This is a genomic window from Collinsella sp. BIOML-A6 (assembly GCF_009875845.1).
GTDB lineage: Bacteria > Actinomycetota > Coriobacteriia > Coriobacteriales > Coriobacteriaceae > Collinsella > Collinsella aerofaciens_H.
Genome location: NZ_WWSL01000007.1, coordinates 1 through 57,671 on the forward strand (window position 1 = coordinate 1; position 57,671 = coordinate 57,671).

Here is a 57,671-nt window from a genome sequence, read left to right on the forward strand (position 1 = left end):
AAAGCCGTTTGTCTCCACCCGCGTAGCGGGTGGTTTAAAGCTGGCCGCTGCGCGGCCAGCAGACTAAAGTCTTGAAATAAAAAGCCCGTCGATCAAATGATCGACGGGCTTAAGAAAGGAGGACCTGGTTAATAAATGCCAGACAATGGCATATTTCCGGCTAGAAAACGTCCTTGGCAAATACCTTTGAGTCATTGGGGACCTGACGGATTTCGATAACCACGCCATCGTTCACAAGCTCTTGGATATGCTCGGCATCGGTTTCGGTCGCAAAGATCGCGGGGGTCGGATGAAGCGTGGTCTCGGGAGACTTTCGAGTTCCGCCCAAATTGATCTCCTTGATGTCTTTGCAACCCTTAGCAAGGCGATAGGCATCCTCGATCGTCTCGACAATGATAAACAGCGAATACTTGTCGGTGACGCCGCTGTTGAGCGCCTCGATAGCAGCGTTTACGTCTTTTATGACGAGCTTCACGCCGTTGGGACGAGCTAGCCTCAAAGCGGCTTTTCTCATGTCGTCTTTTGCCACGGCGTCGCTGGCACACAGGATGCAATCGACATCCAGCGCATGTGTCCAAGACATGGCGACCTGGCCGTGAATCAATCGGTAATCGACCCTCGTAAGCTTAATCATCGTAATCATCTCCGCGCGTAATAAAGGTAATGACAGGGTTGAATTATTCGTTGAAGCTTGAGCTAGAACTCTTCTTCTTCGACATCGGCAAGCATATCCGCCGCCTCGCAAAGCTGAATAAACGAACGCGATCCCTCGACCGCGGCTTTGGCCTTGTCCGCATCCAGGGAGTCCAGCTGTGTGACCATTTCCACCAGCAGCGGCAAGTTCATTCCGGCGATCAACGTAAACGATCCGGCGGTCTGCCTCTGAATGAATTCGTTGTTTACAGAGCCGCCAAAGATGTCAGTCACGACAAACCAGGAGTCGGCAGGGTCCCTCGTCTCCATCCATGCATCAATCAACGCCGCGACGTCCCTTGAATCATCATCGATATAGGCGCACAGGCACTCGATTCGGTCGTTAGTGCCCATCAAAATCTCCAGAGAGCTTTTCATGCCTTGGGCGAGATAACCATGACTCGCTAGCAATATCTTATTCATAGTTCTCCAATATCAATAAGACGTACTATATTGTCATAACAAAGTATATTAGCAATCTACCCCTGCGCGGTGTGTCTATTTTCCAAATCCGCGAACGGTAACAATTGGTCGGTAAATAGACCGATCCATCTCTAATTTACAAATAGAACTTCAGTCGCTCGGTGCAGTACACCTGACGGGAGATGAAGAGCGGCTCGCCGCTTGGAGCATAACGTCTATCGACAAACAGAAGCAGCGAAGAGTCAAGCTCCACGTTAAGATATGCCGCCTCGAGCTCGCTCGCATAGCAGACCTCGAGCGTACGCGTGTTGGGACCCATCTTGATCCCCTGGCGATCGAGTACCGCCATCAGCGAATCATCGAGGGATTCATGCTCCAAAAAAGAAAGCGCAGCGGAATAGCTATTGGTTTCCAGCATCGTGGGCTTGCCATCCACAAGGCGCAGACGACGACTACGCAATACCTTTTGGGTATCGTCTACGCCCAGGAACTTCGCGTCTCGCAGGCTTGGGAAGTCCCAGCCCATTTCGAGAACCCTGGTAGACGCCTGTTTGCCCGCAAGCTGGCACGAATGGGTAAAGCTCTCACGGTCGTCCGCGGCATACATCTGCGTGTCCGACGAAACGAACGTGCCCTTGCCGCGGGCCCTCTCAACAAGCCCAGCATCTTCCATTTCTTTAATTGCAGAGCGAACCGTTATTCGGCTCACGCCAAATTGCTCGATAAGCTCCGCCTCGGTCGGAAGCTTATCTCCCGGGCGGTACGTGCCGTTGGCAATCGAATCAGAAAGCGCACGGACAATCTGTTTGTATAGGGGGATAACGCTATTTGCTTCAACCATATCAACCATACCTTTGCAAGGAATCAGCAGTTTATAGATAAATGACTTATATTGTATTAGAACTTTTAGCACTCCACGCCATTTCCTATAATGTTTCAGCGAACGGGGGGTTATTTTGCGTAAGCGGGGTAGAGTCCATCTATTTCCGCATACAACTTCAATCTGATGGCGGTACATGCATCCGATAAGCCGATTGATTTTTATCTTCTGTCTGTCTCTCAGTCATCCCTCGTCGTAGAGATAAATGTGAGGTGAGAGTTACGTGGTTGACGCACGGGGCCTTTGTCCAATCTGCTGGCATCGTCTTCAGTTCGCCGCAGAGCCGCAGCCCCATATGGGTATACTCTCGAGGATTCGACTCGATTCGCCCCCGCTGGGGCGTCAAAGGAGACTGCATATGCCCACCACCTCAACCGACCCGCGCGCCGCTGCCGCCGCACTGCTGGTGCCCGGCACCACCTGCCATGGTTTTGCCGTCGAGCGCTGCGAGACCGTGCCCGAGCTCGACTCAGACGCCTACGTGCTGCGCCACACCGCCTCGGGCGCTCGCCTGCTGTACCTGGCATGCGACGACGAAAACAAGGCCTTTGCCATTGGCTTTAAGACGCCGCCGGCCGATTCCACCGGCGTGTTCCATATTCTTGAGCACTCGGTGCTGTGCGGATCGGCCAAGTTTCCCGTCAAGGAGCCGTTTGTCGACCTGATCAAGAGCTCCATGCAGACGTTCCTCAACGCCATGACCTACCCCGACAAGACCATCTACCCCGTTGCTACCACCAACGAGCAGGATCTGTACAACCTGATGGACGTGTACCTGGACGCGGTGTTCAACCCGGCCATCTACACCAAGCCCACCATTTTTGAGCAGGAGGGCTGGCATTACGAGCTGGACCTGCCGAAGAGCGCCGAGGGCGAGAACGGCGGCAGCTCCGCGAGCCCACGCGAGGGCACGCTGCGCTATAACGGCGTAGTGTTCAACGAGATGAAGGGCGCGCTGTCCGACCCCATGAGCGTGCTGGACGATGCCGTCAACGCCGTGCTCTATCCCGACACCGCTTATGCGCACGAGAGCGGCGGCGACCCGCGCGCGATTCCCGCGCTCACCTACGAGCAGTTCCTGGACACACACGCGCGCCACTACAATCCTTCCAATTCCTACATTACGCTCTACGGCGACCTGGACGTGGACCGCGCACTGGCGTTTTTGGACGAGCGCTATCTGTCGCAGCCGAGTGCCGCGAGCCGCCGCATGGACGCCGCCGGCGAGGACCCGTCCACGCTGGCGCCCAATCCACTGGGTGTGCAGGCGCCCGTGGCCTGCGAGTATAAGCGCGTCGAGATGACAACCACGCCCGAGAACGCCCTGGTGGGCCTGGGCCTGGTGCTGGGCAGCGCGCTCGACCGCAAGCGCACGATCGCGGCGGATATCTTGTTCGAGGCGTTGCTGGGCTCCAACGAGGCCCCGGTTAAAAAGGCCATTCTGGCGGCGGGCCTAGGCGGCAACGTGGTGAGCTACACCGCGGCCGAGTGCCTGCAGCCCTACGAGCTCATCATGCTGCAAAACGCGCAGCCCGGCGTGGCGCGCGAGCTGCGCCGCGTGTTCCAAGACGCCTGCCGCGACCTGTGTGAGCACGGCGTTCCGCGCGAGCGCCTAGAGGCCATCATCAGCAGCAACGAATACGACCTTCGCCAGCGCGACTACGGTATCGCCGACGGCGTGGCCATTGCGTGCGACGCGCTGAGCACGTGGCTCTACGATGACGACGCTGCGACGCTAGCGCTCAAGTATGGCCCGGTGTACGAGGAGCTGCGCGGCGAGCTGGACGGCAGCTACTTTGAGGACCTGCTGCGCGAGCTGGTGCTGGAAAACGACCACATGGCGCTAGTCGAGCTGGTTCCGGTGGACGCCGCCGAGGGCGCAGAGGGTGCCGAGGCCGCCGAGCTGGCAGCCAAGCGCGATGCCATGACCGATGCCGAGCTGGCGGACGTAGTCGAGCGCACGGTCGTGCTGCGTGCCGCGCAGGAGGCCGAGGACACGCCCGAGGACAAGGCCACGCTACCGCGTCTGCGCGTGTCCGACATTGGCGCGGCGCGCCCCGAGCCTCCGCTCGTTGTGGACACGACTGCGCCCATCCCCTGCCTGCGCCACGACATTCCCACCAACCGCCTGGCCTACGCCATGCAGTACTTCGACCTGAGCTGCGTCGCATTTGAGGACCTGCCCTACGTGACGCTGCTCTGCCGCCTGCTCAAGCAGCTGCCCACGCGCGAGCATTCGGCCGAGGAGCTCGACAACCTGCTCGCCGGCAAGCTGGGCTTTTTGAGCTTTACGACCGAGGTCATGACGCAGCCCGACGTGGACGGCGTGCGCCCCTACCTGCTGGTGAGCGCCGGCGCCCTGTCCGAAAAGATCGACGCGCTGGCGAGCTTGCCGCGCGAGGTGTGGTCGAGCACGCTTTTGCTCGATGCTGACGCCGACCGCGTTCGCGACGTGCTCACGCAGATTCGCATTGGGCTTGAGCAGGGCTTTATCAACAACGGACACTCGGCGGCGCTCGGTCGCGCGATGAGCTACAGCTCGCCTTCGGCCGTGGTGCGCGAGCAGCTTTCGGGCGTGGACTTCTACCTGTTCCTGCGCGATCTGCTCGAGCACTTTGACGAGCGCCTGGACGACCTGCGCGCCAAGCTTGCCGCGCTGGCAGACCGCATCTTTGTGGCCGATGGCTGCATGGCGAGCTTTACCGGCAGCGACGGGGACTTTGACGCGTACTGGGATGCCGCGGGCGACCTGGGGCTGGGCGCGGGAGACGGCGCCGATGCCGGCCGCAACGCGCTCGTGGTGCCGGCGCCGTGCGACCGCCATGAGGCTTTCGTCATCCCCAGCGACATCTGCTTTGCGGCAAGCGCGTGCGACCCGCGGCGCTTGGGGCTCGACGTGACGGGCGCTTGGGCCGTGGCTGCCAACGCGCTCTCCTACGACTACCTGTGGAACGAAATCCGCGTGAAGGGCGGTGCGTACGGCTGCGGATTCCGCGCGGCCGGCGAGCGTCAGACGGCGTTCTACACCTACCGTGACCCGGCAATCGATCCTTCGATTGAGCGCGTGGCGCGCGCAGGCGAATGGCTCGGCAGCTTTGAGCCCGACGAGGCCGCCTTTGAGGGCTTTATCGTGAGCTGCGTGAGCGGCATGGACGCGCCGGTGAAGCCGTACGCGCTCACCAAGCGCCGCAACACGACCTACCTGGCCGGGCTCGATCCGCATGCGCGCGAGGAGCGTCGCGCCCAGATGCTCGCCGCCACGCCCGGTGAGCTGCGCTCGCTCGGCGCCGATGTGACGCGCATCGCAGCCGAGTCGCCAACCTGCGTCTTTGGCGGCCGCGACGTCATCGCCAAGAGCAACGCCGACTTTAACGTAGTCGACCTGCTGGGCTAAGGCACCAAGGTAGATTTTTGGGACATGCCCGAAAATCTACCTTTTTTCTGCGGCTTGGGCGGGGCAGCTCAGCCCGTCCCACCAGTTTGTCTAAATCTGTAACATCTAGACGGCAATATCGGCTCCAGATGTTATAAATCGAGACGTTCCCGAACGGCACCGGCGGTTTGTCTCAATCTGTAACAACTAGGTCCATTTTTGCCGAGTTACTGTTACAGATCGAGACAGACCGCCGCAGACGCCCATCACAGCACAGACCGCCGCAAAGGTGCCTGCGTCCACTTCGTGGTGGTTTTTGCTGTTCGCCCAGCTAAAACCTGCCAAAATAAACCTATCCCGTTTTGGAAGATTTGGGAGATGAGGCTGTGATGGATAAGGCTGAGTTGCGGCGGGCGGTGATTGCCCGGCGCAATGCGATTGACTTGGATGTTCGGGCGGCGAAGTCCGCTGTTGTATGCGCGCGGCTTGTTGAGCTGATGGAGGTCAGCGGCACTGCGGGCCAACGCACCGTTGCCGTCTATGCTGCCATGGATTCCGAAGTCGACCCTGCCGCGTTTGCCGCTGCGGCCGCCGCGCGCGGCTGGCGCGTAGCCTATCCGTGCATGCTTTCGGCAAGCGACGCCGCCGCATGCGGCCAGCGCATGTGCATGCGAACGGTCGCCGCCGGCGATGTATCCACGGCTCCGTTTATCGCTCATCCCACGCGGGCGTTCGCAGCTACGGATATCGACAACAATCGCTGCCCCATCGTACCCGCCGCCGAGCTCAACATGGTTGTCGTGCCGCTCGTGGCTTTCGACCGCACCGGTGCGCGCCTGGGCTACGGCGGGGGCTGCTACGACCGCTACCTTCCCATGCTCTCGCCCGCATGCCAAATCGTCGGCATCGCCTTTGACGAACAGCGCGTCGACCACGTTCCCACCGAAGCCCACGACCTGCCGCTGCCCAACATCATCAGCGCCTAAATGCCAGCGTCCCTCCCGACAGCCTAGTGCTCCTCGCCGGCGCGGGCCAGGTCATAGGGCGTGGTCTGGTAGACGTAGTAGTTGAGCCAGTTGGTGTAGAGCAGCTGAGCCTGGCTGCGCCAGACGTTGCGCGGCTCGGCGGCTGGATCGTCGCCCGGGAAGTAATGCGCCGGCACCTGAGGGTTGAGTCCGCGCTTCACATCGCGCTCGTACTCCAGGCGCAGCGTGTCGGTATCGTACTCGGGATGGCCAAAGACAAAAAAGCGGCGGCTGTCGGTCGACTTGACGATGTACAGGCCCACCTCGTCGGACACGGCCACGACCTCAAGCTGCGGCTCGGCCTCCACGTCCTCGCGGCGTACATCGGTGTTGCGCGAATGCACGGCATAGAACCGGTCATCGAAGCCGCGGACCAGCGGGCTTTGCGGCTTCACCAGATAATGCTCGAACACGCCACTTGCCTTGGCCGGCAGATCGTACTTCTGAATGCCGTAATGGTGATACAGGCCAGCCTGCGCGCCCCAGCAAATGTGCAGCGTAGAGTGCACGTGCGTGGTGGACCAGTCCATGATCTGGCAGAGTTCGGGCCAGTAGTCGACCTCCTCGAACGGCATCTGCTCCACCGGCGCGCCCGTGATAATCAGGCCGTCGTAGTGGATGTCGCGGATGTCGTCGAACGTGCGGTAGAACGTCTCCAGGTGACCGGCGCTCACATGCGTGGCCTCGTGCGTTTTGGTGCGCAGCAGGTCTACCTCCACCTGCAGCGGCGTGTTGGAGAGCTTGCGCATGATCTGCGTCTCGGTGGCGATTTTGGTGGGCATGAGGTTGAGGATGAGCACGCGCAGCGGACGGATGTCCTGGTGCAGCGCGCGGTACTCGGTCATGACAAAGATGTTCTCGCTCTCGAGCTGCGCGGCGGCAGGGAGGGCGTCGGGAATGCGAATGGGCATGGATGCTCCTTACGAGTCAGTTGCAGCTATGGTACAACGAGCAGCCCTATCCGCGCGAGCACATCGCCCAGCGATGCCGTCAGCGGCCAAATCACTCCAAAAGTAGAGATTAAGACATATCCCAAAAATCTACTTCGCTTTAGCTTAGCGAAGTGACGGCAGGACGCTACAATGGTTCGACGCAAAAAAACTCGGCCGAAAGGATACTCATATGTACCAGACGCGTAAGATCGGTGTGGTCGGCCAGGGCCACGTAGGAGCACATGTCGCCAACAGCCTGCTTATGCAGGGCATTGCCGACGAGCTGTACCTGTGCGATATCAACGAGGCCAAGGTGACGTCCGAGGTCCAGGACCTGCGCGACTCCCTTTCGTTTGTCCCGTACAACACCAAGATCGTCAACTGCTACGACCACTACGAGGAGCTAGCCTGCTGCGACGTCATCGTCAACGCCGCCGGCAAGGTCGCGCTAGCCGCTGGCAACCGCGACGGCGAACTGTTCTTTACCACCGACGCCGCCCGCACCTTTGCCAAACGTATCGTCGACGCCGGCTTCGACGGCATCTTTGTGAGCATCTCCAACCCCTGCGACGTCGTGTGCACCGAGCTGTGGCATCTGACCGGCTACGATCCCAAGAAGATCATCGGCTCGGGCTGCGGCCTGGACTCCGCCCGCCTGCGCACCGAGATCTCCAAGAAGGTCGGCGTGAGCCCCAAGTCCATCGACGCCTACATGATCGGCGAGCACGGCTTTAGCCAGCTGGCCGCCTTTAAGGCCGCGACCATCGCCGGCAAGAGCCTCAACGAGCTCCAGGCCGAGAACCCCGACAAGTACGCCTTTGACCACATGGAGGTCGAGGAGCTTGCACGCAAGGGCGGCTACGTAACCTACCAGGGCAAGCAGTGCACCGAATACGCCGTCGCCAACTCCGCCGCGCGCGTCTGCGCCGCCGTGCTGCACAACGAGCACGCCGTGCTTTCGGCATCCACGCTCATGACCGGCCAGTATGGCGAGGAGGGCATCTTCACCTCCCTGCCGTGCGTGATCGGTGCCGAGGGCGTCGAGGAGGTCTATACGCTGGACCTTTCCGAGCACGAGCTCGAGGGCTTCCACAAGAGCTGCCAGCACATCCGCGACAACATCGCCCAGCTCGACTGGTGGGACGCCGAGGCCTACGACGCAAAGTAGGCCGCTGGCTGCCGCAACCTTGCGAATCTAAGCGCGATACCAAGCGGGCCGCGCCGGAAATCCCCGGCGCGGCCCGCCTTTTGACTCAGGCAGCGCCCTTGCAAATCGAAGGTGAATACTTTTCCGCGAAGTGAACGAGCAAAAATGAGTCCCCGAAGCATTGACACTTTTCAGACGCCGTTTCCTGCGGTTTCGCCGAGTTTTCCCTGCAGTTTTGGCGTCAAAAAATGCGGATGCTTCGGGGGTCCAAAATAGGTCGTTCACTTCGCGGAAAAGTATTCACCTTCGTTTTTGCGCAGACACGAATCCGGCCGCCACAACGCAAAAAGGGGCCCGCGCGCAGCGCAGACCCCGTTAAAAAAGATAACTCCCGGTACCTAGTACTACTCGACGACCATATAGCGGCGGAACTCGGGGCTGCAGCCAAAGACCTTGCCGCGGGCGGCGTCCAGCTCGGTGTTAACCTTCTCGCGTGCGGCGGACACGCCAGTGCGGCCGGTTTTATCGTCGGATGCCATCGTTACGCTCCATCCCACGCATGCTCGGACTCAAACTCTTCAATCACCGCCATAAACTGCTCGCCAAAGGCGTCGGCCTTTTTCTCACCGATGCCGTTGACCTGAATAAGCTCGTCGCGCGTCTGTGGGCGAAGGCGGCACAGGCCGCGCAGGGCCTTGTCGGAAAAGACCATGTACGGCGCCATCTCCAGCTTAGTCGAAATCTCCTTGCGCAGGGCGAGCAAGCGCTCGAACAACTCGGCATCGTCGCCCACGCGCGGGCGCTGATTCAGCTCGACCTCCTCGTGCAGCAGGTCCACCGCTCGACGGGCGCGGGCCGAGGCCTTGCGCTTGGACGCACGACGCTTAACGGTAAAGGCAAACGCCTCGTCCTCGACCTCGCCGGCACGCGAACCCAGCCCCACGACCGGGTACTGCCCCTGCGAGGTGGCCAAATAGCCACGGCCACACAGCTGGCCGATGATGTCCTTGATACGCCCGACCGATTCGCTCGATAGCTCACCGTAGCCGCGGTCTTCGTCCAGATGCATCTGGCGAATGCGCTCGGTGTTGCCGCCGTGGAGCACATCGGCGATCAGCGACTTGCCAAAACGCATGGGTCGCGTGGCCACATAGTGCACAGCGGCGCGGGCCATATCGGTGACGTCCTCGACCTCGAACTGCGTGAGACAGTTGCTGCAGTTGCCACAGCCCTCGACATCGTCCGTGGCGGTGCTGCCCGTACCGGCCGCAGCATGCTCGGCCGCGACCTCGTCGCCAAAGTAGCGCAGCATGTATTCGCGCAGGCAGCCGGTGGTATTACAGTAGCCCTCCATCTGGCTGAGCAGGCGATAACGGTTCTGGAGCGCCCATGCGCGCTGCTCGTCGTCGAGCGCCTCGTCGGCCACATCGCCGCGGTCGATCAAAAAGCGGCGCATGCGAAAATCGTTACCGTTCCACAGCAAGTGACAGCTGGCCGGATCGCCATCGCGGCCGGCGCGGCCCGCCTCTTGGTAGTATGCCTCGATGCTCTCGGGCACGTTGTTGTGAATCACATAGCGCACGTTGGGCTTGTCGATGCCCATGCCAAAGGCGTTGGTAGCAACCATCACCTGAATGTCGTCGTCGATAAAGGCACGCTGGCTCTGGCGGCGGGCGTCGTTGCCCATGCCGGCATGGTAGCGGCCAACGCGAATGCCGCTGGGGCCCAGTGCCTCGGCAAGCTTGCCTGCCAGCGCATCGACTGTCTTGCGGGTCGAGCAATACACGATGCCGCTCTCGCTCGAATGCGCGATCACATAGTCGCGCACCCACGCGGCCTTGGCCTTGTCGCCCATCTCCTCGCAGCCAAAGTAGAGGTTCTTGCGATCGAAGCCCGTCACCACCGTCGCGGGATTTTGCAGGCCGAGCATTTGCTGGATATCGGCGCGCACGCGCTCGGTCGCCGTGGCGGTAAACGCCGCCACGATCGGGCGCCGCGGCAGCGAATCGATAAACTCACGAATCTGCAGGTAAGCAGGACGGAAATCCTGGCCCCACTGGCTCACGCAGTGGGCTTCGTCAATGGCCACGAGCGGAACGCCGATGCCGCCTTCGGCTGCAGCTTCCTGCGCAAAGGCCAGAAAGCGCGGCTCGAGCAGACGCTCGGGCGCCACATACATAAGCTGGTAGCGCCCCTCACGAGCACGCTTGAGCACGGTATTTTGCTGAGCCGGCGTAAGGCTGGAGTTGAGATAACTGGGGCGCACACCCGCCGCGAGCAGCGCGCGGGTCTGGTCCTCCATAAGCGACAGCAGCGGACTCACCACAAAGGTGATGCCGGGCAGCATGAGCGCGGGCACCTGGTAGCAGATAGACTTGCCGGCGCCTGTGGGCATAACGCCGAGTGCATCGCGGCCGGCAAGGATCGCATCCACCATGCGGTCCTGTCCCGGGCGAAACGAGGTGTAGCCAAAATAGGCGCCGAGCGTGTTGAGCGCCATCTGCTGCATGCTATCGGTCATGGTTTCCTAACGTCCAAGTCATCTGCCGCCGATTATACGCCGCCGCGCGGACCGCTGCCGCACGGCTGTCAGCCACGCTCATTCTGCGGGCAGTCATTGGGGCAGTCATTGGGGCAGTCATTGGGGCAGTCATTGGGGCAGTCATTGGGGACGTTCTTGAATGACCAGTCGTTTAAGAACGTCCCCAATGACTATCTTGACAAGCGCGGAAACGTTGCTGGTTGAACATAAGTCAGCAAAAACGCCCCTAAGCGAGCAAGGTGACGTGAAAGAGGAGGGAAGCGTACTTCGGTGCGCGACAGACGATTGAACGTCAGATTGCCGCTTAGGGGCGTTTGCAGCGTCGACCGGTCCGCCGTTCGTTAGAACGGTGGAACCAAAGGCGCAGCGTCGAGCCGTTACGCGGTTTGGTAAAACCGCGTAACTTATATGACCATGACGTAGCGGCTACCAACGTAGTACTGCTTGCCGAGCAATACCGGCTCGCCATTGGGGCCGGTAAAGCCGGCACGCAGATTGAGCAGTGGGTCATGCGGGGCAATGCCCAACTCGGCTGCCTGCTCGACATTGGCACGAACGGCCTCGACCGTGCGGTAACCAACCGATGCAATCGGGGTTCCGCCAACACGCTCGACCTCGGCAAAAATCGACTTGTCCTCAAGATCGGCCGTTAACAACTCACGATAGGCGTCAAACGGCACAAAGATGTTCTCCTCAAAGATGGGCTCGCCGTCGGCCGTACGCACGCGCTTAATATGCAGCAGCAGCGCATCCTTCTGCAGGCCAAAGAACTCCATCTCATTTTGACGCGCTGGAACAATCTGGCGATCGACCACATGCGCACCAGCCTTCATGCCATTGTCGGCACACAACGCGGTAAACGTCTGCAGCGTCGAGGCGTAGAACTGGCGGTTGATGTGCGGCGTGGAAACAAAGGTGCCGCGGCCTTGCTGCTTAACCAGGTAGCCATCGGAGCACAGCTCCTCGACGGCACGACGCACCGTTATGCGGCTCACCTCGTACTGCTCGGCTAGCTCAAGCTCGGACGGAATACGCTCCTTGGGTGCATAAACACCCTTCTCGATCTCGTCCTTAATCTCGTCGTAAATCTGCTGGTAAAGCGGTGCATTTTTGGGCGCAGGCATATCTGATCACTCTTATCGAAATATCGAAATTACTAATACGTATATAACGTCTAGTTTTATGTTACCTCATAACGATAAAACGATACACCCACCCTACCAAAAAGGGACAGGTTTATTTTGGTAGGTTTTATCTGGGCAAACGAGAGCCCCTCGAAAGCAACGGGGCATTCGAGGGGCTCATGCGAATGGGTTACGCAGGGCCGGCAAAATGCCAACACTCTACCTGCCGTCGTCCTGCTGCAGGCTGTCCTGCTCGCAGAGGCGCGCCTGCCTGCTGGCCATGCGTGCGGGCTTGTCGGGATCGGGTACGGCCGTGGGCATGGGCTCGTCGACATGACCGCCCCACCAGCCGCCCACAAAGTTGAGCGTGTGGAACGCGTTGATCACGGCGCCGGGATCAATGTCGCACACCAGCTTGATAATGTCCTGGCTCTCGTAGGTCGAGACAACGGCGTGCAACAGGTACATCTTATCGCGGCTGTATCCGCCAATGACCTCGGCGCAGCTAATACCATGCTGAAAATGGTCAACATAGGCGGTCATGACCTCGTCTGCCTTGTGCGTCGTGATCTGCAGCGTCACGCGGTCGTAGCGACGATAGAAGCTGTCGATGGTCTTGGTCGAAATAAACTGGAACACGATGGAGTACGCTGCGTTGTCCCAGCCAAACATAAAACCAAAGATTGCCAGGATAAGGCAGTTGAAACCAAAGATAATACCCCAGATGGTCTTACCCGTGTGGTTGGAAACCCACAGCGCGATAAAGTCGGTGCCGCCGGTGGATGCGCCGGACTTAAGCGCGATGGCAGCGCCCAGACCCGAGACCACGCCGCCGAAAAAAATGAGCATGATCTTGTCGCCCAAAAACGGCGCGAAGTGAAAGACGTTGAGGAACAGCGACGAGAGCATGACCTGCATCATTGAGAAGATGACGAAGCGCTTGCTAATGCCGCTCCAGCACAGGAGCGCCACGGGGATGTTGAGCGCGAGCATGCCGAGCGAAATGTCGATGTGAACGCCGCCCAGCGAGGTAACACGATCGAGCAGGACCGCGACGCCGGTGAGGCCGCTCGGAAGCAGGTCGGCGGGCTGAATGAACGCCTGGATCAGGAATGTCTGGAGAACGGCGGAAATTGTGACCGCCACGGCGGTGATGGCGCGGCGGACGATGGTGAGGCGGCCGAGCACGAGCACGCGGTCCGTGAGCTGATCGATGGCATTCGCCACGTAGGCTCCCTTCGAAGGCAGATGTAGTTGTGGGGCATGCCGGCGATTGTAGCATGGAGCGACAGAGGGCGCCTCAATTCACCCTCTCTCGACAACCATCAAAAGGACCAGCAGCCCCACAACCAAAGGCCCAAATTCCAAGTGAGTAGGCTTTTCGCGACCTGCCAAGCACACCCAAAACTGCCACCTCTGTGACCTGCTGTTTTACTAAGGCAGATACGCCTTGTGCTCGGCCTGCGCCAAAAAGTCTACTCACTTAGCTTGAGACGAAGCCAAACGGATCCAAATAGATGACAAATTAAGCCAATCCACAGCAAAAGACGAGTGAACCAGTGCTCCTGTGACGGATTGACACTACAAAGCGGCCAAAATGTCGGTCAGATTATCGATAATGGCATCGGCTCGCGATTGATCGAGGTTGACGCCCTCGTGCGGACGCAGCGCCAGAACTCGGGCACCAGAGCGCTTGCCGGCCTCGATGCCCAAAGGCGAATCCTCGATAACCAGGCACTCGGCAGGCTCAACCCCCAGCGCCTCCATGGCACGCAGGTAGATCTCGGGGTCGGGCTTAAACGCACTGCACTCGTGACCGCTGATGGTGTAGTCCAGCACGTCGGCGACGCCGGCAATCTCCACCAGCTCGTCAATCAGCTCGCGATAGGACGAGCTCGCGATGGCACACTTCACGCCGCGCCCGTGCAGCTCATGCATCACCGGCTCCGTCTGCTCATTGAGCAGCTCGGCATACGGAACGGGGTGGTCCGGGCTGTAGACTTGCTTGTACTCCACGCGCAGGTGCTCGCGCAGCTCAACATCGTCGGGCACCAGCGCCTCCCAAATGGCAGGCTCGTTAGACCCCGAAAGATCGGGGATCTCGTCAAAGTGGAAGCCCTTCTCCTCCATAAACGCCACGCGGCGGCGGTTGTAGAACCACTCGGTATCGACCAGCACGCCATCCATATCAAACAGCACTGCCTTGATCATACGCATCTCCTCCCACCTGCCAAAAAGGGACAGGTTTATTTTGGTAGGTTTTATCTGGGGTTTTATAGCGCGACGAACACGCCCTCCCCAGAGCAAAAAAGGGGATGGGGTGCAAACCCCATCCCCTCTCAATCAACCCGTAAGGTCTACTTACTTGTGATTAGTAGGAAAGCTTCCACATGTAACGACGCATGGTCAGCGGGTGCTGACGAGCCTCGGCGATCTGGTTGCCGTACTCGCGCATAACGGCGAGGTGCAGCAGCGGGTTGAAGTAGGTGAGGACGCTTGCCGGCACGGCGTCAGCCAGGCCGTAGTCCTTGGAGTCGATCAGAGCGACCTTGGCGCCCATGCGCTCAAGGAAGGTGAGGGCGCGGGCGTCCATCGGACGGGTAGCGCCATCGGACATGAAGAAGACGTAGGGCTTACCCTCGGTGGAAACCTCGAACGGGCCGTGGAAGTACTCGCCGGTGTTGTAGGCGGCGGCGTCAATCCACTGCATCTCAGTGAACAGGAAGGCGGCGTGAGAATAGGCCATCTTCTCGGAGGCACCGGAAGCCATGAAGTAGATCATCTTGTCGTCCTTGAAGTCCTCGGCGAACTTCTTGGCGAGCTTCTTGCAGTGCTGAGCGGCGTTCTCGCAGAGATCGAAAACGTTGGTGAGGCCGGTGATCATGTCCTCGTAGTGGTCATAGCCCTCGGTCTGCTGAAGGATCTCGAGAGCAAGAGCGATGGCGTAGCCAGGCTTCTCGCACTTGGCAGCGAAGTTGGCGTGGAAGCCGTGAACGATGACGTGGTCGGCGTCGACGGTCAGAGCGGAGCCAGCCTTGTTGGTGAGGGAGACGACCGGGCAGTTGTGCTTCTTGGCGGTCTTGTTGGCCTCGACGGTCTCGGGCGTGGAGCCACCGAGGGAGCAGGTGATCACGAAGGTGTGCTCGTTGACCCAGGAAGGTGTGTCGTAGTTGAACTCGTTAGCGGTGAAGATCTGAACGTTCAGCTTGTCTGTGTTGTTGGCCAGGAAGTACTTGGCGGGGTAGAGGTCGGACATGGAAGCACCGCAGCCGACGAAGGCGACGCTGTGGATCTCGTGGTTGGACAGGACGTCAGCGACGATCTGCTTAGGGAGGTTAAGGTCGATCTCGTACATCTGACACATTCCTTTCGATTTTTTGCGGCGCCACATTGCCGGACACTCGCAGGGTTACCGTGGTTTGGACCGAATCGCCGGCCCGTTGAGGATGCGACAAAGGGACTGTCCCATTGTCACCTATAGGGATGGAAGCCTGCCTGGGGTATGGGATGCCAGGCAGGCTCCCCGGGGAAAGCGGTTAGACGCTTGGTCGCGACTAGGCCAGGATGCCGGCCGCGGAGAGGGCGATGCCGCCCACGATGGCGATCACGAGAAGCCAACCGGTGTTGACGTTCTTCTTGATGAGCCAGTACATAAGGCCGGTGAGGCCGAGGGAGATCATCTGGGGCATCATGCTGTCCAGGATGTTCTGGATAACGACAGTGCCGTCAGCGAACTGCAGCGGGGTGGTGGCGCCGATCAGCGTGGCGATCATGCCGCCCACGGACATAAGACCCACGATGCCGCAGACATACATGAGCTTCTCCATGAGGTCGCCGCCCTGAAGCTTGCTCAGGTACTCGTGGCCACCCTGATAGCCCATCTTGGCTGCGAACCAAGTGATCAGCACAGAGGGGACGATGGAGATGAGAATGGCCAGGATCGGGCCCATGATGGAGCCCTGCTGAGCCAGCTGAACGCCCAGGCCAAAGGCGATAACGCGGATGGTGCCCTGGAAGAAGGAGTCACCGATGCCGGAAAGCGGGCCCATGAGGGAGGTCTTGACCGCATTAATCGAATCGGGGTCAAAGTTCTCGGGATCCTTGGCGTACTCCTCCTCCATGGAGGCGGCGAGGCCCAGGATGAAAGCGCTCGTCTGCGGAGTGCAGTTGTAGAACGCCATGTGACGGTGGTAAGCCTCTTTCTTGGCAGCGAGCTGCTTGGGGTCGGACTCGTCCGGATAGAGGCGATCGAGCGTGGGAACCATGCCGTAGAGGAAGCCCATGTTCATCTGACGTTCGTAGTTCCAAGAGGCCTGGATGGCCCAGGAGCGCCAGAAGAACTGGCTGACCTTCTTGTTCAGGGACACGTCCTTGGTTGCGGTTGCCATAGTGTGTTCCTCCTTAGTCTTCGTCGTCTTCGAGCGGATCGTAGTCGGAATCGACACCGGCGGCTGCATGGGAACCATTGAACTTGAAGCCCATGAAGACGATAGCCAGGCACACACCGATCAGAGCGACCGCGATGACGGACAGCTTGAGGTAAGCGGCGAACAGGAAGCCGATGAACAGGAACGGAGTCATACCCTTCTTGATCATCATGGTAAGCAGCAGGGCCAAGCCGTAGGCGGTCATGATCTTGGTCGAAACGTTAAGACCAGTGGACAGCCACTTGGGAACCATGTTGACGATGGCCTGAACCAGGTCGGTGCCAACAAAGACGGCGAGGAAGATCGGCAGGAAGTACATGATGGCGTACAGACCGGAGCCGACGCAGATGTGCATACGGTAAGCGGTCTTGAACTTTCCGTTATCGATCGCGCTATCTGCCACATGTGTGAGGGCGGCGATGACGGAACGGAACACGATGCCGAGGAGCTGACCCAGGACGGCGACCGGGATGGCGATCGTCATGGCGGTCTCGGCGGAAGCATCGGTCAGGCACGCAAAGGCAGCGGCCACGATGCCGCCCAGGACCATATCGGGCGGAACGGCAGCGCCGACCTGCACCAAACCCATGGACACGAGCTCGACGGCGGCACCGACGGCAAGGCCGGTGGGCACATCGCCCAGCAGCAGACCGACGAGCGTAGCGCCAACGAGGGGCTGCTCGAAGTTAAGACGACCGAGCAGGCGGGAGTCCCACATGCAGAACACGCCGACGAGGCCGACGAGCACCGCGCTGATGAACGTATTCATACCCTTCTCCTTTCAGTCAGGCAAAGGCCTGGTTGATTACAGCTTGGCGTCAATGTCGACGCTCTGATACGTAGGGGTCTGCTGGACGTAGAGCTTGATGCCCATGTCGAGCAGCTGGTTGACGTCGGCCTTCTGGGTGGCGTCGAAGAAGACGGAGCTGTCCTTGCCGCCAATCTAATCGGCACCGTCGTGGTTGGCGGTGGCGCCCAGGTTGATGGCGTCGAGCTTGTAGCCCTGGCAGAACTGCAGCATCTCGGCTGTGTTGCCAAAGATGAACATGACGCGCTCGCCGAGGGTGTTGAGCTTGTCCATCTTGGCGAGGGCACGCTCGACGGTGAAGACGTTCAGGCGAACGCCCTGGGGCTTGGCCAGCTTAAGAGCGTCCTTCTTGATGTCATCGTTGGCGGCAGCGTTGTCGACGACGATGATGCGCTCGGCCTGGACCTTGGTGGTCCAGGTAAAAACGACCTGGCCGTGCAGCAGGCGGTAGTCAAGACGCGCGAGGACAATCTTGGCGGGACCAGCGTTGTGGCGGGGCGCCTTGGCCTTCTTGGCGGGAGCCGCGGCAACCTCGACCGGGGCATTGGGGTTGGTCAGACCGGTACGGGCCTCGTTGATGAGGGCCGCGAGCTCGGCGCCCTTGACGGGGGCGGGGCTCATAGCGAGCGTCAGCGCCAGCGGAATGTTGAAACCGCTGATCACCGTGAATGCCGCACCGTTGCGGGAAAGCTCGACCATGCTGTTGTTGACCGAGCTGCCGAGCATATCGGTTAGCACGTACACGGTGTCGTCCGCATTGAACGTGGCGATCATAGTCTCAACCTTATTGGTGATGGGCTCCTTGTCGTCACGAGCAAGCGACACGACGTGGACGTTCGACACGTCGCCGAGAACCATCTCGAGCGTGTCTTTGGCGCCTGCGGCCAGGCCACCATGAGATGCGAGAATGATCTGATTCATCTTGCCTCCTCCTTTTCGTTATGGTCATTATAACGTCTTATACGTTGCTTATATTGCTAATTAGTATAAAGACCGTTCGCGGGTGAAAATCGACCGTTGACGGGTTTAACGTACTTGAAACGTTGGGGCTGGGTATGCCGGCGCTGGCTGCATAACCCCAGGTCAGACCCTGTGCGCAATCCTCTATCGCACGAAGTACCAGGGGCTTTCCTGCACGGTGGGCTGCAGCGCGATGCCGGTGCGTTCCTTAAACAGATCCATGTCCTGAGATTTTTCGGTCCACCACGCGTTGGGCTTAAAGGTCATGCTCTCGACAATACGTTTGACAATGACGCTGTTGCGCAGCTTGGAGAGGTCGGTATTCATAATCAGGATGGACATGAGCACCAGCACAATGCCCAGGACCTTGATCGCGCCGGAGGACTCGGCATAGACGCCAATACCGACCAGAACGGTCGCCACGGTTTCGAAAGAAGCCACGACCGGCACCTTCGACGTCTCAAGACCCATCGAAAGGCCCTGCATATAGAAGATGTACGCAAGAGCTGTCGGAATAAAGCCAAAGCCCGCGAACAGCAGGATGAGCTGCGGGGACATTGCCGCGGCCATATCGGACCACGGAGCCGAAAGCAGCGCCATAAAGCATCCGCCAAAGACAAAGCCCCAAAACGTCACCGCCAGCGGATGAAGTGTCTTGGTAGCCATGCGGCTAAACACAGCCAGCAGTGCACCGCACAGTCCGGCGATCACACCCGACGCGACGCCCCAAGCCGAGAAGTGGAAACCGGAAAGATCGCCGCTCGTCACCGCGAGCACGCAACCCACAATGTTAAAGACGATGGCGACGAGCTTGTTGGGGGTCACGTCCTCGCGATAAAGCACGCGGCCGAGCACGACGCCAAACACCGGCGAGGTATAGAGCAGCACCGAGGCCGTGGACATGCCCACCTCGCCCATGCATTCGTAATAGCAGGTGTTGGCGACGGCCAGTCCAACAATACCCACCAGAGCGCAGGGAACGAGCTCCTTGGGGCTCGCCTTAAACAGCGCCCAGGGCGTAGCAGCCCTCCCCTCGCAGGCGTTTGAACGGCAGCCCATGAAGGCAAGAACCGGTGCCATCATGATGGCACCGGTCAGCAGACGGAAAGCCGCCATGCTCTGAGACGAAACGCCCAGGGCCGATATTCCGTTAACAAAGATTCCGATGGTGCCCCACATAAGCGCGGCGATCAGCACCAGCACATAGCCCACATTACTTTTCTTCAACGCAGCCTCCTCTGTATTGTTTCCAATATGTTTCATGCTACGTTATAGTCGTTATATACATTTTTCAAGACTGAAATCGGCGACCGGGAAAATATGCTTCTCCACATACTCATTGGGTACTCATTGGGGACGTTCTTGGATGACTAATCATTTAAGAACGTCCCCAATGAGTACACCAACGTCTAAGGCACCGCTGGTTGAGCATAAGTCAGCGAGCGGGTCGCATTTGAGGCAAGGTGACGTGAAACGAAAGGGCGCTGACCTTCTGGTCGCGCCCTTGAAGTTGAACGTCAGATTGTCCAAATGCGGCCCGCGCAGCGTCGGCTGGTCCGCCGTTCGGTAGAACGGCGGAACTAATACTCGAGCTTCCACATGTAGCGGCGCGTCATGTAGTCCTTGTGGGTGACGGCAGAGAGCGCGCGCATGTACACGTTGTTGAGGATCGGCGCAAAGATCAGGTGGTTGAAGTACTCACTTACGCTGTCCTTGATGTCGTTGAGGCCAAGCTCCTTGGCGTCGAGCTGATAGACGCGCTCGCCACCGTACTGGTTGACGAAACGGATGCCGCGCTCGTCGTTGCAGCGGCTGCGGCCGACGCTGATGAGCTGGAACAGCGAGGTGCGCTTGTCCAGGATCTCGAAAGGACCATGGAAGAAGTCGCAAGTGTTGATGGTGCAGGAGTCGATCTGCAGCATCTCCTGCACGTTGCAGATGCTAAAGACGTAGGCGGCACCAAAGAGCGGACCCTGAGCCATGACGTTGATGCAGGACTTGTCGGCGTTCTGCTCGGCCCACTTGGCAGCGAGCGGACGGGTGTACTCGAAGGCCTTGCGATAGATGGGATCAATCAGGTCGAAGGCGGCCATGGCGGTCTCGTACTCAGCATAGCCCTCGGTCTGCTGCGTAAGCTCCATAGCAATCATGGTCACGACGGCGGAGTTGGTGCGGCCCATGCAGGACTCGTCGACGGCCAAGCTGTCGTACTGGATCTTGTAGTCGCAGACCTCGGTGAGGGCGGACTCGTCAACATAGATGGCGATGGTGCTGGCGCCGTGGTCCTTGGCGACCTGGGCGGCGACGATGGTCTCCTTGGTGCCGCGCATGGACACGACGACGGCCAGGGTGTTCTCGTTAACGTAGGCAGGGGTTGCGTGCACGAACTCGTTGCTGGTGTAGCTGGAGCTCACGACCTGCGTGGCCTCGTGCTCCATAAAGTACTGGGCAGGATAGTTGCCGCCGTTGGATCCGCCGGCGCCAATCCACACGACGCGTTTGATGCCGCCCTTGTCTGCCTTGTCAGCCAAAACCTGGGAGACGACGTCCTTAACCTGTTCCTGAGTAGTCATCGTGCATCAGCCTTTCTTCTCGTTTGATGCTCTCGATGGCATACAAGTTACATACACGTTTTGGTTATGTCGACTAGTTGTATGCTATATTTGTCTTAGAAATTTTGCTGGTAAAGTTTTCATCAAGTCATTACTAGCGGTTTTGTTGTCATGTTGGATACATGCTTGGTTTAGTAAGCATACAAGTTGGATACAGGTTGTTCGCATGAGCACTTCGTCGAAAAAGAACTTGGCCCAATACGAGCGTCTGGCGAGTACGCTGCGTGACCGCATCGCCGCCGGCATCTACGCGCGCGGAGACAAGCTGCCGTCCGAGATGGAGCTCATGGGCGAATCGGGGCTTTCGCGCAGCACCGTGCGCCATGCCCTTAAGGTGCTCGTCGATGAGGGCCTGGTTCGCACCGAGCGCGGGCGTGGCGCCTTTGTGGCCGACACGCCGGCGCTCCACGAGAACAACCTGGTGTTTTCGAGCTACACGGCACAGGTGCAGGGTCAGGGTATGAAGCCCACCACGCGCACGGTGGACTCGGGCTATGCCAAGGCGGCCGGCAGCATAGCTAAGTTCTTTGACGCCGCCATGGGCAGCAAGCTCGTCAAACTTGTCCGTCTGCGTTATCTGGACGATGCGCCACTGTGCCTGGAGACTACCTATTTGCCGCCAAGCTTTGGGTCGCTCATCGATCGCGATATCAACGGTTCGCTCTACGCCATGCTGCGCCAGGAGTTCCATCGTGCGCCGGCACAGGGGCACAAGACCTTTGAGGTGTGCTATGCCTCGCAAAACGAGGCGTTTTTGCTCAACGTTGAGCGCGGGCAGGCGCTGATCCTGATCACCGACTACGTCTACGACACCGACGGCCGCCCGCTCCATGTCTCCAAGCGCATCCAACGCACTGACCGCGCCAAATACACCGAGCCCATCGGCTAGCGCACCAAACGAGGCAAAATGTACATAATAAACGTTTTACCTGCGGTTTTTATTAAATCTCAAGCCGGCATGGCGCAAATGCCAACATCGCCTGGCAACACGCGCCGCCTAAGCTCAACTGTTCCCGCCCAGAATATCCAGCACCGTAAACCTAAGTGAGTAGGCTTTTCGCGACCTGCCGAGCACATCCAAAACAGCCACCTCCGTGACCTGCGGTTTTACTAAAACAGATAAGCTTTGTGCTCGCCCCGCGCCAAAAAGTCTACTCACTTAGCTCGCAAGGCGTTCCGAAGGGACGATTCAGGTCAAAATAGCGTACGAAGGCTGCACTTCTTGCGGTGATTTGATACCGCAAGACAGCCAAAAACCTGCCAAAAAGGGACAGGTTTATTTTGGTCGGTTTTATCTGGAGTTTTGCTACATCCGCAGGTTGAACCTATCAATCGAACGGCCCAACGCAAAGGCCGCCGCGAAGGAACTCACATCCTTCGCGGCGGCCTTTAACGTTTGCCCAGATAAAACCTGCCAAAATAAACCTGTCCCTAAATGGTAGGTTTGGGGAGGTCGGGGAACCAGGTTGGTTTGGGCTGGTTGGGGGTGCGTTCGGTTAAAACCAGCTCCATCCAGCACATGTCGTACCAGCGGCCGAACTTTTGGGCGCAGCGGTCGAAGGCGCCGACCAGGCGATATCCCATATGGGCATGGAAATCCTGACTGTTGTGCGTCAGATACTCATCGTCCTTGTCGTGCGGCACGGCGATGAGGGCGCACATGTTGGTGATGCCCATCTCGATCAGACATTGCTTGAGCGCATCGTGCAGCTTGCGGCCCAGCCCGCCATGACGCGCGTCGCGCGCCAGGTAGATCGACGTCTCGACCGACCAGTCGTATGCCTCGCGGCTGTTGAGCGGGCTCACATAGGCATAGCCTACCGGACGCCCGTCCAGCTCCATCACCAGATACGGATAGCGCTTGAGCGTACGCTCGATGCGCCCGGCGAACTCCTCAACGCTCGGCACCTCATATTCGCAGGTAATCGCCGTCTGGCGCACATACGGCTCATAGATGGCAAGCAACGCCGGCGCGTCTTCGGGAGTCGCTAGGCGAATCGTCGGCTCGGACATCTCGGATTTCTCGGGCATACAGCCCCTCCCCCTCAAAAGCAAGAGCCGCCCTGCGCCAAACCCAGCGCAAGGCGGCCCCTCGTCATTACATCAGACTACAGGACAGCCGCCAGCGCGTCGATGTCCTCCTGCGTCGTGGCCCAACTGGTGCAAAAGCGCACCACCGTATGGGCCTCGTCGTACTTTTCCCAGTACTCGATCGCCGCATGCTCGCGAATGCGGCCCAGATCCTCGTTGGACAGAATCACAAACTGCTGGTTTGTGGGCGTCTCCAAGAAGAACTGGTAACCGCGCTCGTGCAGCACGCGGCGCAACGCCTGAGCCGCCTCAATCGCCTGACGGCCGATCACAAAATACAGGCCATCGGTAAAGAGCGCCTCAAACTGCACACCCGTCAGGCGGCCCTTGGCAAGCAGCGCGCCGTGCTGCTTAATACGCGGAATGGGGTGCGCCGGGGCGTGGATGCCGCAAAACACCACGGCCTCTCCGCACAGAGCGCCACACTTGGTGCCGCCGATGTAGAACACGTCACACAGCTGCGCCAGCTCGGGCAGGGTAATGTCGCACTCATCGGCCGCCAGCGCATAGGCAAGGCGGGCGCCATCCACAAACAGCGGAATCTCGCGCTTCTGGCACACCGCGTGAATCGCCGCGAGCTCGGCCTTGGAGTACAGCGTGCCGTACTCGGTCGATAGGCTCACGTACACGGCACCCGGGAACACCATGTGCTCGTAGCTCTCGTTTTCGTAGAACACCTGGATATAGTTCTCGAGGTCCTCGGCGTGCATCTTGCCCTCGTAGCCGGGGATAGTGAGCACCTTGTGGCCGCCAAACTCGATGGCGCCCGCCTCGTGGCAGGCGACGTGGCCAGTCTCAGCAGCAACGACGCCCTCGTACGGCGCGAGCAGCATGTCGATCACCGTCGCGTTGGCCTGCGTGCCGCCCACCAGAAAAAACACGTCGGCATCGGGGGCCTGACAGGCCTCGCGGATAAGCTGCTTGGCACGCTCGGTGTGCGCATCGGTACCATAGCCGGGCTGCGGCTCCATATTGGTGTCGATAAGCGCCTGCAGCACTGCCGGATGTGCGCCGTGGGAATAGTCGTTGTTAAACGCGAGCATGGCAATCCTCTCTTACCGGGTATCGGCCAGATGATTCAGGTGGAGCTATTGTACGCCGTTGGGATAGGCAATGCGCGCGGCAAGGCACTCAAGTGCCAGTACCAAAGCAAAACCGCAGCTCACGTCAGTCAAAAAGTGTGCACCGATCACGATACGGCCAAAGGCGACGAGCGCCGCGACCACAGCCGCCGTCCAAAAGACCACGCGGCGACGCGAAGGCTTTTCCGTAAAGGCCGCCGCGGGAAGCCCCGCAAGCATAAGGCCGATTGCCGCATGCGCGGTGTGCCCACTCGCGAACGACTTAAAGCCGTCCTTGATTACGCCGGCCGCGATATAGCTCCACTTGTCGGGGTTGCCGATCACCCACCACGGCTGAAAATTGAGCCCCGGCGTGACCTCGATCACGCGCATGCGCGGGCGCGACCACAACGGCTTAACAACCACGTTGAGGATGATGGCTTGAGCGACCCACACGGCAAGCACCATTAACGCCCAGCGCGTAAGCTCGTCGGGCGCGGTGTCGCGCGTAAGGCGATAGGCAATAATGTTAACCACAATGACCAGCGTAAACGTCAGCATCAGCTGAAACGCAATAAGCTTGCCGCCGACGCGCAGCGATCCGATAATCTCGTAGCCGACCAGGCTCACGTTGATCAAAACGCCCAGTGCGGCGAGCCACCTGCTTGCCTTGGAATCGGGGCGTGCCGAGCGCACGAGCATAACGCCCGCGACGCTTGCCGTCAGCTCGAACGGCAGCTCGCCGGCCGCCTCGATAAAGCGACCGAACAAGCTGGACGAGTTGAACAGCGCACTCGAGATCTGGTAATCGAAAAACGACCCAACGAGCAGGCAAAAGGCCAGGATAACCGCGACAATGGCGACATCTTTCTTATAGATGTATCCAAACATACTTTCCTTTCGGTCGGGTGAAGGGCGGTCAACCTGCAATGTGAGTGAGACGAAGATGGCTTTGTCCCGTAAATACCCTTACAGGCTGAGCATAAGTAAGCGAAAACGTTCCATTTGTGGCAAGGTGGCCCGAAAGAGAAGGGAAGCGTACTTGAGTACGCGACCGACGAGTGAGGGTCAGATTGCCCAAATGGGGCGTTTGCAGCGTCGACCCAATTAGTCATCGTCAGTCGCGCCCAGCTGCTGCAGCAGCATGAGTGCCGCGGCCACGGGGCCAGTGCCGTCGCTGGCGTCGAGGCCGCGACCCAGGCCGCTGCCCGCGCCGGCGCCGGCCTTGTAGGGCACCGACAGCTTGCGGCTTTTGGGGAAGTTCACCGCGCCATAGCGGGTCTTAAGCTCAAAGGCTACCTTCTTGGAAACGTCAACCCCCAGGAAGGTAATGCGTCCACCGCTGAGCGTGACGCTCTCGAGCCCCAGGCGCTCGCCGCGGATACGGATACGCGCGCGGTTGAACAGGTTGAGTCCCGCCAACGGCAGCTCACCATGCGCGGCCTCGGTCTCTTCCTGCACCTCGTCGATACTCTCCAGGTCCTCAGCCGCCGCGAGCTTGCGGTACACGAGCACGCGCTGGTCCACCGCCGGTAGGTACTCCTCGGACAAGAAGTAGTCGGCCGGCAGGTTGATGCCCACGCTCGCCGCCTCCACGCCGGCATCGTCGTCGCCGCGCGCCTCGGCCACGGCCTGTCCCAGCATCTGCGTAAACAGGTCAAAGCCCACACTCGACAGGTTGCCGTGTTGCTCGGCACCCATGAGCGAACCGGCGCCGCGGATCTCCAGATCGCGCATGGCGATGCGCATGCCGCTGCCCAAGTCCTGGAACTCGGAAAGTGCGGTCAGGCGCGCCGTCGCCTCCTCGGTGAGCGGCAGCTCGCCCGGGAACATAAAGTACGCATATGCCTGCGTGGCAGAGCGACCCACACGGCCCTTGAGCTGGTAGAGCTGTGCCAGGCCCAGGCGCTGCGAGTCCTCGATGATGAGCGTGTTGGCCGTTGCGTTGTCGATGCCGCTCTCCACGATGGTCGTGGCGATGAGCACGTCGATCTTCTTGGTCGCGAACTCGATCATCACGTCCTCGACCTCGCGCGGGCTCATCTTGCCGTGTGCCACACCCACGCGTGCCTCGGGCGCGGCCTCGTGCACGCGCGCCACGGCATCGTCAATGGTCTTAACGCGGTTGGACACGTAATACACCTGGCCGCCGCGGCCCACTTCCAGACGAATCGCCGCACTCACCACGTCGGGGTCGTACTCCCCCACGTGCACAATGACGGGACGGCGCCCGGTCGGCGGCGTGGTGATCAGGCTCATGTCGCGCACGCCGCTCGTGGCCATCTGCATGGTTCGCGGAATCGGCGTTGCCGAAAGCGTGAGCACGTCGATTTGCTCGCGCAGGTTCTTGAGCTGCTCCTTGTGCTGCACACCAAAGCGCTGTTCCTCGTCGATGATCACCAGGCCCAGGTTCTTGGGGTTCACGTCGGCCGAAAGCAAGCGGTGCGTGCCGATCAGCACATCGATCGCGCCCTCGGCAAACGCCTTGAGTGCGCGCTTTTGCTGCGCCGGCGTACGGAAGCGACTGAGCACCTCGACCTCCAGGCCAAACGGGGCAAAGCGCTCAAAGAATGTCTCGTAGTGCTGTTGGGCCAGAATGGTCGTGGGGCAGAGCACCATGACCTGGCGGCCGGAGTCCACGCACTTAAACGCTGCGCGCAGGGCGACCTCGGTCTTGCCAAAGCCCACGTCGCCGCACAGCAGGCGGTCCATGGGCTTGGGCGCCTCCATGTCGGCCTTGATGTCGGCGATAGCCTCCAGCTGGTCGCGTGTCTCGTCGTAGGGGAAGCTCTCCTCCATCTCGATCTGCTCGGGCGTATCGGGCGGACAGGCAATACCGGCAATCGACGAGCGGCGCGTATACAGATCGACCAGGTCAAACGCCAGCTTTTTGGCATTCTTGCGCGCTTTGTTGGTAGCCCGCGTCCAGTCGGCGGTGTTGAGCCTGGTCAAGCGCGGCTTATCGCCGTCGGGGCCAACGTAGCGCGTGATGCGGTCAACCTGCTCCAGCGGCACGTAGAGCTTGTCGCCATCGGCATATTCCAGCAAAAAGTAGTCGCGTTCCTTGCCGCCCACTTCCTGGCGCGCGATCTCGCTAAAGAGCGCAATGCCGTGGGTGGCATGAACGACGTAGTCACCCGGTTTAAACGGGAAGGTGATCTGCGTAATGTCCACCTTGCGCCGACTGCGCGCGCGGTTGGCATCCATGCGGGCGTTGAGGTCGGCGATCGAGAACACGGCCAAATTGGCGTCGGGCACCACCACGCCCTGCGGCAGGGCGGCATCGACAAAGGTCACGCGTCCGCGCGAGATGGTGGGCACGGCGGCGCCTGCGGCTGCCTGGGTCGCGCCCGCCTCGAGCGAGCGGGCGTTGAGCGCGTCGGCCTTACGCTCACGAATGGAAGCATGGGCCTCCTGGCGTACGGCACGGTCGGCGGAATCCGCCGCCGCCACGCGCACGCGGTCGCCGATAGCGCCGGCATTTTCGGGCGCCGCGGTCAGCGACTCCTCAAAGGTAATGCCCTCGTCGCCAAAGGTGAGCTCCATCGACTCGCGCGCGCCGCGGTCGGGGATGGCAAACACGCAGGCATAGCGCTTGCCCACGACCTCCTGGATGCGCGTCATAAAACGGTTGTCCGAGCCTGCGATGGCAGGCTGCTCAATCTTGAGCTCTGCCGTAACCGCACCGCCGGCACGGATGAGGCTCACATAGTTCAGGCGCTGCTGAGCACCAAAGTCGAGCTGCTGGGCACGCACGTACAGGCCGCCCAGACGGTCGACCCCCGCCTCGCCGGCACGTGCCTCGATATCCTCGTAGGCGCGCAGGCAATCGTCGAACAGCGAGCGCGGCTCGGACAGCACCACGAGCGCCTTGCCGCTCACATGCGACAGCGGGCTCACGGTCTGGCCGTACATCACCGGCAAAAAGCGGTCGAGCTCGGGCGTGACGATGCGCGCATCCACCATCTCGAGCAGTGCCGCCAGCTTACTGTCGTCCTGACTGGCGCGGTAGAGCGCCACGTGCATGTTGTGGACGGCGTCGTCAGTGAGTGCGAGCTCGCGACAGGGGAAGATCTCGATGCTGTCCTCGTTGCCGATGGTCTGCCCCGTAGAGCTCACCATGCGGCGGATGCGGTCGATCTCGTCGCCGAAAAACTCAATGCGCACAGGCGCCTTTTCCTGCGCGGGAAACACCTCGACGGTGTCGCCGTGCACGCGGAACAGGCCGGGCGCGTCGGCGGTACCGGCATTGGTGTAGCCCATGCCCACCAGACGCTGCGGCACCTCATCAAAGGGAATCTCCTCGCCCACCGCAAAAGTAGTGGACTCCCAGTAGTGGCTCTCGACCGGCGGCACGCAGCGCAGCAGCGCGCGGGCCGAGGCGACCATGATGCAGTTGTCCCCGCGCACGATGCGCCCGAGCGCCTCGCAGCGCTGGGCCACCACGGCGTCGTCGGGCGCCTGTTCGCGCCAAGGGTAGTCCTTGCGCTCGGGAAAGCGGCACACGTGCGCCAGGCCCACGTAGGCGGCAAGGCTACGAGCGGCGCGATCGGCCGCATCCTCGCCACTCACAACGTAGACCGTCGGGCGCGGACGACGCGCAAACTGGGCGGCGGCCATAAGCGTTCGGCCCGACTGAGACACGGCCAGCGTCACGTCCTCGCCGGCATCGAGTCCGGCCTCGACGGTCTGCAGTGCCTCGGCAGTATAGAGCTGCGCGGCTATACGGTGAATGAGCATGCTGTTCCTCCGGCATTGCAACGCCAAAAGCCCGCCGAGGCAAGCTCGACGGGTCGTTCGTCAAATTCGTTGTCTGTCATGGTAGCGCATGGGGGGGACTCCAGCTCAGGCGTACGCCCAGCCCCGCAACAAAAACGCCAGACAGAACTGAACTCACCGACTTCGCCAAAATCTCCCCGTCACGTCGAACGCCGCAGCCACGGAAGGTGCCCCAAGAAACGGCTATTCCTCAAAAAAGCTCGCAACGTTCAGGCGGCTCGTCCACTCACCTATGGTGTTGGCAAAACCGACGCGTGTGTACACGCCCGCAAAACGGCCGCGATACAGGTACAGGCCTTCCATATTAGAAGCGGGCGCAAAACCAAGATCATCCACAAGTCCTTTGGGCGCCTCTCCTCGATGCGGCCCATCGACAAGCGTTCCGCGCAAGCAGGGAGTCTGATACTGCTGAGCATACTCCTGCACAATCGCCCCAGCTGCCGCAGCGCGAGCAAGCACCTGGGACCATTCCCGTTCCGTGACATCCAAACCGGCTACAACGCCAACCGCGTTGTAGCCGCCGCACGGCTTGACAATCCATCGATCCTTTTCGGCAAATCTCGACAACTGGGTGCTTTCGTCCAAAATCTCGGTATAGGGCACATGCTCCCGGACAAACGATTGCTCCTCCGGGCCCAACAAAGACTGCCCGGCTCGAGACCACAAAAACGCAAATACGGTCTTAGTCGCACACGGCCACGTTCTAAAACCACCGACGATGCATGCAAGCCCTTCTTGGGCAGCCTCGATTAAGGCTGAGCGTCCGTCGCACGGCTTATCCCACAGCTCGCCGGTCACCGCGCGCCGCCAAACGCAATCAATAGGACCAACGGCATCGCATAGGCGCCTAGCACCGCTCTCGCCTTTGCCAATCCGCAGGTCGCGCACATCCGCAAAGCGTGCGACTACACCCCGCTGCCTCATAAGGTCGACAAAATGAGCTGCATCTTCCAAGTCGATGCTTTCCGAATAGTCGACGATTGCCACCGAAGCAGGATATATCTTTGATTGCGATGCATAGAGCCCCTCGTCAACGCGGGCCCCGTCGTCCGATCGTGCACTATCCTCGGTGCGGTGAGGATGGGCCAGCTCCCACTCTGCAAAGGTCTCAAACAATGCATCTATCCAGCTACCGCACAAATCGTACTGCCGAAAGCCGGGGTGGTCGGATGCAAACTCCTCAAAGGAAGGCGTCATCCGCACTGCTTGACAGACCGCATCGGTCACTACCATTCCAGCACTGCCGTCGGTATTGAGCTCGCAAAACGTATACGAACCGGCGTCCTCGTCAAGAAAGATATCAACGCGCGCAAGGGGAATCTGGCAATCATAGCCGGCATCCATAGCGCACAGGTCAGCAAAAGCCGGATCCATGCGAAACCACGCGCGCACGGAGGCATCGGAACAAAACGCCCGCGTCACCTTGTCCATAATGTCGTACATGCGCTCGGCCGCCTCCTTAAGAAGCGCCGTCATATCCTTATCGAATATCTTTGGCGTTAAAGCCCAGGGCGCAGGGTCGCCATGGTAGAGCGCATGGGTTTGAGACAAGTATTCGTCGCCTTTGCGACGACCAGGTAGGTCACCTTCGCGCGTGCGCACAATGCGCTCAAAATAATCTTCAAGCTCTCGCGTCTTCAATGTTGCCACGTTGCCCTCCATTGCTTGATTTTTTGTTCATGCTACGCCAGCACGCCACGACTTCGGCGCGCTTGAATAGGCTTCTAAATTAGCAACACATTTTTGCATGAGCCGGCAGGGGGCAACATATACTCCTGCTCAAGCGCATGCCCAGCCCCGCAGTTCGTATAAAAATCGGTTCCGTCGGGCATCTCGGAGCCACACTTGGTGCAAGACATATTCGGGCATCCCCTCACAACAAACGGCATCTGTCGCCATCATATTGAGCCCTCGCGACCCACATGTGCTGCGCAACATTAGTCGCCGTCCTCGGGTGCCGACAAAATGCGGCGGGCCCCTACCCCATCACACGCACGCTGGGGCAAAGGTCTGCCAGCGGGCACTCATCGCACTTGGGTTTGCGGGCGTCGCAGATCTCGCGGCCAAAGGTGATCCACTGGTGGTTGACCGATCCCCAATACTCGTGCGGCAGAATCTTGAGCAGATCTTGCTCGGTCTTGAGCGGCTCTTTGGCATGCGTCTTGGGGCTCAGCATCAGGCGGTGCGCGATGCGGTTGACGTGCGTATCGACCGCGATGCCCTCGACAATGCCAAACCCCACGTTGAGCACGATGTTCGCCGTCTTGCGCCCCACGCCCGGCAACTTGACGAGCTCCTTCATGTCGGCCGGTACCTCGCCGCCGTAATCGGCAACGATCATCTGCGCGGCCTCCACGGCGTGCTTGGCCTTGCTCTTATAAAAGCCGAGTGACTTGATGGTCTCGGCCACATCGGCCACGCTTGCCCCGGCCATGGCCTCGGACGTGGGCCACTGGGCAAACAGTTGGGGCGTCACCTTATTGACCTGCGCGTCGGTCGTCTGCGCCGAGAGCAGTACCGAGATAAGTAGCCTAAAGGGATCCTCGTGGTCCAAAAAGCACTCGACCGGGCCATAGCGACGGTTAAGGCGCTCGCACACCTCAACGGCGCGCTCGCGTTTGGCGGCATTGGTCTCGCGTGGCATAACGACTCCTCGGATCGGCAGAAACATAACTTCACAAAAACGATTGTCCCACGTACGGGGACCTTAAGCCTCCAAAAATGCGCCGGTCTGGCGGCTCCACAGGCTTGAGTACTCACCGCCCGCCTCGACGAGCTGCGCATGCGTGCCGTCCTCGACAATCTCGCCGTCCGCCAGCACCACGATGCGATCGAGCGCCGCCACGGTGGACAGGCGATGCGCCACCACAATGGAGGTGCGGCCGCGCATCAGGTTCTCGAGCGCTTCCTGCACCAGCGCCTCGGACTCACTGTCCAAGGCAGACGTCGCCTCGTCGAGCACCAGAATCGGCGCATCGGTGAGGATGGCGCGGGCGATGGCCACGCGCTGGCGTTGGCCGCCCGAAAGCTTAACGCCGCGCTCGCCCACCATGGTGTCAAAGCCGCGGGGCAGGCGGTCGATAAACTCAGTCGCATTAGCCAAGCGAGCCGCCTCGCGAATCTGCTCGTCGGTGGCGTCGGGGCGTCCGTAGGCGATATTCTCGCGAATGGAGCGGTGGAACAGCAGCGCCTCCTGCGGCACGTAGGCAACCTGGCGGCGCAGGCTCTGCTGCGTGCAGCGCGAGACATCCTGGCCGTCCACGAGCACGCGGCCGCCCTGCACGTCGTCCAGGCGAAGCAGCAACTTGGTGAGCGTCGTCTTGCCCGAGCCTGATTTGCCCACCAGGCCCACGCGCTGGCCCGCCGCCACATGGAGCGTCAGGTCGTCAAACACGCTCTCGCCCGCCGCGGCGTCACGGTATGCAAAGCTCAAGTGCTCAAAATCAATTGCGCCCTCGCGCACCTTGAGCTCGGGGGCATTCGCGTCGTCTGCCACCAGACGCGGCTCGTCCAGCACGCGCGTCATCTCGGCGGCGTCGCCCAGCGCGCGGTTGATGCGTTGCATCATGGAGCTCACGTAGTTCAGACGCATAGTGAGGTTGTACGTGTAGGTAAAGATCATGACGAGCGCGCCGGCCGAAATGCCAAACCACGCGTTGCCACCCGCGGCGAACACACTCACCACGGCCATGGTAATGACGATAAGGCCCGAGGTCGTAAAGTTGCGTTGCATCATGGCGTGCATCGATACCGTTTCGGCATCGCGCGCGGCACGGTCGGCGGTATCGAATAGGTCGCGCTCAAAGTCCTCGCGCCCGCAGGTCTTGACGGCCAGGATGTTCGTGACCGCGTCGGACAGCACGCCCGACAGCTTGTTCTGCGCGGCGGACGTCGCGGCCGAAAGCGGCATGATGCGTTTGTACATAAGCCAGACAAACGCGATGTAGACGACCATGATGCCCACCAGGATCACGGTAAATGCGGGCACCACCGGGGCGAGCGCCGCCACCGTGCAGACAACCGAGGTGATAGTGGGGATGAGCGAATACACCGTCACATCCACCAGGCCCGTGTAGCCGCTCATAAAACGGCTCGTCTGGCTCACAAGCGATCCGCCAAATCGACTGGTGTGGAATGTCATGGATTGATTGGAGAGCGTGTCGAAGCACAAGCGCGCCAGGTGATAGTTGCCCGCAATCTCGAGCTTGTAGACGGTATAGTCCTGCAGCTTGGAGAGGATCTGGCCTACCAGGTTAACGAGCACGAGCGCCAGAATATAGGGGCTAAAGACCTTAAACACCTGGTCGCCTGCCACGGGGCCGGCCTGGACGCGGTCGACGATAAGCGCCATCACGTAGGTGTTGGCAAACGTAAGCAAAAAGATATAGCCCGCCGACGAGAATACCGAGAGAAAGACGATCAGCGGCTGCGTGCGCGTGACATCCCAAAAACGCTGCAACGTGCGGCGCACGGTGGAGCGCTTGAGCGGACTGGTGCTTTTCTGAGACATAGGCTTCCTTTCGCGTCTGATAGGGCGAAACGCCATTGTTGCACACTAAAGCGCGCTTCAGGCACGTACGACACGAAAAGCGCCCGCGCTCCGCGCTTGCGCAGACGCCCCGCCGTCAGGCACGGCTAGTCCTTGTCTTCTTGATCTGCGGGCAGGCCCGCGGATGTGAGCCCCAAGATCGCGTCGGCCTCGTCGGCATCCTCCAGGGCGTCGATGTCCTTGAGCTTGCGCTCCATAACGTTGGTGCGCGTGGTGATGATGCCCTCGACCGTCTTTCCCGCGGTCTCGATCTGCTGTTGGGCGCGACGCAGCGCCGCCTGATAGCGCGGCAGCTCGGCCTTGACGGCGGAAAGCACGCGCAGCACGTCATCGGTGCGCTTTTGCAGCCTAAACGTCTGGTAGCTCATCTGCAGGCTGTTGAGGATGGCCGCCATGGTGCTGGGGCCGGCAACGTTGACGTGATAGTCGCGGCCCAGGGCCTCGATAAGCCCGGGGCGGCTGACGACCTCGGCGTACAGGCCCTCAAACGGTACGAACAGAATGCCAAAGTTAGTCGTCGCGGGCACGCTCAGGTACTTCTCGCAGATGTCCTTTGCCTCGCGTTTGACCATCATATCGAGCGTCTTGCGCGCAGCGGCGACGGCCTCCGCGTCGCCCGACTCCTGGGCGTCGAGCAGATGCTCGTACGCGTCGCCCGGGAATTTGGAGTCAATCGGCAGCAGCACGGGATCGCCCTCGTCTACCGGCAGCTTGACGGCAAACTCAACACGCTCCGAGGCGCCAGGCTTGGTGGCAACGTTTTCCAGATACTGGTCGGGCGTAAGGATGTCCGCCAGGATCGCGCCCAGCTGCACCTCGCCCAAAATGCCGCGCGCCTTCACATTGCCCAGCACGCGCTTAAGGTCGCCCACGCCGGTGGCGATAGATTGCATGTCGCCCAGCCCCTTGTACACGGCCTCGAGCTGGTCGCTCACCTGCTTAAACGATGCAGACAGACGATCGTTGAGCGTACGGGAGAGCTTCTCGTCCACCGTCGCGCGCATCTGGTCGAGCTGCACGTTGTTATCCTTGCGGATGGCGCCCAGCTGGGCATCGACCGTCTCGCGCACCTTGTCCAGGCGGTGCTCGATGCCCTCGCGGTTGGCGCCGAGCTGCTGGGCCGTCTCGCGACGCAGGTCATCCATACGGTCGCCGGCCTGTGAGAACTCGCGTGCAATGGTCAGGTAGCGCTGCTGCTCCACGGCGGCGTCGGTCGTCTGCTGCTGCGCGATGGCGTTTGCCGTGCGGCGGGTTTCTGCCAACGCGACGTTGAGGGCATCGAGCGTGCTGTTGGCCTGCTCGAGTGCCGCGAGCGTCTCCGCGTCGTTGCCGCCACGCTCTCGCAACTCGGCACGAAGGCCTTTAAGCTGCAGGGCGCAAACCACAGCAACTCCCACCGCCACCAGGGCAATCACAACAAGCGCAATATCAATAGCAGACATAGACTCCGCCCAACAAACCCAATCGAGTATCAATCAAAACCGCGATCAATCTTACCCCGTCACACGCACCGGGCGCCCGGCCCCTTCTTGAGTGCTTCTCTCTTCCGCATATTCCATAATGCGACGCGCCGTTTCCCTGCTCACTTTTGAGTCATCGCCGGCCAAGTATGCGTATACGTTTCCTTTATTCAAGTGCAGAGCACGGCAGAGGCCATAGCGCGTTACACCCGATTCCTCCAATGCTTTCAGTGTTCTCTTTCTCATCAGGGCGTTCACCCTTCTGTCGGCCGCTGGCTTTTCCTTCACCGCTCTATACGCACGCCAAACGTTGGCGTAACGATTGGGAAGCTTATCCTCGGAGCATAGAAATGCCAGGCTACCCGCTTGGTCATACAGAGACAAAACACCTCGATACCCCTCTTCCATCCACGAGCCCTCGGATAAACCCAGAACGTATTCGGCTTTTCCTTGCGCCAAAGCGAGCAAAAACAGAGGCTCCGCCACGCGCGGCGCAACCGTCGTCGCCCGCTCAACCAGTTTTCTATAACTTAGTGACTGCTGTCCGGACAGCTCTCGGCAATAGCCTTTTAAGAATCCCTCAAAGGTCAAATTCAACCGAACACCTCCTTTTTGTATTGTCTGTATGCGCAGACCATCTCTTGATAACTCCGCTCCGAAGGCGACGAGGCCAACGCCTCTCCTTCATCGAATATAAGCCGCTCGAGCAGATCCCAATCAAGTCGATCGATAAATGTTCGACTATGGAGGTCAACGATGTCGTTCGGACGATAGGCATATAGCTTCATCACCGCCAGATCCTCCAAAGATGGCGTAAAGTACCTGATAAAATGCGCCCCAATCTCCAATGGAATCAGGCGATCTTCGTAATTGAATGGCATCTGGTTGCAATATGCCACTGCCATACCATTCACCTCGGGGTATCGAGCTATGATCTCGCGGAGACACCTGTCTGCCTCAAACACATCAATGTCATGTGTAACCGACCGATTCGTCACATCGTTTAGCATGAAGGCGCATCCTCCCACCAATACAACGCTCGGTCTATCGTCTCTTGGACCTATTTCCAGCTCCGCCTCTTCGTCAATGCCCAAAAGAGTCTGCTCTAAATCCTGCTTATACATAGCAAATCCTATTATTATTTATCTTCAATAATACTATTCAGTCGCACGACAGGACCTACAGGATGCAAGAATTCTACTCGTGGCGATAATTCCTACATCCTAGAAGTCCTAATGTGGCAAACGCTAACTCTCCCAGCCGGCGCGGATGGTTGTTATGACATCGCCTAGGCGCTGGCCGAGGGCTGACAGATGTTGGAGCACTTCATTGGGCGAGGCGCCGTTGAGGATGCAGGTGAACGCATACGAGACCAGGAAAATCACCGCAAGTCCTAACGGAATGAGCACGATCATCGCTAATGTGCGCAGGCGCTGGCCCACGCGACGGTGACGCGTGCGGCGCTTGTCGAACGCAAGCTCCTGCGCATATAAATCTTGTTGTACGGAATAGTTCTCTGGCGCCGATCCGCCCGCAGGCGAAACCGCAGGCGTGGCATTTTGCGCAGGGGGCTGGGCGGCTGCCCTTTGCATTTGCATCTCCATGAGCCGTTGCTGCTGGCGCAACATGCGCTCGGCTTGTTGCTGCGGAGTCTCAAGAAACAGATCCATGCTGGCCTCCTCAATCGGAGCATACGACGCTTGCACCCAGCATCCCGCACCGCCAAGGCCACGGCAACGCAATCCGTAGCAATAGCCGCAAAGTTTCTTGTTGGCAAAAGCTGTCGAAAACCTCAACAACTCTTCTACCAGCACTTTCTCTGAGCTTTTTTCGCCAGCAATCTTTTGGCCTTCCGCCCTTACGCCAACCGACCAAAATCTAACCAAAAGCTTGACGAAAAATGTGGAGACCGGAACCTCAAACAAGGCGCGGCGCCCCGAATGAGGTGCGAAAAAACAAGGCGGCACGGCCTTGGGCGAAGCACCCTGGACAGTTAGTTCAAATACGTATAATTCAGACCCCCTCCATATGCTCTAAGATGCTACGTTTGGTGCGATTGAGTCCACACAACGGGCAAGTAAGACCTAAAACCAGGTCCTTCAGGCAGCCCAAGGGGGCTCGACAGGCCCCTAACTGCCAAAAAGCCGACCGCGGAGCGATCGAAAAATACGTATCTGAACCAACTGTCCACCTCATACAAAACGTGCCGCCCCAAAAGGGACGGCACGCAAACTTAATCATCAGCTTTTCTGTCGCGAGCACGCGACGACCCAACGCCGGAGCGCAGGGCGGGGAAATACCTTTGCCTCGCGCGACCCTGCGGAGCCGTGAGCGAGAGGGGAAGGTATTTCCCCACCCTGCGCTCCGCAGTCCACGTTCGTATCGGCGCTAGTAGTTCACCACCTGCTCCTCAAAGTACGCCTTCGGGTGGTTGCACACCGGGCACACCTCGGGCGCTTCGGCACCCACATGCAGGTGCCCGCAGTTCAGGCACTTCCATACCTTCACGCCCTCGCGCTCAAACACCTCGCCCGACTCAATGCGCTCGACAAGCTTGTTGTAGCGCTCCTCGTGAGCCTTCTCGACAGCACCGACGCCGCGGAACTTTGCGGCAATCTCGGCAAAGCCCTCCTCCTCGGCGGTCTTGGCAAACTCGTCGTACATCGTGGTCCACTCGTAGTTCTCGCCCGCAGCGGCATCACGCAAGTTGTCCAGGGTGTCGGGAACGGCGCCGTCGTGCAGATACTTAAACCACAGCTTGGCGTGCTCGGACTCGTTACCTGCGGTCTCGGCAAAGATATTCGAGATCTGAACGTAGCCGTCCTTTTTGGCCTTAGATGCGTAGTAGCGATACTTGGTGTGCGCCTGAGACTCACCGGCAAAAGCGGTCTCGAGGTTCTTCTTGGTTTGGGAGTTCTCAAAATCCATAGGTGTACTTCCCTTCAACACATGCCGCCCGTAGGCTTCGGGCGGCCTTGTCTTTAGGATGCCCTCATGTCGAAAATCTAAACCTTACAATCCTGTTCTTCAGATTTGAGCGGGCTACACGCTCAGCCAACGATCGCCCTCGGAGCGGCAAAAGCCCTCGCGCTCCAGATCGGCAAGAATACTTGCGACCAGCTCGCGCTCGACCGACTCTCTGCCGGCTGCCGTCTCCATCTCGTTAACGCCTGCAACAGCTTCATCAACCGTAATGCCCGCCGGCCGCCCATCGCGCGCCGCCAGCAGCATGCGCACAATGTGGGCGCGCTTTTGGCGGCGCGAACCCTCAAACTTGGACTGACGACTATAGCCCGCCGACCGCCTGGAAGGATTTGGCAGCGTCTTTTTAAGATACGCGCCATAATCCAGCAGCGCGTAATACCACGCGCGCGGCGTGTCGGCATCGTCTTGAGGCGCGGCAAAGGGTGCAATCTCGTCCGCCGTCGCACCGGGGGCCGCCGGACAGGCGGCTTGGATCAGCGGCACCAGCTCGCGATCGGGAACGGCCGGCACATCGGGAAAGAAATGATGCAAAAAGACCGTGCGCACGTTGGTCTCCAGATACACGCCCGGAAGATCGAACGCAAACGACCGGATGCCCTGCGCTGTCGCTGGGCCAATACCGGGCAGGGCGACCAGGTCGCGCGTCTCACGTGGAAACTCCCCATCCCAATCTTCCATAATGCACTGAGCGGCTCTGTGAAGCGCCAGAGCACGCCGGTTGTAGCCCATCCCCTGCCAGGCATCCAAAACGTCGGAAGGAGCGGCCTGAGCGAGCGCCTGTACGGTCGGAAAGCGGTCGAGCCACGCGGGCATACGCGTCTCCACACGCGGCACCTGCGTTTGCTGCAGCATAACCTCGGAAAGCCAAATAATGTACGGGTCGCGCGTGCGGCGCCACGGAAGGTCGCGATAACGCAGGACCCCTTCCGAACGAATCATCGAACGAAAGGGGTCCTGAATCATGGCTATGCTCCTTATGCGGCGCTATTCCCCCGGCAAGCGCACGCACAGGTGGCGTACTCGGGAAACGCATCGCGGTCGGCGAACTTGGAATCGACGGCCGGGAACTGGCGGTGAGCGACGATATCGCCCAGCGAAACGGAATCGAGGTAGTCGCGCATCAGCGCTTGAGCTCCGGCCCACAGGGAATGATAGCAGCACGTACCCATGCGCGCACAGTCGCCATCGGGCGCGGTGCAATCGTTCATGACGATGGGACCCTGAACGGCCTCAACGACCTGGCGGATGGTGACATCGTCGGGGCTGACCTTAAGACGCATGCCGCCATGGACGCCACGCAGGCTCTCCACAATACCGGCCTGAACCAAACCATGCTGGATCGAACGGGCAAACGAATACGGGACATTGACCTCTTCGGCGGCGGTGCGAACAGAAAGCAGGCGCTCCGGATCCTCGGCAAGCATCGCGAGCATGCGAAGGGCGTAATCAGTCTTCCTCGATATGTCCATTTTTCCCCTTTCAAAGAATAGGAATAGGAACAGCTCGAACGAGCTCCGGGGTCGAGCTTACGTCGAGACACCAATGACCGTATGGACGCCCAAATTGCAAAATGGGTGCCCACTGAATGCCGTGTTTGAAGCCTCTTGCATCAAAAACGGCCCACAGTGCAATTCAGTATAACCTGCCCCTACTTCATTGAGCAGGCGTTGCGCAACAAATTCCTTGTTTGAACCATGTCTCAAGCGGAGCTTGTCCGGGAATTGGAAGGCTTTGGTTTTGGGCGAAAGGAGCCGATGGGATCGAGGTCCTATCAAACGCAAAAAACCACGTCCGAAGACGTGGTTTTAATTGCGTTGGCGGGAAGTACGGGGCTCGAACCCGCGACCTCCGACGTGACAGGCCGGCGCTCTAACCAAACTGAGCTAACTCCCCAGGCAGTCGTTCGCGTTTGTTTCCGCTCGCGTGCGCTGCGGGGATTAGTATACACAGAAGCCTGTCCGGTGCGCAACAACTTTTTTGAAAATATTTTTTGGGCCCTCCGGGAGGGTCTCCGGGGCCGGCTGGCGCGGGTTAAGTTTGCTGCTCTACAGTCCTGCGCAAGACGGAAAGCACATTAAGTGCTTTCCTTTGCGTGCGGAACTCGCGACAAACTTAACCCGCGCCAGCCGGCCCCGGAGACCCTCCCTACCGTCACTATGTTCAACCAGTTTTGCGGGCGTGCGCCGCTGCGCGGCTAGTCCGCGTGCTCCTCGGCGGGGTTGTCTAAGGTTGTCGCTGAAGCTCTGCCTTTTGCTGAAAGAAAAACGGGGGATGCGATCTGCATCCCCCGTTTTTGTTGCGGTTACTCCAAGTCAATAAATTTGGTGCTCAGGATCTTGCCATCTTTTACGAGCATTCTGGCCATGGTGGGGCCTCTGGTGCCTCTGGGGTAGCTGGCGCTGCCGGGATTGAGGACCAGGCAGCGGCCTACTTGGGCTTCTTTGGTTACGTGGGTGTGACCGTTGATGGCTACGTCTACGGATCCCACGGGCAGGTCTTCGCGGTAGTGGGCTACGGCGAATTTGAGGCCTTCGTAGGTAAAGAGCGCAAGACGGTCTACATCCGGGCCGTAGTCGCGGCAGTAGTCGTTGTTTCCTAGGACCGCTCGCACGGGGGCGATGGTGCATAGATGCTCGTAATCCATCTCTGAGGTGAGGTCTCCGGCGTGGATAATCAGATCTGCGCCCTTGAGCTCGTCCAGAAGCGCGGGCGAAAGATAGCCGTGGGTGTCCGAGATGATGTCGATGCGCTTGGCGCGTGCACTGTTCATGGGATTCCTTCTGCAAAACCGATTCGGCGTATATAAAACCCCACGGCTCCGCAGACAATTGGTCTACAGGGCTGCGGGGCCAGTGCGCTAGAGGCTCAGGGCCTTCTTGAGCGGCACAACGCGGCGGCGCGAGACCGGCACGCGTTCGTCGACGCCCGTAATGCCCAGCTGGATAGCGCCCGAGGGCACCGTCTCGACATCCGTGACGCACGCCAAGTTGACGATATAGCGGCGATGAACGCGAAAGAAGCCAAAGTCGCAAAGCTTGGCCTCGAACTGCGCCAGGGAAGTCGTCGATAGAAAATAATCATCGATGGTATAGATACAGGAGTAATCGTCCTTGGCCATGATGAAGCGAATGTCATCCACGGGAATGAGGACCTTACGGCCGCCCTTTTCCACCGGAATGCGCTCGATGGTGGCTTTGCTGTCCGTGACGGGCTTGGCGTGCTGCATGACCTTCTCGATCGCGCGATCCAGGCGCGCCTCCTCAACCGGCTTCATGAGGTAATCGACGGCATCTACGTCGAACGCCTCGACGGCATGATCGCTATACGCGGTCACAAACACAATCGCCGGCGGATTCTTAAGCTTATGCAGTGCCTCGGCAAGCTGCAAACCAGAAGCGCCGGGCATCGAGATATCGAGAAATACGACATCGACGCGGCTTTCCATCAACATCTCAATGGCGGAGCGGACGCTCGACGCCTCAGTGATCGTGCCGATCTTGCCCGTCTGCTCGAGCAAGAAGCGAAGTTCCGAACGGGCCGGGGCCTCATCATCCACAATCATCGCACGCAGCATAGGGATTAAACCTTTCGTCAACAAACTACGCTGGGCATCTGCCGCTTGGCGTTGAGCCCATAGCCTTTCATTTTACTCTTGAATGTCAAAGATGCTCTCTGACAAATCAAGATGCAGGAGCACTTTGGTGCCCTTGCCCGGCGCCGATTCGACGCGCGTATAAGAGTGCGGTCCATAAAAGCGATGGATACGCTCAGAAATATTGTGCATAGCCACGCCGGCGCCGCCGCCTTGCGGGGAACTGGCATCGGGACGGGCGGAGCGATCATCAAACAGCCTGGCGGCGGTGCCCTCGTCCATGCCCACACCGTTGTCGGCCACGGCAATCAGGATTGCGTCGTCGCCGTCTTGATGGACGGTCACGTCGATCCGCAGGGCACCGTCATCGCCCATGCCATGCCGCACGGCGTTCTCGACGATGGGCTGGATTACAAAGGCCGGGACCAACGTGTCCTCGACATCCTCGGAGACATCGAAGGTCGCCAGCACGCGGTCCTCGCCAAAGCGCGCCTTCTCAAACGTCAGGTAGCGCTTGGTCTGGGCAACCTCACGCGAGACCTGGATAAGCGACCCCGAGTTGTCGAGCGTGGCGCGGTAGAACGAGGAGAACTCGCGCAGCAGCTCGCGGGCGCGTAGCGGGTCAGTACGCGTAAACGACGCGATGGTGTTGAGCGTGTTGAACAGGAAGTGCGGGTTGATCTGCGCCTGCAGGGCGCGCACCTCGGCACGGGCCGTGAGCTCCTTTTGCACCTCGAGCTCGTGGATGGCGAGCTGCGTGGACAGGATCTCGGCAAAGCCCGAGGCGAGCGCATACTGGGTGCGGTCGACGGCACGCGGGGTCTTGTAGTAGAACTTGAGCGTGCCGACGGTGCGGTCGCCCACCTTGATGGGCGCGATGATACCGGCGGGGACATGGTTGTGTGATCCATCCGAACCCACCACGTCCACCTCGCGGTTGAATGACTGAACGATGCCGTGCTCGATAACGTAGCGCGTGGCAAGTGTGTGGATGGGTGAATCGGGCAGCAGCTTTTCCTCAAACTCGCCCGCGCAGGCCAGTACGTTGCTCTCATCGGTGATGACAACGGTCATGGCACGTGTCTCGGGCAAAATGCGCTGGCACACCAGACGCGCCGACTCCTGCGTCAGGCCGCCTTTGATGTCCTCGAGCATGGCAGAGGCCACCGAAAGCGTCTCTTCGGTGTACTGCGAACGCACCGAATCGGGATTGAGCGTCAAAAAGATAAAAATGCACAGTAAGATGCACAGCGGTGCGCAGGCGACCACGGTCGCGATTGGCTCGATTCCAGTCGCCAGGGCAAAAACAAAGTACATCAGCACAAAAATGGCGCAGACAACAGCGATCACGCGAAAGATTGATATTGAATTATCGCGCTGGGCGCGGCGGTCAATCATTCAGCCCCCTCCAGGATGCTAATCAGTTGTGCGTCGCGCCAAAGTTCGTCCATGATCTTGGGCCAGAAGCTCTGGAAACGCAGATAGCTTGCGGCGTTTTGGCGCGCGTAGGTCTTGGCCTCGTCAATACCGTGGCGCCAAATGCGTAGATACCCCTCGTGCTCGCGGGTAAACAGGCTGCGGACCATGGCGGTCTTGCGCACTCGGTCGTCGAGCTCGCGCGAGATCCACGGACCCGGATAGGGCATGAGTGATGCGGCCGTAACCGGAATGAGCTCCTTTTGGTGCGCAGCGAACGTCAGCTTGGCCCGCTCGTAGTACCAACGGTACACGTCCTGCATAAAGCGCGGCGAGCGCTTCTCGGACTCGGGCGGCAGGTGACGAACGGTCCACTCGTTGTCAAACCATACGTCGTAGCCAAACATGCGCATGTTAAAGAGGTAGTCCAGGTCCTCGCCGCGGGTGATAAACGGGTCAAACGCCACACGGGTAAAGGCGCGGGCGTGCAGGGCCATCAGGCCGCCGCACACGTAATTGGAGCGCGAGATGCGGGTGCCCGAGAGTGCCTTTTTCATCCAACGATTAAACTCGATGCGCTTGGTCCACCAACGATGGCAAATGCCTGCTTTGTCCGTGGGAGCCAGCGGCGACCCGTCGCGATCGTAAAAGTATCCGCTCTTGACTAAAATCGGCAGGCCCTGACGCGTCTGCTGGCCCAGCGCATAGGTCGCACGTTTCATGAAGTCGGCATCGATGACGGTCTCGTCGTCATCCAAAAACACAACCGCGTCGTGCCCCAGCACCGCCGCGCAGGCAAGACCCATGTTGCGGATGGCGCCGTAGCCGCGCAGGCTCACGCACTCGCCCGAGCCCTTGGGCGCAATCTGTGCCACGCGGTCGGCAACACGCGAAGCCTGAGTATTGGTAACGATGGTGACCTTAAGTGTGGGATGCGCATGAACGATTTCGTGCACGCGATGGGATACGTCGGCCGTGGCGGAAACCGGACAGACCACCAAGAGAATGATACGCGGAATGTCGCGCACCTGCTCGAGCGAAGTCAGGCAGCGATCGAGTTCCGGGTTGGCGGCATTGAGCGACGTCGAGTGATCGTAGGTGCCGGGAGCGTTTGCTTGGATATCATCGCCCGCCCAATATGTTGGGATCACAACCGTGGCGTTCAAACCTTTACCCTCCTTGCAACACAAAAACGGGGCGCCGCCAAACACAGGCGACGCCCCGCGACCTAGCTGGTTCCATCATACCCACTTGGGCTAAACATTGTTCGGGAGTCAGAATGATTTATGCGGCTACTTCCAAAAGAGTACTGCAGATAGGCACAATTGCTGTACTGAGCCCGGTTGCCTTACGCCGCCGTCTGAGCCATGCGGGACAGACGGACCAGCAGCACAAAGCCAAGCACCAGCAGCACACCGATGGAAAGGACACCCAGCGACGGGTTGCCGGTCAGCGAGGTGACGACCGACACCAGGAAGGTGCCCATCACGCTTGCGTAGCGGCCAAAGATATCAAAGAAGCCGTAGTACTCGTTTGACTTTTCCTTGGGGATGATGCGGCCAAAATAGCTGCGGCTGAGCGCCTGCACGCCACCCTGGAACAAGCCAACCAAAATGGCGAGCACCCAGAACTCAAAGGCAGTCTTGAGGAAAAACGCGGCAAAGAGCACGATGCCCATGTAGGCGGCGACGGCCACCATGATCATGTTGAGTGTGCCCACGCGACCGGCGAGCTTACCGTAGATGATGGCGGACGGGAAAGCGACGAACTGCGTGACGAGCAGTGCCAGCACCAGCTGGGTCGAATCGATGCCCAAAGCCGAGCCGTAGCTGGTTGCCATGGAGATGACCGTATGGACGCCATCGATGTAGAAGAAGAACGCGATCATATACAGAAGGATGGTCTTGTTGCTGGCGATCTCGCGCATGGTATGCCTGACCTCGGAGAACACACCACCCACAATGTGACCGAGACTGTCCTGGGAACCACGCTCGCGACCGTACTTTTGCTTATAGGTGCGGATGAGTGGCAAGGTAAAGATGAGCCACCAGGCACCGGTGATGATAAACGACAGGCGCGTCGCCAGCATGGTGGGGATGCCGAGGGCGGGACCACCCATAATGAGCGCCAGGCAGACGATGAACGGAACGGTGGAGCCGATATAGCCCCAGGCGAAGCCCGAGCTCGACACAGCATCCATACGCTCGTCGGTAGTGATGTCGGGCAGCATGGCGTCGTAGAACGTCATGGACGAGTTGAGGCCGATGGTGCACAGCACGTAGACGGTCAAAAACGCCATCGCGGACATGGGGATGGCCTGCGCAAAGCAAAGCACGAGGCCCGTAAGGAAAAAGCCCATGAAGAACTTGATCTTGTTGCCGGCGTAGTCGGCAAGTGCACCCAGAACGGGCATGAGCATGGCAATGACCAACGAGGCGATCGTCTGCGCGTTGCCCCAGGCAACCACCAGGTCGGCCGAAGAAGCGCCGGTATTGATGGCATTGAAGTAGATGGGCACCACCGAGGTATTGAGCAGCACGAGGGCCGAGTTGCCCACATCGTACATAACCCAGTTACGCTCGAGCTTGGTGTATTTCATGGACAGGGCCCCTTCGTATTCGCCCGATATGCAGTTAGTTCATCGTACTCCAATTGTCCAGAGGCGCCGATAAGGATTCGGCAAAGGAGCACGCACGATCCCTACTCCTCGCGGTCGAACTCTTCGTCGGCGCCAAGCACGCGGCCGCTGTAATTAACGTGGTTGGTCACGGCTTCCATATCGCCGGTCTCGATAAAGCGGGCAACCGTGCACTCGTAATCGAGCAGCGCGCGGTCAAAGACCTCGGGGAAGCTCTCGGTCGAGACTTCATCGGTAAAGGGGTTCTTCCATGCCAAGTGGCCCAGGTTGCCGGTACGCTCGGGCAGCCCGGTCGTCACGCGGTGCGCAAGGCCGTCGAGCAGCGAATAATCGTGCACCAAGCCCTCGAGCAGGGCAATCGCGCGCGCCTTGGCCGAACCGGCCGGCTCGATAGTGCGGTAGAGCATCTGCATGTCCGAGACGGCGCCGGCGTACTCCCCCGCCGGGATGTCGATACCGTACACGCGCCCGGCGACGTAGCTCATCAGCACGCCGGCAACGCGATTGATGCGGTCGGTAGTGACGATCTCGCCCGCCGGCGGATAATCCTCAACCGTGGCCCCATCGCGCTTGAGCTGCAGCATCAGCACGTCCAGGTCGCTTTCGAGCACGGCATGGACTTGGCTGCCCGAAGCCTCGAGCTCGGGGTCGGAATCAACAATGCCAAACTGCTGCTCGTAGACAAAGGGGTGGGCATTGCGATCGAGCACATAGTGCGACAGCAGGCCCAGCGCAAAGGCGCGACCCAGATTGGCGTCGCGCGGCTGCAGGTGCGACACGCCGTCGCGCAGACACGAGAACTGGCGCGACATGCGCGAGCGGTGCATGACCTGAGCAAGCGACGTACAGTCGGAAATGCGCGGCGTGAGTATGTGGAAGAAGAACGGGTCGGGGCCTTGGTTTCCCAGGATAAAGGCGATGCGCTCCTCGTCGGACGTGATAACGCCCTGCGGAAGACGGTCGATGCTTTCCTCGCCAAACAGATGATGCGTAATGAGCGCGGGCATAATGATCCTTTCGATTTCATTCGATGCCACCCATTATGCCCACCGCACGGTCATACCAAACCTGCGGTGGTAAACGATGGCATGCAGGCCGACTACGCAAGTCCCAGGTGCGCTTTAACCTCGGCAGCGCGACGGCGTGAAACGGGCACCGTCGAGCTCACACGGTCGAGCCTGAGCTCCATCAGGCCCGTGGAGCCGATCTCGACATTATGCACGTCTTCCAAATTAACCAGATAGCTGCGATGGACGCGGATAAAGCCCTCGGAGGCCAGGCGCCGCTCGAGCGAGGAAATCGACTCATTGATCAGGTATGTTCCCTCGGCGCAGACGGCGTTGCAAAAATCGGCGCGCGCCTCAAAGTAGCAGACATCCGCCACGGGAATGAACACCCTTTTGCCCCCGCGATCCACCGTCAGGCGCAAAGGCTGGCGCGGAGCATGGACGACACGACGAGCACCCAGGGCAGTCTCGATCTTGTCGAGTGCCTTTGACAGGCGGGCATCCTCCACCGGTTTGACGACGTAATCGACCGCATCGAGGTTATAGGCATCGGCCGCATACTCGGCAAATGCCGTCACAAACACCACGACCGGCGGCGTCTTTAGGTTCTGCAGCGTCTCGGCAAGCTCAATTCCCGAGCGACCGGGCATGGTTATGTCTAAAAACAGCACGTCGGGCTTGTTCGACAGAATCAACTCCACGGCTTCGGTGACATTGCCCGCCTCGGCAATCTGACCCACACGCGTATCCTGTTCCAACAGATAGCGTAGCTCAGCCCTAATGGGAGGCTCGTCATCAACCACCAAGATGTTCCAGCCCTCGGACATATGCGCTTCCCCTCTTTTTCTCTCAATCCAACCGCATGCTACACCGTTAGCGGCGCCGGCTCATGCGGCTCGCCGTTCAGCTCAACGATGACCTGCGTTCCCACGCCCTCCTGGGACTTCACGCGCATGCCAGAATCTTCTCCGTAAAAGAAATGGATGCGCTGAAGCACGTTGAAGAGCGCCAGGCCGCAACCTCGCTTGACGGAGCCGTCGGCGGTAATGCTCTCGGGTTCCTCTCGGCAATGCTGCTCAAACAGATGCGCGCAGACTTCTTCGCTCATCCCGATACCGTCATCTTCGACGATGATCTCCAAGCCGTCATCGGTCTCAAAAGCCCTAACACGAATAGAAAGCGGCTCGGTCTCGCGCTGCGCATGCTTGATGCAGTTTTCGAGCAACGGCTGCAAGATAAACGGCGGTACCAGGCTGTCGCGCACCTCAAAGTCGATATCGACCGAAACGCGCAGACGGCCGTCGCCATACCGGGCCTGCATAAGATTGATATAACGAGTGCCCTGTTCCACCTCGTGCTTGAGCGTGGTGAGCGTATCGGAGTCAGAAAGCGTCTGACGATAGTAGTTGGAAAAGTCGATCAGCAACGATCGTGCCTTGTCGGGCTCGGTTCGAACGAGCGACACGATCGTGCTAATGGTATTGAATAGAAAATGCGGATCGACCTGCGACTGCAGGGCGCGAAGCTCAACGCGGGCCGTGAGCTCGTCCTGGCGCTCGAGCTCAAAGCTGGCAAGCTGCGTGGAAATGAGATCGGCAAAGCCCGAGGCCAACGCCGTCTGGCGCATATCGATGCTGCTCAGGCGGGGATAGTACAGCTCGAGCGTACCCACGCAATGCCCGCGTACGGTAAGCGGCGCGACAATGCCGGCACGCAAACGGGGAAAATAGCCGCCCGTCTCATAGGAGGCGTCACGCGAAAACACGCTCTGTTCGCCGGTCTCGATCACGTTGAGCGTGGTCTTGAGCACGACCGGGGTGCCGGCAGGGCATTTTGCCGAGTCCTCGCCCCAGCTTGCCAGCACCTGCTTGCCGTCGGTAAAGCAGATGGCAGAGGCAATGGTCTCGGACAGGATGATTTTGGAGGCGCCCAGGGCCGCTTCGGGCGTAAGGCCGCGCGACGTGTAGGCGAATATCTTTGATGCGATGGCGAGCGTACGGTCGGTTGCGCTCGATGTAAGGTCGTCGGGGACCACAAAGACATACGAGAAGAAGAAGCACAGCATGACCAGGCCGGCAATAACGACAACGCCTGGAACGGGATTGGGATTATCGGTTAAATCCCAGATAAGCAGCAGGATAAGCGCCGGAACGACAATACCGAGCAGGATGGCCTGGACCACATGCTGGGCCGTACGAAAGACCTTGGTAGAGTTGTAGCTCTTGCCCAGAATCAGCCTGTTTAAATCCACCGTCATCCCCTCTTGTCCGTGGCACCGATAGCAATAAAGAGGGCCGCAAGCGACCCTCTCCATTGCATTATGCAATCAAAAACTGTGTTTTACATCCAGCCATCGACAAACGGTATCTTAGGCGCTGTATTTGTTGGCCTCGCCAAAGGTGCCAGCCTCGACGATCCAGCCGTCCTTCATGATGACGTCCATGTTGTCGGTGTTGAGCACGTGGATGTCGGCGGCGACGTCACCGTTGACGACCAGCAGGTCGGCGCACTTGCCGGCCTCGATGGAACCGGTCTCGTCCTCGATGTGGCACATCTTGGCACCGTTGAGGGTAGCGCAGGTAATGGTCTCGACCGGGGTGAAGCCGATCTTGTCGACGAACTCGTACATCTCCTCGATGGAGCAGGTGCCGTACGGGGTGACGAAGGAGAAGGAGTCGGAGCCGATCGTCATGACGACGCCGCGCTTCTTGGCCTCGCGCAGGCAGTCGTAATTGCGCTGCAGCTCCTTCTCGACCAGGGTGCCCTCGTACTTGTCGTGCAGCTCGGGGACGTAGACGGGTGGATAGGTGGCGTACCAGGTGGGCAGGAAGGCGATTGTCGGGGTAAAGAAGGTGCCCTGCTCGGCCATGAGGTCCATGGTGCGCTCATCGATATCGAAGCCGTGGATCAGCTGCTCGCAGCCAAAGCGGACGGAATCGTAGGCAGCGGCGTGGTTGTTGTAGCAGTGGCTCCACACGGGGATACCGACCATCTTTGCCTCTTCGACCACGGCCTGGATCTCCTCGGAGCAGTAGTGCTGGTCGCGACCGGAGTCCCAGCGCCAGATGCCGCCACCGGTAGCCCAGATCTTGATGGCATCGGGGTTCTCGCGCAGGCGGCGACGGACGGCCTTGCGAAGATCCCAAGGACCGTCGACCTGGTCGCCCCAGGGATGGGATTCCTTGTTGAGCTCCTGGGTGCAGTGGTGGGAGTCACCGTGACCGGCAACGCGGCAGAAGCCGAGGCCGGTGGCCAGAACGCGCGGACCCTTAAAAACGCCCTTGTCGATGCAGTCACGGATCTGGATACCAAAGCGGCCAATCTCGCAGACGGTCGTGAGGCCGTGGGTGAGGCAGTCGTAGGCCTGCTTGACGGCGACTGCCTGCTTCTCGAGGAGCGGCTGCATGACCCAGTCGGTGTCATCGTCGGTCAGGTTGCCCGAGAAGTGCAGGTGGGTGTCGATCAGGCCGGGAAGGACGGTCTTGCCGGCGGCGTCGATAACCTCAACACCCTCGGGAAGGTCCTGCATAGTGCCGGCGTACTCGATCTTGCCGTTGTCGTCGACGAGAACGAGGGAGTTCTCGACCGGCTCGGCACCGGTACCGTCGATGAGCTTGCCGCCAACGATTGCATACTGAGTGGACATGGTTCCTCCTTATGGATCCATATAGTGGGCGAGGCCGTGTTGGGTTAAAGCCTCACAAAGCTACCCAAGTGATGCCGGGTTCGGTGCGCGGAGGGGAGGGTCCCGCGCACCCGATCCGCCCCGGCTAGGCGTTACTTTTTGCGGGAATTGGTGAACGCCATGAGGGCCAGGCCAATAGCCAACCAGCCGATCACGATGCTCCACTCCACCATGTTGAGGGAGGCGGGAGAGAACGGGATCACGAGCAGGCCGATGATGATGGCGCAGGCAGCGATAGCGAGGCCGATGCCAAACTTGCCGCCGGGCACCTCGTAGGGACGAGGCAGGTCGGGCTCGGTGAAGCGCATACGCAGGCAGGCGAGGGCGACCATGCCGCAGGAGAAGATAAAGGCGAGAGCCGACACGTTGGTCAGGGGGATGAGCATGTTCTTGCCCAGGAACGGACCGATGACGGTGATGACGCCCAGAACGACGCAGGCGAGCTTGGGAGCGCCGGACTTGGGGTCGACCTCGGCGAACTTCTCGGGCAGCTGACCCTTGCGGCCCATGGCGAGCATGATGCGGCTCGTAGCGCCATAGAAGGAGTTCATCGGGCCCATCGGTCCAAGCGTGGCGATGACGAGCATGGCCAGGTACAGGAGCATGTTGATGCCCTTGAGGCAGGCAAGCGCAGGAACCGGGCTCTTAACAAACTCATGCCAGTCGAGGATGGTGCCGAACGAATAGATACAGACCATGTAGAAGCCGCCGGCGGCCAGCAGGGCCAGGGAGATGATCTTGCCGAACTTGTTCCAGTTGAGGCCCTCGGCCGCTTCCTCAGCCTGCTGAGGAATGGTATCGAAACCGGCGTAGAAGAACGGGGTCAGAACCAGGACCGACACGATGCCGGCGAACAGGCTGGTGCTCTCGGTAGCGGCCTTGCCGCCGCCGGCGCCAGCGACCTGGGAGAACACGGGCATGGCATTGTCCGGCGAGCCGGTGAACAGCGAGACGCCCATGGCGAGCAGCATGCCGCAGAGCAGAGCCTTGGTCAGGAAGGCCTGGAGCTTGGCGGCCGAGCTGGCACCGCGGAAGTTGAGGAAGATGACGTAGACTGCAAAGCCGAGCGCGATCAGCGTCGGGAACAGGTAAACGTCGGCCCCCAGGATGGTGTAGAGCTTGACGGCGCGTAGCCACTCAAGGCCGGGCAGGCTGCCGAACATCTCGGACACGAGGGTCGAAATGGCGATGGCCTCCCACGGGCACAGGATGCCGTTGCCCAGGGCCAAAAGCCATCCGGTGATGTAGCTCAGCGTACGGCCAAAGCTACGGTCGACATACTCGACGATGCCGCCCGAGATGGGGATGGCAGCCGTGAGCTCACCGAAAACAGCTCCGACGGGCACGAGGAAGATTGCACCCAAGAGGAATGCGATCATAGCGGGAACGGGACCGCCGCCCACGACCATCCAGTCGCCGACCTGCAGAACCCAACCGGTGCCGATGATGGCACCGAAACCGATGGTGAAGAAGTTCCAAAGCGAAAGCGTTTTCTTCATGCCGCCGTTATCCTCAATTGCAACTTCTGTGTTCTTGTCCGCCATTGTTCCCCTCCTTTCCTTTTTGACGCCCCTTGGCGTCGCCCCTTGTACAGTCTGTCTGACCGCACACTTATAATTCGTGACTTTACAATACGGCCTTGGCGCAGCATGGCCGCCCATGGCTCGACCGAAGGCAGAACTGCAAAACGAGCGGCGCCGTTTTTGGGACGAACGGCACGGTTTGCCGCTCATTGTTGCCGCCCGCCCGACGGGCGCACGCTCATCGGACGCATATAGAGATGTTTTTGAGGCCGTGTGTTTTGCGCCTTTCGTACCGTTTACCGAGCTTTTGACGCGCAGACCCATTTGTTACACATCTTTTTTGTAGGATAGACAGGCTATACATGAGACAAGGCGGTACGAATGGCATACGGATACAACGACGGCGATCAACGGCGACAAAGCGTTCGCCTTGCTGGCCGCACCACGCCGACGCCTAGAAGTGCCACGAGCAGCAATCCGCAACGCCCTCAAGAGCAACCCAGGACTTCGTCTCGGCAGCAGACAAGCAGAACACGGCAGAGTGGCCGTCCGAGCACGGACACAAGCACACAGCAAGATCGCCGCTTGGGCGCGCGCACTCGACAGCGTCAGGCCGAGGTTCCGCAACTGAGCCACAACGGCGCACGTCAGCCCGGCATCCATATCAGCCGCTTCTTTTCGCATCCCCAAGGCGGACGCGACGGCAAGCCTTACCGCCCGACATCGTACGTGAATGCCCCCGCCCCGCCGGCTCGTCGACTTTGCCTCGCACTGTGCTCTATCCTCGCCTGTCTGGTCTTTGTGCTTATGAGCTCCTGTATGTCCCACGGCTCGGCCGGTCTCGAGCCCACCGCCGAGGAAAAGCTGCTCAAGGCCCCCGTCGCGCCCGGTTATTCTTTCGCCTTTTCGACCCCGCGCTCGCAATGGCAAGCCGGAACGATGCCCCATATCTATCAGATCGACCCTGCGTGGTCGGAGCTGCCTTACGCCGGCGGCACCATCCGCCAAAATGCCTGTGGGCCCACGTGCCTCACCATGGTCTATATCTTTAAGACGGGACGCACCGATATGACCCCCGTCGATATGTGCGCGCTTTCCGAGGCGGGCAATTACGCCCCCACCGGTGCAACCGAATGGTCGTTCATGACGAGCGGCGCGTGGCAGTTGGGACTTAACGGAACGGAGCTCCATGACGATCGCGACTCGATGACTCAGGCGCTGCGTTCGGGAGCGCCCGTCATCGCCGCCGTTCGACCGGGCACCTTTACCAACGTGGGCCACTACATTGTGCTTTACGGTATTGACGACGCCGACCAGATTGAAGTCTTCGATCCCAACTCGGCCAGCCGCAGCGCCCGCCGCTGGGGCGTCGTAGAGGTCCTTAACGAAGTCGAAGCCATGTGGGCCTACTACTAGTCATTGGGCACTCATTGGGGACAGACTTAAATGAGTACCTGGGAAACTGTGCCCCGCTTTGGACACTCATTGTGGGATGCGCTTTCCGCAGTTGATCGGGACCACTCATTTAAGTCTGTCCCCAATGACCAGCCCTAGGCTGCCGGCAGGAAAGGAACATCCCCAAGTGCCGGATTCCCAAGTGCCGGGTTGAAACAAAAGCCCCGCAGTCGGAGCGGACCGCGGGGCTCATGAAGAGAGGCTAGTTTGTGGGCGCTTTGCTTGGCGCCCACGAGAGAGGCAACAGAGTAGGGACTACTCGTGGATGCGGGTACCGGAGAGGCCAGCCATGGTCTCGGCAGCCTTGTCCAGGGCGCCGATGATGCAGGTGCGGCCCTTGCGCGAACGGGCGAACTTGATGGCAGCGCGGACCTTGGGCTCCATGGAACCCTTGCCGAACTGGCCCTCGTCGGCCAGGCGCTCGGCCTCGTCGGCGGTGAGGTCCTCGAGCTCCTCCTGGTCGGGCTTGCCGAAGTTGATGGCGACATGCTCGACGGCGGTCAACAGGAACAGAACGTCGGCGTCGCAGTCCTCGGCCAGCAGCTCGCCGCCCAGGTCCTTGTCGATGACGGCGGGAACACCCTTGTAGCAACCCTTGTTCTCATAGTCGCGGACGACGGGGATGCCGCCGCCACCGCAGGCGATGACGATGAACTCGTTATCGAGCAGGTTGAGGATGGAGTCAGCCTCGACGATCTTCTTGGGATCGGGGGAAGCGACGACGCGACGCCAGCCGCGACCGGAATCCTCGACGAAGACCTTGGAAGGATCCTCGGCCATGAACTCGCGGGCCTGCTCCTCGGTGTAGAAGGGGCCGATCGGCTTGGTCGGGTTCTTGAACGCAGGATCGTCCGGGTCGCACTCGATCTGGGTGACGACGGTTGCGGCGTGCCAACGCTTATAGCGCTTGTGCATCTCGCGGCCAATGCCCTGCTGCAGGTGATAGCCGATGTAGCCCTGGGACATGGCGCCGCACTCGGGCAGCGGCATCTCGGGGGTGCCGATGGCGTCATGGGCAGCGGCGAAGGCGTTCTGGATCATGCCGACCTGCGGGCCGTTGCCGTGGGTGATGATGATCTCGTTGCCCTGCTCGATAAGACCAAGGAGAGCGTGGGCGGTGTTACTCACGGCCTCGATCTGCTCGACGGGGTTGTTGCCGAGGGCGTTGCCGCCAAGGGCGACGACAATACGATCGGGCTTGCCAAGAGGCTTAGACATTGCTGGAATCCTTTCTGTAAAAGGCCTACAACCCATTAATAACCCGCGTCCGTGCGATACGCGAGTTTATTAAGGTTTATATTCTCTTTATCGCTCATTTTATTCATTTTGAAAATAGTTGAGCGGTGAACGGTCGTTTTTATCCGCTCAGCGTACAGAACCCCAGCTCAGATATGCTTACGCCATTTACGTGCGACTTTATTTAAATGGAGCGAGGATTAAGCTGGATTATGCAAACTATATCTTTGCTAAACACAAAACAGAAAGCGCAAAATCTTACTCGCACTATACGAGATTCTATGCATTTACAAGTCGAGTATGCACCCCTGCAAAAACATGGCGTTTTTCATCCAACTTAGGGAATAATCAATCGCGTCTCACCCTTCGGCAAACGACTGTGAGTTCGCAGTATGGAACTTTACCGTCGGGTACTGCTTGAACGCCGCTGACGCCCTTTCGCTCCTGCGCGCCTAGGCAACCGAGAACGTCAACGGCGACACTGCCGACTTGGCCACCCTCAGCAACAGTGCCGCATGCCTTTTCGTAAAGTACTGTGCCGGTTCGGCGGCTTTGAGACCGAAGGAAGCTTTGCTATCTGCCAATTTTTGTATGATTTGGTCAAATCTATCTGCCAATTTTTGTATGATTAGGGGCAAATCTATTTGTCAGTTTTTGTCATTTGGGGTTTTGATGCTACGTCGTAAGGTCACTGACAGGCTTTTGAGCTGGAAGAATAACTCTAATAAGGCGTTGCTTGTTACCGGTGCGCGTCAGATTGGCAAGAGCTATGCGATCCGCACGTTTGGAAAAGACAACTACGCATCGTATTATGAGGTCAATTTGCTGCTCGATACCGAGGCAAAGGATGTACTTGCTGGCGCCAAGAACGCCATTGACTTTATCAACCGTGTGGCCCTTCTTGCAGACGTACCGCTTGTTGAGGGAGATACCCTTATCTTTGTCGATGAGATTCAGGAGTATCCGCAGATTGTCACGCTTATGAAGGCATTGGTCGAGGACGGGCGCTTTAGCTATGTCTTCTCGGGGTCTATGCTTGGGACCGAGTTTAAGGGAATCTCTTCTTTTCCGGTAGGGTATGTCGAGCACATTGTTATGCGGCCGATGGATTTTGAAGAGTTTTGTTGGGCAAACAGCGTCAGCGAGAATGTGCTTGCCGGTATTCGCAGCTGCCTTGTCGAGAAGCATCCTGTCGAAAACTATATTCATGAGGCGATGCTCAAGAACTTTAGAGCCTATATCGTTTGCGGCGGCATGCCGGAGGTCGTTCAGAACTATATCGATTCGGGTTATTCGCTCGTGAGAACGCGTGAGCTTCAAATTCAGCTAGTCGATCAGTACAAAAGTGATATCTCTAAATATGCATCGACTCGAGCGTTTAACGTTCGCTCGATTTTCGAGCAAATTCCGGTTCAACTTGAGGCGGAGTCTCATCGCTTTGTTGTTTCTTCTCTGGGAGAGGGGGCTCGTCTTCAAAAATACGAGCGGGATTTCCTATGGCTGGTGAACGCGGGCGTTGGATTGATGGTTCCCCAGGTGACGGAGGCACGGAGTCCTCTCAAGAGGACGGAGAAAGCGACAGCTTTTAAACTATACGAGTCTGATACAGGAATGCTCGCATCGCGATATCCCGGCAGCACGGCACGCGCCGTCTATCTTGATATGAAAACCCCCAACCTCGGCGGCCTCTACGAGAACGTGGTCGCGCAGGAGCTTGTTGCCCTTGGGGTGGATGCGTGGTACTACCAGGCACGCGAAGTCGGCGAAGTTGACTTTGTGGTCGAGGGCACCAGCGGGCATGTTGTCCCGATCGAGGTCAAATCGGGCAAGAAGGTTCGAGCGCATGCGGCCCTCGACCGTCTGATGAGTGTGAGCGAGTACAAAATTCCCGAGGCCGTTGTGTTAAGCCGCGAGAACCTTAGCAAAGAGGGCAAGGTCCTGTACGTCCCAATTTATATGACATTCTGTCTCGATGAGTTTATGGAAAAGGACGACCCCGACAACGATTTCTCGTTTGCGCCCATATCTCTCTAGATCATCCAAATCCACAATCCAGTCCCTTCCACGCCCAAAGTAACGCGCCTTTCGCGGCAAAGTCGCGAAACAGCGACCGGGACAAAAGAACCCCCGCCGCACGTAGTGCGCAGCGGGGGTTCCTTCATGTCCAAGGACGTCCGCGAAGGTCAGCCCTCAGATCCTGCGGTGGGAGACCTAGGCCTCGTTGTACACCGTCTTGAGCTTCAGCAGGTGAGCGTAGCGGTCCATAGCGGCCTGCTCGTTCTCCTTGAAGAGCTCCTCGGCGCGCTCGGGGAAGGAACGCGTCAGCGAAGCGTAACGGGCCTCGTTCATCAGGAACTCCTGATAACCGCCCGCGGGCTCCTTGGAATCGAGCGAGAACTTCTTGCCGGCAGCAGCCTCGGGGTTGAAGCGGAAGAGGTTCCAGTAACCGCACTCGACAGCTTTCTTCATCTCGGCCTGGCAGTTCTGCATGCCACCCTTCTTGATGGAGTGCATCTCGCAGGGGCTGTAGCCGATGATGAGGGACGGGCCGTCGTAGGCCTCGGCCTCGTGAATGGCCTTGAGGGTCTGAGCCGGGTTGGCGCCCATGGCGACCTGCGCCACGTAGACGTAGCCGTAGCTCATGGCGATCTCGGCCAGGGACTTCTTCTTGGTCACCTTACCGGCAGCGGCGAACTGAGCGACCTGGCCCAGGTTCGAGGCCTTGGAGGCCTGACCGCCGGTGTTGGAGTAGACCTCGGTGTCGAAGACGAAGACGTTGACGTTGTGGCCGGAAGCCAGGACGTGGTCCAGGCCACCGAAGCCGATGTCGTAGGCCCAGCCGTCGCCGCCGAAGATCCAGAAGGACTTCTTGGTGAGGTAAGCCTTGTCGGCGAGGATTGCCTTGGAAGCCTCGCAGCCGCACTTCTCGAGCTCGGCAACGTAGGCGGCGGCAGCGGCCTTGGAGGCCTCGACATCGTTGATGGAGTCGAGCCAAGCCTGGCCGGCAGCCTTGATCTCATCAGACGGACCATCGGCAGCGATGATGTCCTGGGTAGCGGCAATCAGCTTGTGCTGAACGGCCTCATAGCCGACGGCCATGCCCAGACCGTGCTCGGCATTGTCCTCGAACAGGGAGTTGTTCCACGCCGGGCCGTGACCGTCCTTGTCCTTGCAGTAAGGAGCGGTGGCAGCGGGGTTGCCCCAAATGGAGGAGCAGCCGGTGGCGTTGGAAATGAACATGCGGTCGC

At 59.6% G+C, this 57,671-nt stretch carries 48 protein-coding genes and 1 tRNA gene (1 of these 49 running past the window's edge); 7 read left to right on the plus strand and 42 right to left on the minus strand.

What is annotated here, in order from left to right; all coding sequences use genetic code 11:
- Positions 1-160: 160 nt before the first annotated feature.
- From GT495_RS03585 to GT495_RS03595, 3 genes are all read right to left on the minus strand, one after another.
- Positions 161-634, minus strand: coding sequence for a PTS sugar transporter subunit IIB (locus tag GT495_RS03585; protein ID WP_138339750.1), 474 nt, complete (start codon positions 632-634; stop codon positions 161-163).
- A 62-nt stretch (positions 635-696) separates the two neighbouring features.
- Positions 697-1,116 carry a PTS sugar transporter subunit IIA gene (locus GT495_RS03590; protein WP_161162673.1) on the minus strand — a complete coding sequence of 140 codons (420 nt, stop codon included), beginning with the start codon at positions 1,114-1,116 and terminating at the stop codon, positions 697-699.
- A 136-nt stretch (positions 1,117-1,252) separates the two neighbouring features.
- On the minus strand, positions 1,253-1,957 hold the full coding sequence (locus tag GT495_RS03595) for a GntR family transcriptional regulator (protein ID WP_117563729.1): 705 nt from the start codon (positions 1,955-1,957) through the stop codon (positions 1,253-1,255).
- A 397-nt stretch (positions 1,958-2,354) separates the two neighbouring features.
- Between GT495_RS03595 and GT495_RS03600 the strand changes: the two genes are divergently transcribed.
- Both GT495_RS03600 and GT495_RS03605 read left to right on the plus strand, forming a co-directional pair.
- Complete coding sequence (locus tag GT495_RS03600) at positions 2,355-5,390, plus strand: insulinase family protein (protein ID WP_161161518.1); 3,036 nt, start codon at positions 2,355-2,357, stop codon at positions 5,388-5,390.
- Between the two features lie 368 nt (positions 5,391-5,758).
- On the plus strand, positions 5,759-6,355 hold the full coding sequence (locus GT495_RS03605) for a 5-formyltetrahydrofolate cyclo-ligase (RefSeq protein WP_161161519.1): 597 nt from the start codon (positions 5,759-5,761) through the stop codon (positions 6,353-6,355).
- Between the two features lie 23 nt (positions 6,356-6,378).
- On the opposite strand, the gene metA is transcribed toward GT495_RS03605, so the two are convergent.
- The gene (metA, locus tag GT495_RS03610) at positions 6,379-7,305 is read right to left on the minus strand and encodes a homoserine O-succinyltransferase (RefSeq protein WP_117655848.1); all 927 of its coding nucleotides are present in this window, start codon (positions 7,303-7,305) and stop codon (positions 6,379-6,381) included.
- A 211-nt stretch (positions 7,306-7,516) separates the two neighbouring features.
- Here metA and GT495_RS03615 point away from each other — a divergent pair, with 211 nt between their 5' ends.
- Complete coding sequence (locus GT495_RS03615; RefSeq protein WP_117563734.1) at positions 7,517-8,494, plus strand: L-lactate dehydrogenase; 978 nt, start codon at positions 7,517-7,519, stop codon at positions 8,492-8,494.
- Positions 8,495-8,877: 383 nt separating this feature from the next.
- On the opposite strand, the gene GT495_RS10985 is transcribed toward GT495_RS03615, so the two are convergent.
- Positions 8,878-9,012 carry a hypothetical protein gene (locus tag GT495_RS10985; protein ID WP_255451705.1) on the minus strand — a complete coding sequence of 45 codons (135 nt, stop codon included), beginning with the start codon at positions 9,010-9,012 and terminating at the stop codon, positions 8,878-8,880.
- Positions 9,013-9,014: 2 nt separating this feature from the next.
- Positions 9,015-10,994 carry an ATP-dependent DNA helicase RecQ gene (locus GT495_RS03620; protein ID WP_161161520.1) on the minus strand — a complete coding sequence of 660 codons (1,980 nt, stop codon included), beginning with the start codon at positions 10,992-10,994 and terminating at the stop codon, positions 9,015-9,017.
- Positions 10,995-11,077: 83 nt separating this feature from the next.
- On the opposite strand from GT495_RS03620, the gene GT495_RS11080 reads away from it, so the two are divergent.
- Positions 11,078-11,158: a glycine zipper domain-containing protein gene (locus GT495_RS11080; protein WP_370457584.1), complete on the plus strand. Its 81-nt coding sequence runs from the start codon at positions 11,078-11,080 to the stop codon at positions 11,156-11,158.
- Between the two features lie 261 nt (positions 11,159-11,419).
- Here GT495_RS11080 and GT495_RS03625 read toward each other — a convergent pair whose 3' ends face one another.
- The 9 genes from GT495_RS03625 to GT495_RS03665 form a co-directional block, all read right to left on the minus strand.
- Entirely contained in the window at positions 11,420-12,139 is a 720-nt protein-coding gene (locus tag GT495_RS03625; protein ID WP_152074110.1) for a GntR family transcriptional regulator, read from the minus strand.
- 219 nt (positions 12,140-12,358) lie between these two features.
- The gene (locus tag GT495_RS03630) at positions 12,359-13,366 is read right to left on the minus strand and encodes a YitT family protein (protein WP_161161521.1); all 1,008 of its coding nucleotides are present in this window, start codon (positions 13,364-13,366) and stop codon (positions 12,359-12,361) included.
- Between the two features lie 354 nt (positions 13,367-13,720).
- Positions 13,721-14,350: an HAD family phosphatase gene (locus tag GT495_RS03635; protein WP_161161522.1), complete on the minus strand. Its 630-nt coding sequence runs from the start codon at positions 14,348-14,350 to the stop codon at positions 13,721-13,723.
- 160 nt (positions 14,351-14,510) lie between these two features.
- Entirely contained in the window at positions 14,511-15,494 is a 984-nt protein-coding gene (locus tag GT495_RS03640) for an SIS domain-containing protein (protein WP_240128084.1), read from the minus strand.
- A gap of 199 nt (positions 15,495-15,693) precedes the next feature.
- Complete coding sequence (locus tag GT495_RS03645; RefSeq protein ID WP_161162674.1) at positions 15,694-16,527, minus strand: PTS system mannose/fructose/sorbose family transporter subunit IID; 834 nt, start codon at positions 16,525-16,527, stop codon at positions 15,694-15,696.
- 13 nt (positions 16,528-16,540) lie between these two features.
- Entirely contained in the window at positions 16,541-17,335 is a 795-nt protein-coding gene (locus GT495_RS03650; protein ID WP_161161525.1) for a PTS sugar transporter subunit IIC, read from the minus strand.
- Positions 17,336-17,509: 174 nt separating this feature from the next.
- The gene (locus GT495_RS03655; protein ID WP_240131354.1) at positions 17,510-18,295 is read right to left on the minus strand and encodes a PTS mannose/fructose/sorbose transporter subunit IIAB; all 786 of its coding nucleotides are present in this window, start codon (positions 18,293-18,295) and stop codon (positions 17,510-17,512) included.
- Positions 18,296-18,478: 183 nt separating this feature from the next.
- Positions 18,479-19,561: a DMT family transporter gene (locus GT495_RS03660; protein WP_161161527.1), complete on the minus strand. Its 1,083-nt coding sequence runs from the start codon at positions 19,559-19,561 to the stop codon at positions 18,479-18,481.
- A gap of 353 nt (positions 19,562-19,914) precedes the next feature.
- The gene (locus GT495_RS03665; RefSeq protein ID WP_161161528.1) at positions 19,915-20,907 is read right to left on the minus strand and encodes an SIS domain-containing protein; all 993 of its coding nucleotides are present in this window, start codon (positions 20,905-20,907) and stop codon (positions 19,915-19,917) included.
- Between the two features lie 205 nt (positions 20,908-21,112).
- Here GT495_RS03665 and GT495_RS03670 point away from each other — a divergent pair, with 205 nt between their 5' ends.
- Positions 21,113-21,835 carry a GntR family transcriptional regulator gene (locus tag GT495_RS03670; RefSeq protein WP_161161529.1) on the plus strand — a complete coding sequence of 241 codons (723 nt, stop codon included), beginning with the start codon at positions 21,113-21,115 and terminating at the stop codon, positions 21,833-21,835.
- A gap of 542 nt (positions 21,836-22,377) precedes the next feature.
- On the opposite strand, the gene GT495_RS03675 is transcribed toward GT495_RS03670, so the two are convergent.
- The 25 genes from GT495_RS03675 to GT495_RS03795 all read right to left on the minus strand — a co-directional run bounded on the left by GT495_RS03675 (position 22,378) and on the right by GT495_RS03795 (position 51,753).
- On the minus strand, positions 22,378-22,977 hold the full coding sequence (locus GT495_RS03675; RefSeq protein WP_192924126.1) for a GNAT family N-acetyltransferase: 600 nt from the start codon (positions 22,975-22,977) through the stop codon (positions 22,378-22,380).
- A gap of 77 nt (positions 22,978-23,054) precedes the next feature.
- Positions 23,055-24,080 carry a low specificity L-threonine aldolase gene (locus tag GT495_RS03680; RefSeq protein WP_161161530.1) on the minus strand — a complete coding sequence of 342 codons (1,026 nt, stop codon included), beginning with the start codon at positions 24,078-24,080 and terminating at the stop codon, positions 23,055-23,057.
- 45 nt (positions 24,081-24,125) lie between these two features.
- On the minus strand, positions 24,126-24,989 hold the full coding sequence (locus GT495_RS03685; protein WP_161161531.1) for a phosphatase PAP2 family protein: 864 nt from the start codon (positions 24,987-24,989) through the stop codon (positions 24,126-24,128).
- A 216-nt stretch (positions 24,990-25,205) separates the two neighbouring features.
- The gene (gene mfd, locus GT495_RS03690) at positions 25,206-28,838 is read right to left on the minus strand and encodes a transcription-repair coupling factor (protein ID WP_161161532.1); all 3,633 of its coding nucleotides are present in this window, start codon (positions 28,836-28,838) and stop codon (positions 25,206-25,208) included.
- Positions 28,839-29,060: 222 nt separating this feature from the next.
- Entirely contained in the window at positions 29,061-30,527 is a 1,467-nt protein-coding gene (locus GT495_RS03695) for a hypothetical protein (protein ID WP_161161533.1), read from the minus strand.
- 328 nt (positions 30,528-30,855) lie between these two features.
- Positions 30,856-31,521 (minus strand): endonuclease III, encoded by a 666-nt coding sequence (nth, locus tag GT495_RS03700; RefSeq protein ID WP_161161534.1) that lies wholly within the window; start codon positions 31,519-31,521, stop codon positions 30,856-30,858.
- A 63-nt stretch (positions 31,522-31,584) separates the two neighbouring features.
- Positions 31,585-33,387, minus strand: coding sequence for an ABC transporter ATP-binding protein (locus tag GT495_RS03705; RefSeq protein ID WP_161161535.1), 1,803 nt, complete (start codon positions 33,385-33,387; stop codon positions 31,585-31,587).
- 125 nt (positions 33,388-33,512) lie between these two features.
- A complete protein-coding gene (locus GT495_RS03710; RefSeq protein WP_161161536.1) occupies positions 33,513-34,868 on the minus strand; it encodes a DNA recombination protein RmuC in 1,356 nt (451 codons plus the stop codon).
- 51 nt (positions 34,869-34,919) lie between these two features.
- Positions 34,920-35,483, minus strand: a complete 564-nt coding sequence (locus tag GT495_RS03715; protein ID WP_161161537.1) for a transcriptional regulator — start codon at positions 35,481-35,483, stop codon at positions 34,920-34,922.
- Positions 35,480-36,010 carry a DUF6036 family nucleotidyltransferase gene (locus GT495_RS03720; protein WP_161161538.1) on the minus strand — a complete coding sequence of 177 codons (531 nt, stop codon included), beginning with the start codon at positions 36,008-36,010 and terminating at the stop codon, positions 35,480-35,482. Before GT495_RS03720 ends, GT495_RS03715 begins: the two co-directional genes overlap by 4 nt.
- A gap of 123 nt (positions 36,011-36,133) precedes the next feature.
- Positions 36,134-36,811 carry a hypothetical protein gene (locus GT495_RS10630; RefSeq protein WP_192924127.1) on the minus strand — a complete coding sequence of 226 codons (678 nt, stop codon included), beginning with the start codon at positions 36,809-36,811 and terminating at the stop codon, positions 36,134-36,136.
- Positions 36,812-37,274: 463 nt separating this feature from the next.
- Complete coding sequence (rbr, locus tag GT495_RS03730; RefSeq protein WP_089573238.1) at positions 37,275-37,814, minus strand: rubrerythrin; 540 nt, start codon at positions 37,812-37,814, stop codon at positions 37,275-37,277.
- Between the two features lie 114 nt (positions 37,815-37,928).
- On the minus strand, positions 37,929-38,834 hold the full coding sequence (locus GT495_RS03735) for an adenine glycosylase (protein WP_161161539.1): 906 nt from the start codon (positions 38,832-38,834) through the stop codon (positions 37,929-37,931).
- A gap of 11 nt (positions 38,835-38,845) precedes the next feature.
- Entirely contained in the window at positions 38,846-39,340 is a 495-nt protein-coding gene (locus GT495_RS03740; protein ID WP_161161540.1) for an Rrf2 family transcriptional regulator, read from the minus strand.
- A 346-nt stretch (positions 39,341-39,686) separates the two neighbouring features.
- Positions 39,687-39,764, minus strand: a tRNA-Asp gene (locus tag GT495_RS03745).
- A 409-nt stretch (positions 39,765-40,173) separates the two neighbouring features.
- Positions 40,174-40,641 (minus strand): YfcE family phosphodiesterase, encoded by a 468-nt coding sequence (locus GT495_RS03750; RefSeq protein WP_161161541.1) that lies wholly within the window; start codon positions 40,639-40,641, stop codon positions 40,174-40,176.
- 87 nt (positions 40,642-40,728) lie between these two features.
- Positions 40,729-41,445 (minus strand): LytTR family DNA-binding domain-containing protein, encoded by a 717-nt coding sequence (locus GT495_RS03755; protein ID WP_161161542.1) that lies wholly within the window; start codon positions 41,443-41,445, stop codon positions 40,729-40,731.
- A 72-nt stretch (positions 41,446-41,517) separates the two neighbouring features.
- Positions 41,518-42,861, minus strand: a complete 1,344-nt coding sequence (locus tag GT495_RS03760; protein ID WP_161161543.1) for a histidine kinase — start codon at positions 42,859-42,861, stop codon at positions 41,518-41,520.
- Positions 42,858-44,045, minus strand: coding sequence for a glycosyltransferase (locus GT495_RS03765; protein WP_161161544.1), 1,188 nt, complete (start codon positions 44,043-44,045; stop codon positions 42,858-42,860). The genes GT495_RS03760 and GT495_RS03765 overlap by 4 nt, the downstream gene beginning before the upstream one ends.
- 182 nt (positions 44,046-44,227) lie before the next feature.
- Positions 44,228-45,478: an MFS transporter gene (locus GT495_RS03770; RefSeq protein WP_161161545.1), complete on the minus strand. Its 1,251-nt coding sequence runs from the start codon at positions 45,476-45,478 to the stop codon at positions 44,228-44,230.
- Between the two features lie 101 nt (positions 45,479-45,579).
- Positions 45,580-46,524, minus strand: a complete 945-nt coding sequence (locus GT495_RS03775) for a zinc dependent phospholipase C family protein (protein WP_161161546.1) — start codon at positions 46,522-46,524, stop codon at positions 45,580-45,582.
- A 92-nt stretch (positions 46,525-46,616) separates the two neighbouring features.
- Positions 46,617-47,351, minus strand: coding sequence for a LytTR family DNA-binding domain-containing protein (locus tag GT495_RS03780; RefSeq protein WP_161161547.1), 735 nt, complete (start codon positions 47,349-47,351; stop codon positions 46,617-46,619).
- Positions 47,352-47,389: 38 nt separating this feature from the next.
- Positions 47,390-48,775, minus strand: a complete 1,386-nt coding sequence (locus tag GT495_RS03785; RefSeq protein ID WP_370457583.1) for a sensor histidine kinase — start codon at positions 48,773-48,775, stop codon at positions 47,390-47,392.
- A 117-nt stretch (positions 48,776-48,892) separates the two neighbouring features.
- Positions 48,893-50,170, minus strand: coding sequence for an amidohydrolase family protein (locus GT495_RS03790; protein ID WP_161161549.1), 1,278 nt, complete (start codon positions 50,168-50,170; stop codon positions 48,893-48,895).
- Between the two features lie 131 nt (positions 50,171-50,301).
- Positions 50,302-51,753, minus strand: a complete 1,452-nt coding sequence (locus tag GT495_RS03795) for an APC family permease (protein ID WP_161161550.1) — start codon at positions 51,751-51,753, stop codon at positions 50,302-50,304.
- A 564-nt stretch (positions 51,754-52,317) separates the two neighbouring features.
- Between GT495_RS03795 and GT495_RS10835 the strand changes: the two genes are divergently transcribed.
- The gene (locus tag GT495_RS10835) at positions 52,318-53,148 is read left to right on the plus strand and encodes a C39 family peptidase (RefSeq protein ID WP_240128085.1); all 831 of its coding nucleotides are present in this window, start codon (positions 52,318-52,320) and stop codon (positions 53,146-53,148) included.
- Positions 53,149-53,442: 294 nt separating this feature from the next.
- On the opposite strand, the gene arcC is transcribed toward GT495_RS10835, so the two are convergent.
- Positions 53,443-54,405 carry a carbamate kinase gene (gene arcC, locus GT495_RS03805; protein ID WP_152074142.1) on the minus strand — a complete coding sequence of 321 codons (963 nt, stop codon included), beginning with the start codon at positions 54,403-54,405 and terminating at the stop codon, positions 53,443-53,445.
- 588 nt (positions 54,406-54,993) lie between these two features.
- On the opposite strand from arcC, the gene GT495_RS03810 reads away from it, so the two are divergent.
- A complete protein-coding gene (locus tag GT495_RS03810; protein ID WP_161162675.1) occupies positions 54,994-56,457 on the plus strand; it encodes an ATP-binding protein in 1,464 nt (487 codons plus the stop codon).
- 177 nt (positions 56,458-56,634) lie between these two features.
- Here GT495_RS03810 and nifJ read toward each other — a convergent pair whose 3' ends face one another.
- Positions 56,635-57,671: the 3' end of a pyruvate:ferredoxin (flavodoxin) oxidoreductase gene (gene nifJ, locus GT495_RS03815; protein WP_161161552.1), read on the minus strand. It continues 2,503 nt past the right edge of the window; only the last 1,037 of its 3,540 coding nucleotides appear in the window; its start codon lies beyond the right edge, outside the window; its stop codon occupies positions 56,635-56,637.

Coding starts and splice junctions, on each gene's coding strand:
- GT495_RS03585 (WP_138339750.1), bottom strand. CDS start 634: ATGATTAAGCTTACGAGGGTCGATTACCGATTGATTCACGGCCAGGTC.
- GT495_RS03590 (WP_161162673.1), bottom strand. CDS start 1,116: ATGAATAAGATATTGCTAGCGAGTCATGGTTATCTCGCCCAAGGCATG.
- GT495_RS03595 (WP_117563729.1), bottom strand. CDS start 1,957: ATGGTTGAAGCAAATAGCGTTATCCCCCTATACAAACAGATTGTCCGT.
- GT495_RS03600 (WP_161161518.1), top strand. CDS start 2,355: ATGCCCACCACCTCAACCGACCCGCGCGCCGCTGCCGCCGCACTGCTG.
- GT495_RS03605 (WP_161161519.1), top strand. CDS start 5,759: ATGGATAAGGCTGAGTTGCGGCGGGCGGTGATTGCCCGGCGCAATGCG.
- metA (WP_117655848.1), bottom strand. CDS start 7,305: ATGCCCATTCGCATTCCCGACGCCCTCCCTGCCGCCGCGCAGCTCGAG.
- GT495_RS03615 (WP_117563734.1), top strand. CDS start 7,517: ATGTACCAGACGCGTAAGATCGGTGTGGTCGGCCAGGGCCACGTAGGA.
- GT495_RS10985 (WP_255451705.1), bottom strand. CDS start 9,012: ATGGCATCCGACGATAAAACCGGCCGCACTGGCGTGTCCGCCGCACGC.
- GT495_RS03620 (WP_161161520.1), bottom strand. CDS start 10,994: ATGACCGATAGCATGCAGCAGATGGCGCTCAACACGCTCGGCGCCTAT.
- GT495_RS03625 (WP_152074110.1), bottom strand. CDS start 12,139: ATGCCTGCGCCCAAAAATGCACCGCTTTACCAGCAGATTTACGACGAG.
- GT495_RS03635 (WP_161161522.1), bottom strand. CDS start 14,350: ATGATCAAGGCAGTGCTGTTTGATATGGATGGCGTGCTGGTCGATACC.
- GT495_RS03640 (WP_240128084.1), bottom strand. CDS start 15,494: ATGTACGAGATCGACCTTAACCTCCCTAAGCAGATCGTCGCTGACGTC.
- GT495_RS03645 (WP_161162674.1), bottom strand. CDS start 16,527: ATGGCAACCGCAACCAAGGACGTGTCCCTGAACAAGAAGGTCAGCCAG.
- GT495_RS03650 (WP_161161525.1), bottom strand. CDS start 17,335: ATGAATACGTTCATCAGCGCGGTGCTCGTCGGCCTCGTCGGCGTGTTC.
- GT495_RS03655 (WP_240131354.1), bottom strand. CDS start 18,295: ATGAATCAGATCATTCTCGCATCTCATGGTGGCCTGGCCGCAGGCGCC.
- GT495_RS03665 (WP_161161528.1), bottom strand. CDS start 20,907: ATGACTACTCAGGAACAGGTTAAGGACGTCGTCTCCCAGGTTTTGGCT.
- GT495_RS03670 (WP_161161529.1), top strand. CDS start 21,113: ATGAGCACTTCGTCGAAAAAGAACTTGGCCCAATACGAGCGTCTGGCG.
- GT495_RS03675 (WP_192924126.1), bottom strand. CDS start 22,977: ATGCCCGAGAAATCCGAGATGTCCGAGCCGACGATTCGCCTAGCGACT.
- GT495_RS03680 (WP_161161530.1), bottom strand. CDS start 24,080: ATGCTCGCGTTTAACAACGACTATTCCCACGGCGCACATCCGGCAGTG.
- GT495_RS03685 (WP_161161531.1), bottom strand. CDS start 24,989: ATGTTTGGATACATCTATAAGAAAGATGTCGCCATTGTCGCGGTTATC.
- mfd (WP_161161532.1), bottom strand. CDS start 28,838: ATGCTCATTCACCGTATAGCCGCGCAGCTCTATACTGCCGAGGCACTG.
- nth (WP_161161534.1), bottom strand. CDS start 31,521: ATGCCACGCGAGACCAATGCCGCCAAACGCGAGCGCGCCGTTGAGGTG.
- GT495_RS03705 (WP_161161535.1), bottom strand. CDS start 33,387: ATGTCTCAGAAAAGCACCAGTCCGCTCAAGCGCTCCACCGTGCGCCGC.
- GT495_RS03710 (WP_161161536.1), bottom strand. CDS start 34,868: ATGTCTGCTATTGATATTGCGCTTGTTGTGATTGCCCTGGTGGCGGTG.
- GT495_RS03720 (WP_161161538.1), bottom strand. CDS start 36,010: ATGTATAAGCAGGATTTAGAGCAGACTCTTTTGGGCATTGACGAAGAG.
- rbr (WP_089573238.1), bottom strand. CDS start 37,814: ATGGATTTTGAGAACTCCCAAACCAAGAAGAACCTCGAGACCGCTTTT.
- GT495_RS03735 (WP_161161539.1), bottom strand. CDS start 38,834: ATGATTCAGGACCCCTTTCGTTCGATGATTCGTTCGGAAGGGGTCCTG.
- GT495_RS03740 (WP_161161540.1), bottom strand. CDS start 39,340: ATGGACATATCGAGGAAGACTGATTACGCCCTTCGCATGCTCGCGATG.
- GT495_RS03750 (WP_161161541.1), bottom strand. CDS start 40,641: ATGAACAGTGCACGCGCCAAGCGCATCGACATCATCTCGGACACCCAC.
- GT495_RS03755 (WP_161161542.1), bottom strand. CDS start 41,445: ATGCTGCGTGCGATGATTGTGGATGATGAGGCCCCGGCCCGTTCGGAA.
- GT495_RS03760 (WP_161161543.1), bottom strand. CDS start 42,861: ATGATTGACCGCCGCGCCCAGCGCGATAATTCAATATCAATCTTTCGC.
- GT495_RS03770 (WP_161161545.1), bottom strand. CDS start 45,478: ATGAAATACACCAAGCTCGAGCGTAACTGGGTTATGTACGATGTGGGC.
- GT495_RS03775 (WP_161161546.1), bottom strand. CDS start 46,524: ATGCCCGCGCTCATTACGCATCATCTGTTTGGCGAGGAAAGCATCGAC.
- GT495_RS03780 (WP_161161547.1), bottom strand. CDS start 47,351: ATGTCCGAGGGCTGGAACATCTTGGTGGTTGATGACGAGCCTCCCATT.
- GT495_RS03790 (WP_161161549.1), bottom strand. CDS start 50,170: ATGTCCACTCAGTATGCAATCGTTGGCGGCAAGCTCATCGACGGTACC.
- GT495_RS03795 (WP_161161550.1), bottom strand. CDS start 51,753: ATGGCGGACAAGAACACAGAAGTTGCAATTGAGGATAACGGCGGCATG.
- arcC (WP_152074142.1), bottom strand. CDS start 54,405: ATGTCTAAGCCTCTTGGCAAGCCCGATCGTATTGTCGTCGCCCTTGGC.